Genomic DNA, 57,671 nt, shown 5'->3' on the forward strand with positions numbered 1-57,671 from the left:
TGTATTTTATAGGGTTGGGGTTAAAAAAGTCGGAAAACATTAAAGACAAATACATTCCCATCAGCCTTGGCGGCATCGGAATTGTGCTTGCAATCATCTGGGTGCTGGCTACGACCGCCGTAGCAGGGTTTCAGGATGTACTGCTCGCAGTGTTTACCGGCCTTACACAGGGGGTGCTCTGCGCCGCAGGCAGCGTTTACTTTAACGAAGCCGCCATCAAGCAGCCTAAAAAGGAGGAATAGCCTTTGCCGAAGGTTTGCATCGACCCGGGGCACGGCGGCAACGATCCCGGCTCGGTTAGCGGTGCCCGCACCGAGAAAAGCGATAACCTTAAGCTGGCACTTCTGCTGAACAGCCAGTTTCTTGCTCAGGGTTGGGAGACGGTTCTAACACGCAAGGATGACAGCTCCATCATCCTTGCAAACCGCACAGCGCTGGCAAACAAAGAGCATTGCAGCATCTACCTCTCCTGCCATCGCAACGGTGCCGTAGATACGAGTGCGAACGGCTGTGAAATATGGCTGCATTCCAAGGCCCCGCTCCGCTATATTCAGTGGGCAGGGAATATTCTGGAGCAGATTGAACCTCTGGGGCTGAAAAACCGCGGTGTTAAGCTGGGCTACCGCAACAATACTTCCGCGGATTACGCCGTAAACCGCGACACCGACATGCCCAGTATGCTGCTCGAGATTGGTTTTCTCACCAACGCACAGGATAACAAGCTCTTTGACGAGAAGCTGGACGCAATCTGCCGGTGTATTGTAAAAGGCTGTTGCAGCTTTACCGGTGTTCCCTATGCCGAGCTGCCCGAGCAGAAACCGGAAGCTTTCGCAGAGAAGCCGTATATTTTAAGCCTATCAAAATTAAAGGAGCAAGGCTATACAAGAGTTGATATTTCTTTGTAGCGGAACAAACACCTAAAATTGCCTATTATATACGCCGATAATAAAAAGTTCAGCGGAATTTTTTATTATCGGTTTGCTTTTTGTAAGTGTAGTTTATGAAAATGCATGAGCTGTCGCAGAGAGAGAAAAGCCAGAAATGGCGTGGTTGCGCGCGTATTACATACATCATTCTCTATGAATTGCTTTCTCTATTTTCGGCACGAATCGACTTAAATATTGTAGAACATTTACCCAATTTTGTGTAAACATTTCTCGAATTATATGATATAATGTGGTTATTACATAAAAAGCTATTAAAATATACAATTCTATAGTAAAACTATGCAATAACACCTGTAGTTTTATCCGGAGGTACGCCTTATGAAAATGAAAAGCATCTCAGCTAAGCTGGCAATTCTCGCACTTATCAGCATTCTGGCGACTGCTGTTTTTTCCGTTGCCGGTATGTACATAGGTCTCAACATTATTTTAGACGATGTTCTTCAAGGGGAGACGCAAAATGCCCTGAAGGCGTTAACTGCGAAAACCGATGAATATAAAAGCAGCGCCTTAAAATTGGTTGACGAACTTGCACAAGCCGACAATGTGAAAACGGCTATACAGAGCGGTAACCGAACCTCTATTGTAAACGTGATGACCTCCGCAATGCGTGAATTTGGCGGCAACACCGATTTTGTAACAATAACCGATGGAAAGGGGACCGTACTGGCCAGAACCCACAGCGATAAAATTGGCGATTCGGTCGCCAACCAGCAGAACATTGCGGATGCTTTAGGCGGTAAGTCTGCCGCGTATCTGGAAAAGGGCACCGAGATCAAGCTCTCTGTACGTGCGGCTGCCCCGGTAATCGACCCAAGCGGTGCGATTATTGCGGTAATCTCCACCGGATACGACCTCACAAAGCCTGAATTTGTAGACAACCTGAAAAATATTACCGGAACTGACTTTACCCTGTTTTTAAACGATGAGCGCCTGAACACCACCATACAGGTCGACGGTAAACGTCAAACCGGCACAAAGCTTGACCCTAAGATTGCCAATGTGGTAATAAACCAAAAACATTCTTACTATAAAGAGGCCAAGGTGCTGGGGTTACCCTATTATGCAGGATATGAACCGATGATGAATTCCAAGGGCGAGGTCTTCGGTATCTTCTTTGCGGGAAAGCCTATCGCTGATGTAAAAAATACCGAGCTGCTCATTACGTTGATTATCTTTATTTCCGTTTCCGTAATCACGGCACTGCTGATCTTTTTCAATATACTTACTACCCGCAAGACAGTTACCGTTCCGCTGCAGCGGATGTCTAAGCTTGCAAAAGAGCTTTCGCGGGGCAACCTGAAGGTGGAGAGTATTACTTATTCCTCACAGGATGAGGTAGGTGAACTATCCCGTGCGCTGCAGTCAACCGTTGCAACACTTGACCTGTATGTGGATGATATCACAGCCCAGCTAAAAAGGATTGCTTCCGGCGATATCTCTGCGGAGATTACACAGGAATATGTCGGCGATTTTACACCGATCAAGGATGCGATGGAGACCATTTTAAACTCCCTTAACCTGATTCTGGGTAAGATAAATACCTCCGCCGAGCAGGTGAGTGCAGGTTCCGGGCAGGTATCGAGCGGTGCGCAGGCGCTTTCTGAGGGTGCCACCGAGCAGGCCAGCTCGCTGCAGGAGCTTTCAGCAACCATTGCCGATGTGCTGAATCAGGTACGCGAGAACGCTGCAAATGTAAGACATGCGAGCGAATTTGTTGCTAATGCAGGTGCAGGCGTACAGCAAAGCTCCGATCACATGCAGGAAATGCTCGAGGCGATGGATGAGATTGACGCATCCTCCCGTGAAATCAGCAAGATTATCAAGATGATCAATGACATCGCGTTCCAAACCAATATCCTCGCGCTCAATGCCGCGGTTGAGGCCGCCCGTGCGGGTGCTGCCGGCAAGGGCTTTGCAGTGGTGGCAGACGAGGTACGCAACCTTGCCTCAAAATCAGCTGAGGCCGCCAAGCAGACCACCGCACTTATTGAGCAATCCGGGCATGCCGTGGTTAAGGGATCAAAGCTCGCACAGAGCACCGCAGAGGATCTAACCACGGTTCAGGAAAAGGCAGCGCTCGTTGAACAAGCCATACACAAAATTGATGAGGCTTCATCGGCACAGGCTACCGCGATTGCGCAGATCACGCAGGGGTTGGAGCAGGTTTCGGCTGTTGTTCAAAACAACTCGGCAACCGCAGAGGAAAGTGCGGCAGCAAGCGAGGAGCTTTCCAGCCAGGCTGCAACGCTGCATTCCATGATTGCAAAATTCAAGCTAAGGGACAGCAGCGGTTCTGACTTTAATAATAGCGACGATGAGGAATATTCCCCTTCCGGTCAAAATTCATACGAATATTAAAGATTAATGACAAGGGGCACGGGAGTTGATTCTCCTCCGTGCCCCTTTTTCTTTTGCAAAATGCTATTGGGATATTCCCGGGCCTTTATGAACCTGCTGAAAGCCGTTATTCACGTCATTATCCGGCTGGTGGATCCTGTACAGCTCTACATAGGAGTCGCACTCATCCTCCGAGATCGGCGGTGTGGGGATAAGCCCCGTACAGTCGGTGGCAGAGGCTACGGTATCAAAGTTCATAAACCGTTCGTCATCATCCTCTGAAATCTGTTCCAGAATTCTTAACAGGTCAGCCATGGTGTTAATCTTCTCATCGCGCTGCAGAATATAGCTTTTCAGCTCTGAGGGCAGCGAGTTGAATTGGTCTTCCACACGCGGGTTAATATAGGTCATCAGTTTCAACCAGCCTTTCCAGACATGATTCTACCCGTAAATCGGGGTTCTTTTCCTATTAAGATACCCGAAAACTTAAATACTATTACAAAAGATTAACCGCCCTTGATTTTTCAAGAGCGGTTGATATGCAGAAATTCAATTTATTATGTCTTATTTTGTGAAGAAGCACGGCAGAATTACATTACTTGCTGGGGACGAGCTTAATCTTTACGCCTGAAATTGTCAATCTTACGCCTGTGTTCAATTCAATGTTTTTAAATTGCTTTTGATATAGCTCGTCGCTTGAGGTACCCATTACAGCGTTCAGACCGCCTTCGTACATATTATCGGAGGATACATTTCCTGCACCGGATACAGCAATAACATCATAAACACCAGCCGGAAAGTCCTTCCCTGCTGTAAAATTGCCGTTACCAAGTGAGATTTCCTTTGTATTGGGCTGTTCCCTCTTTTTTAATGGAGCAGTAGAGGGGTTCTCGCTGACTATGTTAATAACCACACCGGAAATGGATAATACCGTGTTTTCGGGTAACTCTATGTTGGAATATTCCTGCTGGTACATGTCACCCTTTTCAGCCACCCCCATAACGGCGTTTAAACCACCGTCATACATGTTGCTGGATGACACGTTGCCGCCGCCGGATACTGCTTTTATATTATATACGCCGGCAGGAAAATCGATACCTGCGGTATAATGACCATTGCTTAACTTCGCTTCATATCGAACAGGTGCAACCGCTTTTGACGATTCAGGCTTTGAGGATGCTACACTGCTTGATTTCGGAGCGGAAGAAGAGGCCTTACTGCTTTGCTCTGAAGCAGCAGAGGATACTTTGCTGCTGGCTTGTGCAGCCGAAGAAGAACTTTCATTCGCTACAGAACTAACCTCAGCCGGGGCCTTTGAACTTGCAACCGTAGGATTGTCATTATGTTGAAGACTACCTAAAAATGTACTTATTAACAATAGTCCGCATATACAAGAAATAATAATCTTAACAACGATATTCCATTTCTTTTGGAATAACCACATCAGTATAAGACCGACTGGATAGAATAAAATCAGTAGCAGTATCGTTAACCAACTCTTTTTATACCATCTGGTTTTAATGGGAGTAGGTTGATCCGGAACAACTACCGCTCCTTTAGCAAACGATTGACCGCATTTTTGACAAAATTGTGCGTCATCAGGATTGGCCGTACCACATTTGGGACAAAACATAACAAGCGCCTTCTTTCCAACATTTTTACATTATTTAACCATTGTTTGCCAAGATGAAAGGATGAATTGTTCAATAGCATTGTGTCCTTATCTTAGGGGGGATTTGGGGAAATAAGATTACATTTGGGCAATGAAAAAGCCACCGCTGATTTCAGCGGATGGCTTTTTCATGTTGTATGTTTTGGAGCAGGTGATGGGAATCGAACCCACAACCTCAGCTTGGGAAGCTGATGTTTTACCACTAAACTACACCTGCATATGTCAATAAAGTATTCAAAACATTGTCGCGTCGCACAAAATATTATCCTACTTACTCGCAGAATTGTCAAGTGTTTTTTGTTGTTAATGCGGCTCAACCACGAAGCTGACGCCGTGGCGCTGACCCTGCCGCTGTCCATATCCGGCTGTGCATACAGCTGCAAGAACCCCGGCAAGGTCAACCTTTATGGCTTCTCTGATGACAATATCCATGCAGCCAATCCTTAACCGGGCAATTACAGCCCCAGCTGGCGGCTTAATTCGTGTAGTGTGTTATCCTTGGTGATCGTGATGATGTGATCGCCCGCCTGCAGAACGGTACTGCCGCGGGGGATAATGATCTGGTCGTTGCGCGAGATGGATACAATCACTGAATCTTCGGGCAGATGAATCTCGGCAAGGGTTTTACCGCTGTACTTAAAATCGGCGGGCAGCGCAATCTCTGAGAGAGAGGTTTCGCCGCGGTTGAGCGACATCAGGTTCTTAATGGCGGCGGAATCCACCTCACGCTCAAGCAGACGTGCGATATTATCGGTGCTGCTGATGGGGATATCTACGCCCAAACGCTTCATAATAGACGCATTCTTGGGGTTGTTAACACGTGCAACGGTACGCTTGATATTATATACCCGCTTGCCCAGCTCGCAGGCCACCAGGTTATCCTCATCCTTACCGGTTACGCAGATAAGCGCATCCGCCTCGTCGGCACCCGCCTCACCCAAAGACTTGATGGTGGTGCCGTCGCCAATAATTACGGGAATATCCAGGTCGTTGGCACATTTTTGGCAGAGATCTCGGTTAATTTCTATAATTCTAGGCTCATGGCCGTGTTCCAACAGGGTTTTGGAAAGGTAATAACCAACCTTTCCTCCGCCTACTACAATTACGATCATATTTCAAGTCCATACCTTTCTTTACAAATCGCCGGGGCACGTTGTACCGTTCGAAAACCGGCTTAGAGGTTTACGATTCTATAACCCTATACGCTAATCGATTATCTTGGCGTAAACAAGCTTATCGGTGGCTTGCAGCACATATTTTCCGTTTGCTGCAAGGTTCAGCGAGCGGTTCTCATGCATTACCGCAAACAGCATCTCCTCTGAATCATTTTCAAGTGATTCGAGCGTTTTTCCCACATAGCTTTTCGGAACCGGGATGGTGGAATAGCTAATCGTAGAAGACCCGATGGTTTGATGCTGGCTGTCGGCACTTCCCACCAGCGCAGACTTTACCGCATTTACCGTAAGGTTGGTGGAGCATACGGTGCTGATACCGAAGCTGGCGAAAATCTCCTGCCGGGCAGGGTCGTAGATGCGGGTGAGCACAGTGGGAACATGAAACAGCTCCTTGGCAATCTGGCACACCATAATGTTGATGTTATCGTCCGGCGTAACTGCCGCTATCGCGTCGCAGGCTTCGATTCCCGCGTTTTTAAGCACATCCTCGTCAATCGGAATACCCGAAACGGTGTATCCGTCAAAATCATTGTCAAGCGCATCAAAGCTGCGGGGGTCCCTGTCCACAACCGAAACGGTGTGTCCTTCGGCGGAAAGCGTACTCGCAAGACGGGAACCAACCTTACGGCAGCCGACAATCAATATATTCATAGAATCTATATCCTTTCCGTAATCAGCCTAAATCAAAAAGCTCCAAGCTAAAAGGGGCTTATCTGCATTAATAAATATCAAAATGAGTGTGATAGTAGTATTATAGTACACTTTATAAAATAAGCAAGAGGGAAAAAAGTAAAACCAAGTAAAGGCAAACCGAAGCCGCGGGGTTAGCCGCGGCTTCGGTTTGGTTTATTGTTTCTCCCAGTATTCTTCAAGGCAGAGGTTGTTTTTGGTCATATACTCGGCAGTTTCTTTACCCACATAACGGTAATGCCACGGCTCGTAGGTAATGCCGGTAATATCCTGCTTATCCTTTGGATAACGCAGTACAAAGCCATACTCGGTGCAATGACTTATCAACCACTTAAACTCCTCGGTCTGGTCAAAGGTATCGTCCAGGTCGCCATGCTTCTGGTACCACTCTACACCAACAATATCGCTTGCAAGCCCGGTATGGTGCTCGCTGGTGTTGGGAACAGCCACCCACCTTGCGGCCTCAGCCTCTGCATCCTTCTGGCTATAACCCAGCTTGACATATTCAGATACCTTTTGGCTGTACAAGGTTTTTTGCTTCGCAACACTGCGATAAGCCGAGATTACCTGTAACTTCATGCCGTCCTTCTTCGCCGCCGCCAGCATATCATCAAGATTCTCTACCACCCGGGAATCAACATCATAGGCGCTGCCCTTAATCTCTGAAAGGTCTACCTTAAAGCTTTCCGGCAGTGGGTGTGCGCGATTGACCAGTATCAGGTTCCACTTATCCCCTGCATTCACGGGCACAGCCTCCTCTGAACTGCTGCCTGCCTTGCTTTCGGCAGGCTTGCTGTCTGTTTGGGATGATACTGCCGCACTTTCTGCCGCACTGGTTTCTGGAAGCGCACTGCTCACCGATGATGAGACCTCCTGCGATACATCCGGCTGAGTACTGCTTGAACCGTCTGTAAGACCATAGGTACAGGATGTGAGCAGCAACAGTACTGCAACAGTAACAACAATCATTTTAATATGCCTCATGTTTATAACTTCCAATCCTTTAAAATCATATGCTCATACGGTGCCAGAAATAACGAGGCCGCGTATGAATCTTAATACGGGGTTTGCTGTAATCGGTGAACCCGATTATAGCGGTAAATTATATATATAGTGCGCTTCACCCATTATAATTCATTCTACTATCCATATGCAAATGATAAAATTTATTATAACAACTTATTGACAAAGACTTTTAAGCCAGCTATAATGTGAATAATGATAATAATAATTATTATTAGTTGGTGCAAAGATGAAGAATACCAAACAGAAAGCCCTGATATATAACGCCGTGATGCAGAACCGCTGCCACCCCACAGCAGACTATATCTACCACCTGCTCAAGCCCGAAAATCCCGGCTTAAGCCTTGCAACCGTATACCGCAACCTGAACACCTTTGCCAATGAGGGGCGTATTATAAAAATTGGCATGCCAAACGGCAGTGACCGATTCGACGGCACCCTGCGCCCGCATTTTCACATGGTATGCGAGCAGTGCGGCGAGGTTTTGGATATTGATTTAAGTCAGCTGGATCATCTGGCGGAAGAGGTTTACACACAAAGTGGGTTTACCGTTTCCTCTTACAATCTGGTTATCTACGGAACCTGCCAAAGCTGCGCCGAAGTTAAAGAAAATAACAGTTAAGCCTAACAGTAATAAGCCTTCTTCAACAGGAGGTTTACATAATTCCTTTATCTAAAATATATAACGAAAGAGGTATCAACATGAAAGAACTGAAGGGTACAAAAACCGAAAAAAATCTGATGACCGCGTTTGCCGGAGAGTCGCAGGCCAGAAACAAATATACATACTTCGCATCTCAGGCAAAAAAGGAAGGCTACGAGCAGATTGCTGCGCTGTTTACCGAAACCGCCAACAACGAGAAGGAGCACGCGAAGATCTGGTTTAAGCTGCTGCACAACGGCGTTGCCGACACTGCCACCAACCTGAAGGATGCCGCCGCCGGTGAGAACTACGAGTGGACCGATATGTACGCTAACTTTGCCAAGGAGGCCCGCGAGGAGGGCTTTGACCGTATCGCCTATCTGTTTGAGGGCGTAGCGAAGATTGAGAAGGAGCACGAGGCCCGTTACCTTGCCCTGCTAAGCAACGTAGAGAATTCCACCGTATTTGCCAAGGATGAGGAAGTATGCTGGATTTGCTTAAACTGCGGCCATGTTTACTACGGCAAGAATGCGCCGGAGAAATGCCCAATCTGCGACCACCCGAAGGCTTACTTTGAGAAGCGTGCACAGAATTATTAATGGAAGTGCGTACAATGAGCATCGACAGTATAGTTGAAAATGCCTGTGTCCAAGCTATCGTTACTTTTCAAAATAAGGTTGACGCGGAATTCATTCGCTCAACTACAGGACTTGATGCACAAGATGCCGCTATTGCCCGCTGCCGGGCTATTGAAAAAGCCTTACCGGATATGATGCAAACTGCTTTAACAATAGCGTTAACTGAACTTGTTAAAAATATAGAAGAAAAACATTAAATAAACGGGCTGCGGCAGAAAATTCACCGCAGCCCGTTTTCATTTAAGCATCAAAATTAAGCAAAACCGTCTTGCCTTCCAAGAGGCTCTTTTTCACGTCAATTACGCGTTGGTTTGTGCTTCCGCGAAAACGCAGGGAGATATCGCGCTTGCCAAGCTCAAACCGGCCGTCCATGAGGATATCGGTTTGCCCAAGCAGGCTGTGAATTGCAGCATTACTGCTTTGCAATAGCTCCTCGAAGGTATAGCCGGTATAGGTGATGACGTTTAGACGCGTTTCATCATGCAGTCGTTTAGCAAGCAGTGCAAGCGGAGCGGGCTGGCAGAACGGCTCGCCGCCGCTGAAGGTAACCCCTTTGAGCAGCGGGTTTTGAACAATCTGTTCAAACAGCTCGTCTGTATCCCTCACCGTACCGCCCTCAAACGGGTGGGTTTGGGGGTTGTGGCAGCCCTCACAGGCGTGGGGGCAGCCCTGCACAAAAATCACATAACGTATACCGGGGCCATCGGTAACCGACTCCTCTACCACGCCCGCCAGATTCAGCTTAGATTCCATGCTTTACCCTGTCCTTCTCCTCGGCACGCTTGGCGTTGTTCCAGCGGTCGATGGTACCCACCAGATAGCCGGTGATGCGGCGGATGCGCTCGAAATCCGGTGCGCCGTCACCCTCTTTACGGTGGCACTTAGGGCATTCGTTATCAATAATGCCGTTGTAGCCGCATACCGGATCGCGGTCTACGGGGTGGTTTACCGAGCCGTAGCCAATGCCCTGCTCCTTCATAAAGCGGATAACCGTTTCAAACGCCTCAAGGTTCTTGGAGGTATCGCCGTCCATCTCTACATAGCTGATGTGCCCCGCATTGGTAAGGGCATGATAGGGCGCCTCAATGCGGATCTTATCAAACGCACGAATGGGATAATATACCGGCACATGGAACGAGTTGGTGTAGTAATCCCTATCGGTAATGCCGGGAAGTACGCCGTACTGCTGGCGGTCAATACGCAGGAAGCGACCGCTCAAACCCTCCGCCGGGGTGGCGAGCAGGGTGAAGTTCAAGCCGGTTTTCTCGCTCTCCTCATCCATACGCTTGCGCATATACCCGATAATCTCAAGCCCGAGCTTCTGGCTCTCCTTGCTCTCGCCGTGATGCTTACCCGTAAGTGCCACAAGGGTTTCGGCAAGCCCGATAAAGCCCATACTCAGTGTGCCGTGCTTGAGCACCTCTTCTACACTGTCGTCCGGCCCGAGCTTCTCAGAGTCGATCCATACCCCCTGCCCCATTAAGAAGGGGTAGTTTCTGCCCTTCTTGGTGCACTGTATCTTAAAGCGGTGCAATAGCTGCTGGATGACAAGGTCGATACGGCGGTCAAGAATCTCATAGAAGCGTGTCATGTCGCCGTGAGCCTCGATGCCGATGCGCGGCAGGTTGATAGAGGTAAAGCTCAGGTTGCCTCTGCCGCAGGTTACCTCGCGTGATTTATCGTGGCTGTTGCCAAGCACACGGGTACGGCAGCCCATATAGGCCACCTCGCTGTTGTAATCGCCCTCTTTATAGTAGGGCAGGTTAAACGGCGCGTCTAAAAAGCTGAAGTTGGGGAACAGGCGTTTGGCCGAGCAGTGGATGGCCAGCTTAAACAGATCGTAGTTCGGGTCGCCCTCGTTATAGTTGACGCCCTCTTTTACCTTGAATATCTGTACAGGGAAGATGGGGGTCTCACCCTCGCCAAGCCCCGCTTCGGTAGCCAGCAAAAGGTTCATGATTACCATGCGCCCCTCGGGAGAGGTGTCGGTACCGTAGTTTACCGAGCTAAACGGCACCTGAGCGCCCGCACGGGAGTTCATGGTGTTGAGATTGTGAACAAATGCCTCCATCGCCTGATAGGTGGTGCGCTGGGTTTCATTTTGTGCCGTATCAAAGGCATAGCGGTGAAGCTTCTCGGCTTCGGCGGCATCAAGCCCCTCCATCAGCGACTTAAACGGGCTGCCCATAAGGTATTCGGCAAGCGCCTTACCGCAGGCCTCGTCTGAGTGCAGGGTAACCGTTTCGCTGATATTCTCCTTCAGGCCCTGTACCAGTGCATCGCCCTCTTCGCCCGAGATGCCAAAGCGAACCTTTGCATAATCACGCACGGCTTTATAGTAGTTTCGTTTAAAGGTTTTGGCCACGCCCATTGCCATGGCATAGTCAAAGTTGGGCACGCTCTGCCCGCCGTGCATCTCGTTCTGGTTTGCCTGAATGGCAATACAGGCAAGCGCCGAGTAGCTCTGGATGTCGTTCGGCTCACGCAGGTTGCCGTGGCCGGTGGAAAAACCGCCGCGGAACAGCTTGATGAGATCAATCTGGCAGCAGGTTTCGGTGAGCATATAGAAATCCTTGTCGTGGATATGAATGTCGCCGTTGATATGCGCGGCGGCAATCTCCTTGGGCAGGATGTAGTTATCGATAAAATACTTGGCGCCCTCCGAACCATACTTAAGCATGGTGCCCATGGCGGTATCGGCATCAATATTGGCATTCTCGCGCTTGATATCGGCATCCTTCGCATAGGCAAAGGTAAGCTCCTTGTAGATATCCATCAAATCCGCCTCGGTCTGGCGAATCTTCGCATGCGCGGCTCGGTACAGGATATAGGACTTCGCGGTTTTGGCAAAGCCGGAGGAAATAAGTACCTCCTCTACCCTATCCTGAATCTGTTCAACCGTAGGCACCTGCCCATCCGGCAGTGCGGCAACCACCTGCGCGGTAAGGGCATCGAGTGCTGCATCGCTCATCAGCTCGCCGTCCACACTCTGGTTGGCCTTGCTGATGGCAGTGCGGATTTTAATGCTGTTAAACGGCACAACCTCACCACTGCGTTTCTTGATGGTGTCGGTTAATGTTCTGATCATTTTGTCTCCCCATCTCTCTTATGATAGATTTACCCGCTCACAGCCATGAGCGGGATAAATAGCAAAATAATAATTCGCGCTTTAGAATGAAAAAGTATACTGGCCAAGTACACAAGTGCACTCAATCGGTATACTTTTATGATACATTATCTAGTTGAAAAAGTCAATAATAAATTAGAATCAATACAATATCTTGTGTGATGTTTGTCTCATTTTATGGCAGCGGCATATCCCTGCAGTATTTGTGTGTTTAAAAAATTCTTTACGGGGAAACACCAGGTAACAATTGCGGCAGGTAAAATAGGGCTGAATGCAGTTATATCAAGCATTGTGTCAATGTTCTGCCATACACTTTTGGTTTTACTATGTCATGCTTTTTTAAAAAAATCAACAAGGCGCAAAGAATTTTAAAAGCAATTAAGATATCACTTCCGGCTAATATTGACAGGTTGGGTGTTAGGATTTACAATAATCTAAGTGTGATAAAGTCACCGAAAAACGGAAATGCTTATGGTATAGTGATGATAACATAAAACCGAAAGGATGAATTTAGATGGCAGCATTAACTTTTACAAAAGATAACTTTCAAAACGAGGTTATAAACTCCTCTCAGCCGGTGCTGATAGATTTCTGGGCACCCTGGTGCGGGCCCTGCCGCATGGTTTCGCCGATTGTTGAGGAAATCAGCGACGAAGCAAGTGCTAAGGTAAAGGTCGGCAAGATCAATGTAGACGAACAGCCCGAGCTTGCACAGCAGTTCGGCGTTATGAGTATCCCCACGCTGGTGGTGATGAAGGACGGCAAGGTTGTAAACAGTGCCGTAGGCGCCAGAAGCAAATCGGCAATCCTGCAGATGATTGAAGGCTAGTTATACCATAATACGGTTGCAACCCCCATTTTTCAGTGGGGGTTGTTTAATTATGTACGGCACAAATTCTGTATGGCTTGATGCCAGCTATTGACATCCGGCCAATATTCTGCTAAGATGCTATTAGTTTTTTAAGGAGGTGAAAGCATGAGCCGCACTGAGTTTAAGCACAGTATATTGTGGATGAATATCGGTGAAGTTTCGATTGTTTCAGGTGAAATCGCACTGTCCGTGTATAGGTCTGCCCTTTTGCGCCTTGCGGCAGTGTGCTCATCTTTCACTTTTCAAAGACTAAAACCGGCGATTTAGTGTTGCCTGTTTCATTCAGTAATTGAAAACCCGAAGGGTGGCTTAGCCGCTTTTCGGGTATTTTTATGCTCTTTTTTAGGAGGGTTAAAGTAGTCTATGATCGCATTAGTAAAAAAGTATCTTAAAACTATACAGCTATGTGCAAGCCAAGCATTTGACGGCAACTTTCTGTTCGTTTTTGCGGGGTATGCCGTGCGTCTTGTACGGCTGCTGGTGATAACAGCCGTCTTCTCCTCGCTGCCCGATAGTGCACCGATGAGCAAGCAGCAGATGCTAACCTACGCAGTTGTCTCCTCGGCGTTTTCCGAGCAGCTTTGTGTATATACCCCTGCCACCACAGCTTTGTGGGAGGGCTCTATTATCAACCGTTTTACCCGCCCGTTGCCTGTAATCGGAGATTTAATTGCCGAAACCGTAGGCCGATGGGTGCCGTCTCTCTTATTCTACACTCTGCCCGTTTACCTGCTCTCTCCGCTGCTTGGCATCTCGGTAACGCCAAGCAGTGCGGCAGATGGCCTGTTGTTTGCCTGCAGCTTGGTATTGGGGGTATCACTGGGATTTTGCGTAGATTTTGTGTTTTCCGGCGTTGCTATGCACCTGAAAAATGGCTGCTGGGCGGCTCTGTTCATTCGCGAGGGCATAACGGCGCTTTTGTCCGGCTCGCTTATTCCCTTTGCACTGCTGCCAAGCTGGGCCGGCGACGTGTTTACTGCGCTGCCGTTTGCCTTTATGGCAGGGGCTCCGCTTTCCATCTATGTAGGAAACGGCGATGCCCCACGGCTATTATTGCTGTCGTTATTCTGGAACGTTACACTTTGGCCGCTGTGCATCCTGTTTTTCAATAAGTCACAGGAACACATGGTATCCTACGGGGGGTAACAGGTTTAGTAAAAGTATGTACTTAAAAAAGAGGTGTCAGTAATCGATGAATGTTTTATTTTTGTTCCGGCTTTGGCGCCAATATGCCAAAATGGACTTATTATGGTTTTTGCGTGATATGCGCTATTGCTTGATGTGGGTTGCTTCGGAGCTTGTAGCCACCCTTACCGCCATCAGCACCACGCTTCTGCTCTGCGTGCGGTTTGGCGGGATAGGCGGTATGAGCTTTGACCAGATGCTTTTTATGTGCAGCTACGCTATGGTAAGCGATGGCATTATTGTAGCTTTCTTTGGTGGCTATAACATCCTTCATATCAGCCGTATCATAGGTCGAGGCCAGCTTGACCACATGCTGATACAGCCGGTACCCATCTGGATGCAGCTGCTTACGCAGGGGTTTAGCCCTGTTTCGGGCAACGGTAAGGTGCTGCTCGGTATTCCCCTGCTTTGCGTTGCCGTTTCCCGGCTGCAGCTTACAGTAACCCCTGTTTGGGTGCTGCGGCTTTTATCTAGCCTGGTCTGCTCATCCACTGTGATTTTAGCCTTTACCTATATTATCTCCTGCAGCGCTTTCTTTGCCCCGGTGGCGGCGGAAGAGATTTCAGGCAAAGCACTTGACTTGTTTGGCGAGACCAAATACTTTTCTCTGGGCGGGCTTCCGTCTGCAGGCATTACCGCCTTATGCACTGTTCTTCCCGTTGGTCTTGCCGCATGGTTCCCAGCTAACGTGCTGCTTGGGCAAGCTCCGGCGGGCCTGCCTGCAATACTCTTGCTGATTGTGGCGGCGGTTATGCTTATTATCGCTAATATTCTATTTAAGAAAGGAATTCACTTTTATGAAAAGAACGGTTCAAACCGATACTCCGGCTTTGGTGCTCGATAATATCTATAAGTACTATTCTCAATGGCAACGTACCGGCAAGCTTTCTGATACGCTGAAAAATCTATTTAAGCCGCAGAAGCGTAAGCTTACAGCACTAAACGGTGTTTCGCTGCGCGTTGAAAAGGGCGATTTTGTGGCATATGCCGGTGCCAATGGCGCCGGTAAAAGCACCACGATCAAGATTTTATGCGGCATCTTGCAGCCCTCCGACGGCGAGGTTTCGGTGCTGGGGCTTAACCCCGCAAAGGATCGTATTGCCCTGATGCGCCGTATCGGTATCGTGTTCGGGCAGCGTACCGAGCTGTGGTGGGACCACCCCGTTATTACCAGCTATGAATGGAAGAAGGTGGTGTGGGGTATTCCCGACGAGGTATACAACAGAAATCTGCAGGCGGTAACAGAGCTGCTTGACCTCTCGGACATTCTGCATACCTTCTCGCGCGAGCTCAGCCTTGGGCAGCGAATGCGTGCCGACCTTGGCATGATGCTTTTGCACGACCCTGAGGTGGTGTTCCTTGACGAGCCAACCCTTGGGCTGGATGTTCTGGCAAAGCAGCAGATGATAGCTTTTTTGCGGCGCATCAACGCCGAACGGGGCACTACCGTAATTGTTACCAGCCATGATATGGACGATTTGGAGGCGATGGCGCGTCGGATTGTGCTGCTTTCACACGGTAAGGTAGCTTTTGACGGCAGCTTTGAGGCTCTGCGCACCGTTCAGGGCAGCCTTGGCCGTATTCGTGTAACCGCCCGCTCCGATATGCCGCCAAACTTCTTGTCGCTTGCATTTCTTTCGTCGCAGGGAAATGTACACGAATACGCCTACGACAGCGACGTTACACCCATACAGGAAATTCTGACCCAGCTTTCCGGCAGTGAAGAGGTGCAGAATGTTGAAATTATCAAGGCACCGATAGAGGATGTTATCGCCTCACTTTATAAAAGCTGGAAGCAGCAGGAGCCTGCTCAATTCATTACTCAGAAATCTCTTTAAAATCTCATGCAGAATGCCACCCTGTTTAAGAGTTTATACTATGTGTTTTACATGGGGACTGCTTGTATTGGCTCCGCTATTGGTTCTGCATCTCATTCTCGCGAAGGGTGAGCGAGATATTCTGGTTGCCGTTGCGGCAGCGGAGCTCATCTAAAAACTGCTTCTGGTTGACGCCGCTTTTTAATGTAATATAGTAAACCACCTGAAACAGCGTTCCGAAATCGGTTGTCTTCACCTGCGTCTGTTTCCATGTTTCGGCGTATTTGCTTAAGATATCGTCATACAGCCCCTGAAAGTTCAGGTTTTCGGGGATGGTAATCTTCAGCTGCATGGCGTCGGACTTCATCTTCCCGAAGCCGGTGTAGTGCAGCACAATCATTACAAGGCAGATGATTAACGCAAAGATGATGCCGTAGGCAAGGAAGCCCATTCCGCACGCAAGGCCAATCGCGAGGGTAAAGAATATATAGGCGATATCCTTGGGGTCGCCCGCGGCGCTGCGGAACCGTATTAGGCTGAAGGCTCCCGCCAGGCTGAAGGCTCGGGCGACATTGTTGCCGATAAGCAGGATGATGATGCAGATAATAGCCGGAAGCATGATAAGCGTGATTAAAAAGCTTGTTGAATAGCCCTCCTGCCTGTGGGTATTCAGATAAACCAGGCTTATTACCAGGCCGAGGATCAGGGATGTGCCCAGGGCGGCAAGCATTCCCGAAAAGGATAGCGATTCGGTGGCGGAGGCAGCAAATATGCTCTCAAACATGTAATGTTCAATCCTTTCTGATGATTATAAAACCTATGGATTTTATCGGTTCGTTTCAAGCCCTAGGCACGAAACACCGCTGGGGGTAAAGATATTTGGGTAGCTTACAACGGAGATTGCGGCGGGCGCCAGGGGGTGCTGAGCCGCTCTGCTTTGGCAAAGCCGCCTATACTCGGCACCGTATTTTGAAAAGCTGGTTTTATAGATCTCAAGCTCCGACAAAAGCTCGGCAAGCCAGTAGGGCAGATTCCCTTCGGTTTTAATCTCCATCAGGTATCGGCCCTTTTGCAGCAGCGGGGTGCCGTAGCTGCCGCTTTCAAGGTTCAGCTCGTTTCTTCTGGTGGTAATATCTTTATCGAAGGTGACACGCAGCTCATTATCCTCCTTGCCGAAGTAGGCCAAGCGCCGGTAGCTGATGTAGGCCGCCGGTGCGACCGGAGCGCAGCTTAGAAGATAGGCAAGCTCGTTTATCACCTGTGTGTTCATGTAATCCGTTACGGCGGGCAGTATACCCTTGCCGGTGAACGCATAGGCCTCTTTCAGTGTCATAACCGCGCGGCGTTTGTACACGATGCCGCCGGTTTTCTTTTTTACCTCAAGAAACACCTTCTCCTCGGGCGATGGCGTGGGGTTATAGCAGCGGAGGCGTAGCTTCTCCTTATAATAGGGCTTAGACAGAGATTCCCTAATATAGTCGCTGTTTGGGGTATCGTAATACAGGTTGTGTATGCCGTACCAGCTGCCGTTTTCACAGTAACCGTCAATGTTCATATACTCCGGCAGGGCCGCCGTCATGGCACAGAACTGTGTTTTGGTTAAAAGAAACTTCAGTTCGTACCGTTTAAAGGTTGCTATCGCCATAAGAACACCGTCCTTTTGATTTCATCTGTCAACCGCCCTGCGGCTTTGTTCTGCCGCCGCCATGGCCCATTCCGCCGCCCATCTGGTTACCGGCCTGCACCGAGCCCACAGAGCTGATTACATCCGAAACCGTAAAGCTGTCTGCTTGGGTTCCTGCTGTATAGCTGCCGCCGGTATATAGCCCATCCTGCGCGGTGCCTGTTGAGCTGCCCCCCGTGTAAACTGTATAGGTGGTGCCCTTTACCAGTGCAGGGGAACACAGCACCAGCGACTGGAAGGTTTTTGAGGGTGCGAAGGTTAGTACATCCTTACCGCTTGCGTCTTGAATATGCACCAGTGTACCGGCCTGCTGCACCGTGGTAAGCCCAACCATTACGGCATTTTGGGTGGAGGTGTTGTCGGGTGCCTGAGCCATACCCAAGCTGCCTGCCGCAACCAGCACACCGCCTGTCATCTTAAAGGTGCCGTTACAATCCAGCGCACCGTTGCCGGCATTGGTGGGGCCGTTTACCAGCACTGTGCCGCCCGTCATGCTGATGGAGCCGTTGGAATCCAGCCCGTCGCCATCTGCGTCAATAACCATGTAGCCGCCGCTGATGGTGAGTGCGCCGTTCTCTACGGCGGAAAAGTCGCCCTGCCCCGGCCTGCCGTTTACGGAGGAACCGTCGCTGCCGCCCGAGATATTCACGCCGTCGTCACTTGACGTAATGCGGATATTACCGTTATCCACCGTAATATTGGAGCTCTCTATACCTTCATAGGATTTACTGATGGTTAATGCACCGCCGCTTATCTGCAGTACCGTATCGGCATGGATACCGTCGTCACCGGAGGTAAGGTTGAGGGTTCCGCCCTTGATTACGGCGCTGTTGCCGGAATTGATAGAATCACCCGCGGAATCGATGGTAAGGGTGCCGCCGTCAATCTGCACCGCTGTACCGGCCTTTATGCCGTTGGCACTGATAGCTGTATCAGTTGTTGCAGTGGATGCATCGGTTGCGGTATTGATAATGGTTGCCGAGGCTGCCGTCAAATCCTTGGCAGTACCGTCTGTGGTAGGCATATTGCCGGGTGCGGGAGCATTACCATCCATAGGCCCACCCCCACCGAACATACCCCCGCCTCCGTTTTCCTGTGTATGCGTCTTGGTGCTTTGGGTGTTACCGCCGCCGGAGAGGATGTTGATGGTACCGTCGCTTACCAGAAGGGTTGTTTGAGCGTCTATGCCGTCGTCGCCCGAGGTGATTTTAAGGGTGCCGCTTAAAACATTAATGGTACCTTTCTTTGCATCCTTATCGTTTGTGGTTTTTAAACCGTCGCCCTTGGCGTTAATCGTAATATCGGCAGCCTTTACGGCAATGCCGTCACGCCCCTTGATGCCGCAATCCGCTGCGTTTACTGTGATGATTCCGCCCGCGACACGAAGCATATCCTTGCATTTGATGCCGTCACGGAACACCGCATCTACGGTGAGCGTGCCGTTGCCGGTGATGGAAAGGTCGCTCTTGCTGAATATGGCGGCATCGGGCTCTTCGGCCTCGGTATCGTCAAAGGTGTAGCTGCTGCCGTCCGCCACATGGTTCTTCGTGCCATCGGCCAGTATCAGCACCGCCTTGGAGGCATTCTTTACATAGATGGCTGAACCTGCGGTATTGGTAATATCCGCGCCGTTTAAAACGAGCCTGACCGTCTTATCGTTTTTTGTATCAACAACAACCTGCCCGTTTGTTACCGTACCGCTTACCACATAGGTACCCGCTGCTGATATGGTTACCACCCCGCCCTTTGCGGTGGCCCCGCTGCCGGTTACCGTAGCGGAGGTGCCGCTGAACGCGATGGCGGTTGCGTTGGTGCTGCTCCAGCTTGCATCCTCATCCTCGGCTGTAAAGGTATCAGCCGAGCTTACTACCGAAACGGTGGTGGTGCTGACCGCAGAAGCCGTGCCTGCACCGGAGACACTGCTTACGGCAGCACTGCCGCTTGCACCCGGGGCAGTACAGGCGGAAAGCACCATCGCCGATATAATCAAAGGCAGAACGGCCTTTTTGATGTTGAATGACTTATTTGTGATTTTACGCTTCATGAGGTTTACCATCCTTTCTGTTTACTATTTTACCGGGTAATGTGTTGGCAACGTGAAAAGGTTTTATTATTTCTTTACACAATTTATGAACAAATTTTATACAAAAAAATAAACCCTTACGCAGACACCTATCTGGTGTAGCGTAAAGGTTTTTAGGCTTTTTTAATATTCGGCGTTATTTTATACGAGCGTATCCTGTCTCAATCGCTTCGTCTGCCACAGCCTTGGCTACCGCCTCGGCAACGCTCTTATCCAATGCACTCGGGATGATATTCTCGGCGCTGAGCTGATCCTCCGGCACCAGTGCAGCCAGCGCGTAGGCTGCGCGGCGCTTCATGCCCTCGGTAATACCCTTGGCACGAACCGCCAGCGCTCCCTTAAAGATACCGGGGAACACCAGCACGTTGTTAATCTGGTTGGGGAAGTCGCTTCTGCCGGTGCCCACCACCACGGCACCGCCCTTTTTGGCCTCATCGGGCATGATCTCGGGGGTGGGGTTTGCCATGGCCAGCACGATACCGCTGTTCATGGCAGACACCATCTCGGCGGTTACCAGCCCGGGGCGCGAAACCCCTATGAATATATCTGCACCCTTCAGCGCATCGGCCAGTTTGCCCTTCTCATGGTTCAGGTTGCTTACCTTGGAAATCTCCTGCTGCCACGGATTGAGGTTCTCATCCCCCTCGCAGATGATACCGTTAATATCGCACATTACAATATTACCGAAGCCCATACTGATGAGCAGGCTGCCGATGGCGAGGCCTGCCGCACCTGCGCCGTTGATGACAATCTTCACCTTGCCCATCGTCTTGCCCGTCACCTTAATGGCATTGAGCAGTGCCGCCGCCACCACAATGGCGGTGCCGTGCTGGTCGTCGTGGAAAACGGGGATATCGCACAGCTCCTTGAGCCTGCGCTCCACCTCGAAGCAGCGAGGTGCGGCAATATCCTCTAAGTTGATGCCACCGAAGCTCTTGGAGATGAGGTAGATGGTTTCCACCAGCTTATCCACATCCTTGGTATCCACGCACAGAGGAAACGCGTCCACCCCGCCAAACTCTTTGAACAGGGCGCATTTACCCTCCATAACGGGCATGCCCGCTGCGGGGCCGATATCACCCAAGCCCAGCACCGCGGTGCCGTCGGTAATCACCGCCACAAGGTTGCTGCGGCGGGTAAGCTCAAACGACTTCTCGTAATCCGCCGCTATCACACGGCAGGGCTCGGCCACGCCGGGGGTATAGCAGAGGGAGAGGTCCTCGCGGGTTTTAATCGGTTTGCGGGAAACAACCTCGATCTTTCCACGCAGCTGGTAGTGCAGGTCTAAAGACTCCTTGTTAATATCCAAAGCAAACATCCTTTACTGTATAGTGAATGAATGGTAATTCTGCGAACGTGCAATGCGCGCCCCTACGGTATTATAGCAAAACGGTTATTACACCATCTCTTCGGGGTGGAATACCTCGTCAAACCGCTCCGGTGTGATAAAGCCGAGCTTCACGGCGGCTTCCTTAAGCGAGATGTTCTCGTTGTAGGCGGTTTTTGCGGTTTTGGCGGCGTTATCGTAGCCGATAATCGGGCTGATTGCCGTTACCAGCATCAATGAGTTGTGCAGATTGTGCGCCATCCTTTCGCGGTTGGCGGTAATGCCACTTACGCAGTGCACACGGAAGGACTCCATGCCATCCGCAAGCAGGCGCACCGACTGCAAAAAGTTTGTGATACATACCGGCATAAACACATTGAGCTGAAAGTTGCCCTGCGAAGCGCTCATTCCCACCGCCACGTCGTTTGCCATCACCTGCACCGCCACCATGGTAACGGCCTCGCACTGGGTGGGGTTCACCTTGCCCGGCATAATGGAGCTGCCCGGCTCGTTTTCGGGGATGAATATCTCCCCCAAGCCGCAGCGCGGGCCGCTGGCCAGCCAGCGGATATCGTTGGCGATCTTCATCAGGTTTGCGGCTAGCGCCTTAAGCGCGCCGTGCGAGAATGCAAGCGCGTCCTTGGAGGTGAGGGCATGAAACTTGTTGGGGGCCGTCACAAAAGCCTTGCCGGTTAGCAGCGATACCTGCCGCGCCGATTCCTCCGCAAACCCCTTGGGGGCGTTTAACCCCGTACCCACTGCCGTGCCGCCCAAGGCGAGTTCACGAAGTGGGCTGAGGGAGGCCGTAATCATGGTCTGTGCGTTCTCCAGCATCCCGCGCCAGCCGCTGATTTCCTGCGAAAAGGTGATGGGGGTGGCGTCCTGCAGATGGGTTCTGCCGCTCTTTACCACGCCCTTGTTTTCCTCCTCCAGCCGCTTAAACTCCGCGGTGAGTCGTTCGATCGAGGGCAGCAGCAACTCCTCTATCTCAACCACTGCCGCGATGTGCATGGCGGTGGGAAAGGTATCGTTACTGCTCTGCGAGCGGTTTACGTCGTCATTGGGGTGCAGCAGCTTTTTACCGCACAGCTCGTTGCCGCGGTTTGCGATTACCTCGTTTACATTCATGTTGGATTGAGTACCGCTGCCCGTCTGCCACACCGCAAGCGGAAAATGCCCCTCCAGCCTGCCCTCGGCAATCTCGTCGCACACCTGTGTAATCAGCGCACAGCGTTCATCATCCAGCTTACCTAAGTGAAGGTTTGCAAGCGCCGCCGCCTTTTTTAAAACGGCGAACGCCTTAATGATTTCGACGGGCATCTTCTCGGTGCCTATTTTAAAGTTTTCAAGGCTTCGTTGGGTTTGCGCGCCCCAGTAGCGGTCGGCGGGCACCTGTATCTCGCCCATGGAATCGCGTTCGGTGCGGTAGTTCATGCTATCTTCATACCTTTCCGGTTATTTTATATCTATCCAATACATCTGCACCGTTTTCCCGTCGGTGTAAACAAATTCCCGCTCCGGCACACCCCCGCAGCGGAGGATGGTTTTACCGGAGGCAACATTATCTTTATAACAGGCCAGCATCACTTTTGCAAGCCCTATTTTTCTGTATAGACTAAAAGCTTTAGTATTTGTGTGGCACCTTGGGTGCCACACGGAGTTGTAGCAACTGTTTTACATCCTGCAGCACCTTTGAATCTGTAACCGCGAGCATCAGCCAGCGCTGCCCCATGGTGCAGGCGGCTTGGTTATACAGCCCCTGCGTGTACGCGCAGCATAGGGGCAGCAACAACTCCGCCTGTGTCTGCTCCCGCTCGCCGATAACCACCAGCGCGATAAAGAACCCCTCCGTGGGGTAAAGCGTGCACAGCGCCCTGCCGCTTTTCTGGTATTTCACATTCCAGCCGCGCTGCATTGAACATTTGCTGTAGCTCAGCTTGGGCTGTACTATATAAGCCGCTTGCAGATAGTCGTTCAGTTCCTGCCAAAGCGGGTTATTGATATAGCTGCGTATCTCTTCAAAGGTCGGTGTGTACTCCGGGCCGTACAGGCTGCTCCACTCCATGCTGAACACATCCTTCGTCGCTGCTATTTATAGTGCCTTTGGTTCGGGCATAATCCATATCTCCATGGCGGTTGTCGCCGCGTCGTGGCTTGCGTAGCGTTCAGCGGCAAACGGTTTACCGGTAAGCCCGTGGTTGGGCAGCCATGTTTCATACAAATACCGGTGCGCCTTATATACCGCATCCATCACCAGATGCTCGAAATCCTCGGCTTCAAAGGTGCATACAATATATTCGCCCGCCCCCAGTTCACGACAATCGCAGCCCTGAACCGAAGCCGCCTCCAAGGTTTCCGCGCCCGCAAAGTAACGGTAATACCCCGACTTGGTTCCCTCAAAGGTGATACCGATCTCGTCGCCATCAGGCTTTACGGGCAGAGAGGGCTTCATCTTGTGGAAGGAATCCCACAGCGCGCCAAGAGAATCTACCCCTGTTTCGCCGCCGCCCGGCATCTGCGCTATCGGCTCTTGGGCGGTAAGGCCGATAAACCGCTGCGCAGTTGCAAGCCTTTTTCGTGTAATCTCAAGTACAATGCCGTCGGTGATAAGCGGCACCCCTTCATCCACCAGCACATAATTCAGCAGCAGCTGAGGTTTTACAAAGTTGTTGAGGCGAACGGGGTTTGCGCGGTACTCCTCCGGTGTTAATCCGAACGCGACCTTGAAGGCTCGGGTAAAGGTTTCGTGAGAAGAGAAACCGCAGTCCAAGGCGATATCAAGTATTCGCCTGCCCGACTGCAGTAATGCCTCCGAAGCCTTGGCCAAGCGGCGCAGCTTGATATACTCCTGCACCGGCCTTTTCACCAGACGGCTGAACAGCCGCTGATAGTAAAACTGCGACAGCGCCGCAGTCTTGGCCAGCATCTCAGCCTCAATCTCCTCCGAGAGATGGTCTTCAATATAATCCACTGTTTTTTGAATCTGCTCCCATGCGTACATGGTTGTAACCCCTCCTTATGGTTTTATAGGGGATATTCTTTATGAACACTCCCCTCTTACCGTTAGGATACCATGGAAACAGCGTTGCACGCTTGACGGGCTATGCCCTGTTTCGTGTTAAGCCCAATGCTTGGGGTGGCTGAGCGAGGGTGGAAGCTTAGTGTTGCCGTCACCCCTTGCGGTATTCACCTGAAACTGCGTTAAAAACAGGCTTTCGGAAAGGTTTGCGCCGCGGATATCCGCATCGCGCATGTCGGCGCCAAGCAGGTCGGTACCGGTTAAATCGGCACCCTGCAGGTTTGCGGCAATCAGGCAGGAACCTCGCAGGCAGGCACAGCGAAGGTTTTGTTTGCGCAGGTCTTTGCCAAGGTAATCTTTCGGTGCTCCGTTACTTTGAGGTGCAAGCTTTATCTTCATCGTGCGGCTCTTCTCGGTGCGCACCAGCAGGCTTACCTTTCTAAGCAAACCGCTGATATGTTGATGATAGCCATCCAGGTCAAACCGCAGCAAATCCTGCAAGGGCAGATTGGCAGCTGCTTCAGACTGACTGAGCGCCTCTTGCAGCTCCTTTAAAACAGGTGCAGCAGCGTGAAAGGAGAGCGCCTCATTTAAATACCAGCAGCTCTCATACAGCTGCCGCATGATGAGGAACGCCTTAAACATAACCTCGGCCTTTTCCGGCTGCTGCCGCCAGCTTACCCCGTGAAAGGTAACCTGCGAAACCTGCTGTCCTGCGCCAAAGCATTCATACGCCCTGCAGCCCTTCAACCCCAGCGCGCCGAGCCTTTCGTGCACCGCACAACGGAACTGCCTGTTCAACTGCTCGCAGGGCGTTCCTGCACTTTTATCGGCAGGGAAGCCATCCTGCTTGGAGAAATACAAGGCAACGCAGCACAACCCGAAGCAGGCGGAGCAATCGGGTTTGAGGTGCTGTATATTCATATCCTTATCTGATTGTGTCATATAGCTCCTACAATATTATTTATACTTTTTCTTGCTATAAATTATCCAAGCGCTGATATAGGTAGCTCCTGCCCCGCTTCCCGATATTTATAACAGCCCCAACAGAATGCAGCACATTGAGCGCCGTTTGGGCCGACTTGGGTGAAAGCTTCGCTGCCTTGGCAAAATCCTTGGCGGTGAAGGCTTCGGGAAGTGAGTTTGGAATAAGTCTGCCATAATCGGCTGGGGTATTGATGGTAAGTTCATCAATCAGTTCGGTGGGAATACGGTTATAGCGGGAGGAACCGCGCTTTTTATTCTCGCTCCAACCGTCCAAGAAACGGTATTCTTCCATATCAATCAGCATCAGGCAAAGCTTCAGCCGCGGGTGCAGTAGCAGCGGTTTAATCTTGTACAGTTCGTAGAATACCTCGCAGTAATTTCCGCGCTTGGGGGAACGTCGTTTTGCGGTAGTTTCACCCGTTTCGGGGTCGACCCAAACAAGCCATTTGGTGGAGGCAATGGGGTAAACCACCGTGACCTCATTATGCTCCAGAAAACAGGCAAGCTTACTGCGCAGGCTGTTAAAATTCCGCGTCTGTACCTCGATTACGCCGGTTTCACTGGCTATATCCGCAACATAACCACCCAGCTTGATTTCGTGCTTTGCGGTATCCGGCTCCATATAATGCTTTAGTATGGCATGCAAGGTTTTCTCGCCTAAGGTGCCGATACCCCTGCCCGGTACCGGAGAGGCGTTTATTACCGTCTTGCAGGCCTGTAAAAACTGTTGTTTATCCATAACCACTCTCGATTATTCAGATTACCGGATAATACTAACTCTAGTCAAAAGTTAATCTAATTATACTTTTCTCTATATCAAGTGTCAAATACTGCCTGACTGCACAAAGGACGGGCAGTGCTACCCGTCCTTAAAGATATCAAATACTCTGCCGATTCTTTTTTATACGGCGGTAAACGTTCAGGCCGATGGAGAAGATAATCGCCGCCGCTACCAGTACTGGGATAAACCAGCGGTTGGAGGAGGTGTTGGTGCTTAAAATCTCGGTCCACATGCTGTCTATTTTTGCATTTGTTTCTTCTGAAAGATTTACAAATCGTTCTGTCTTTTGTAAAACCTCCTCAGACGGGTAGGCGATGGGGTTATTTTTTAACTCGTCGTCCAAGCTGTCGTAGGCCTCCTGCTGAGGGGTAGAATAACCGATATATTCACTGTTTGCTGCGGCAACATCGGTTTCACACATAAAGTTGATGTAGAGCTCCGCAGCTTCCTTATTCTGTGCACCCTTCGGGATACACATGGCATCCCCAAAGCAGTTGGTGCCCTCCTCCGGTACCGCGAATGCGAGATCGGGGTTGGTTTTGATCATTGTAATGGCATCGCCCGCGTAGTAGGGGGCCAGGGCCGCCTCGCCGCCCTGCATCTTGTCAAACACCTCGTCCATTACATAGGCCTGCACCAGCGGCTTCTGCTTCTTTAATTCCTCGCACGCCTCGCGCAGCTGCTCAGGGTCCTCGGTATTCAGCGAGTAGCCCAGCCGCAACAGCGAGATGCCAAATGCGTCGCGCGAGTTGGAGAACATTAAAATCTGCCCCAGATAGCGCGCGTCCCATAGGATATCCCAGCTGTTAACGGTTTCGTCCACCATGGTGGTATTGTAGATGATTCCCACGGTGCCCCACATATAGGGTACGGAATAGCGGTTCTCGGGATCATAGCTTGGTTTTTTAAACCGCTCCATAATCTTGGAGAAGTTCGGGATATTATTGTAGTCCAGCGGCTGCAGCATGTCTTCCTTAATCATACGGCTTACCATATAATCAGACGGAATGATAACGTCATAGCTTGAGCCGCCGCTTTTCAGCTTGGCATACAGCTCCTCGTTGGAGGCAAAGGTAGAATATTGCACCTTAATGCCGGTACGCTTTGTAAACTCGGCGTTCACATCCATCGAATCGTCTGCGCCGTCGGAGATATACTCGCCCCAGTTGTAAACGTTGATGGTGATGTCCTTATCCTGAAAGCGGTCGTAGATGGCATCCTCACCGATCTGTTTATCCTCGGCGGCAAGCGGCGTAACGCACACGAGGGAAACCATCAACAGGGCGGCGGCAAAGGCCAAAAGCCTTTTCATATCCTTTCCGCCTCCTTTTTGATGCGCTTGCGGTAGATGTTGGAATCCTTGATGTTCATGAGTATCAGAATCACAAGCACAATCACAAAGATAATTGCCGAAAGGGCGTTAATCTCGGGGCTTACCTTCTTGCGGGTCATCGAGAATATGGTAATGGGCAGCGTCTGCGAAGAGGGCCCGCTCGTAAAGTAGCTTATAACAAAATCATCAATCGAATAGGTAAACGCCATCAAAAAGCCTGTGATAATACCCGGCATAATCTCTGGAATCACCACGCGGAAGAACGCCTTGGCTGGGTCGCACCCCAAGTCCTGCGCGGCCTCGTAGAGGTGGCTGTCCATCTGACGCAGCTTGGGGATAACATTTAGAATGACATACGGTACATTGAAGGTAATGTGCGCGATAATCAGCGTGGTAAAACCGAGCTTGACACCCACGAACACAAACAGCAGCATCAGCGAAACACCGGTGACAATCTCGGGGTTGATAACCGGCAGATAGGTAACGTTCACCACCGCGGCGCGCAGGTTCTTATTCATAGCGTGGATACCCACCGCCGCCGCCGTACCGATTACGGTAGCAACCACCGAGGAGACAGCCGCCACCAGCAGGGTATTAAAAAGCGATGAGATGATGGTTTCGTTGTTGAATAGCTTCAAATACCAATCAAAGGTGAAGCCCGTCCATACATTACGGCTTTTAGAGGAGTTAAACGAGAATATAATCAGCACCGCAATGGGCGCGTACAGAAACAGATAAACAAGCCCCACATAGATTCGGGACAAGGCTTTTGACATTATTATCACTCTTCCTTTCCGGGTTGTGCAGCCTTAGCTTGCACAGTTACAGTATCATGCTCTCCATATCCTCTTCGCTGGTATCAAACTGGTTCATAATACTGATGCACAGCAGGATAATCACCATCAGCACCAGCGAAATCGCCGAGCCGAGGTGCGGATTGTAGGCATTGCCCAGAAACTGAAGGTCGATCAGGTCGCCGATTAGCAGGTTGCCGCCGCCGCCCAGCATGCGGGAGATAATAAAGGTGCTCACCGAGGGCACAAAAACCATCGTGATACCGGTGGTAATGCCGGGTACGCTCAGCGGAATCACCACGCGCGAGAATACGCCCATGGTGTTGGCGCCAAGGTCCTGCGCCGCCTCGATAACGCGCTTGTCGATCTTGGTCATTACCGAATAGAGGGGCAGAATCATAAACGGCAGATAGTTGTATACCATGCCCAGCACCACCGCGCCGGGCGTGTTGATGAGCTCGAACGGCCCGATGCCAAACAAGCCAAAGAAACGGTTAATTAGCCCATTCTTTTCAAGGATGGTCATCCACGCATAGGTGCGCAGCAGAAAGTTCATCCACATAGGCAGCATGATAAGCATAATCATCAGGTTCTGCCCGCCGGTTTCGGCGCGTGAGATGATAAACGAAAGGGGGTAGCCGATTACAAAGCAAATAACCGTAGCGATAGCCGAAAGCCAAAGCGAGCGCATCAGCACCGCTGTATAATCGCCTACGCGCATAAGGTTTTCAAGCGTGAATTTGCCGTCGGCGGTGGTAAACGCAAACAATACCACCAGCCCGAGCGGGATAATGATAAACAGCACCGCCCACACCAGGTATGGCACGGAGGGGAGCTTTGATTTCATTGCGCCGCCTCCATCTTTTTCATGATGTGAATATCCTCCGGCATAATATTCATACCGATGACGCTGCCCGGCTGCTCGCACTGGGTGGAATGTATCATCCATTTGTAGCCGCAGGCGCTCACAATCATCTCGTAGTGCACGCCCTTAAAGATTACCGATTCCACAATACCCGAAAGCTGGCCCGCTACCTGCGGCACTACCTTAATATCCTCGGGGCGGATAACCACCTCTACACGTTCGTTATGGGCAAAGCCGCGGTCTACGCAGGTAAAGCTGTTGCCCGCAAACTCCACCAGAAAATCTTTATCCATAATACCGTCGAGGATGTTGCTTTCGCCGATAAAGTCGGCCACGAAGGCGTTTCTCGGTTCATTGTAGATATCCTGAGGCGTACCGATCTGCTGAATCACGCCGTTGTTCATTACCACAACGGTATCAGACATGGTAAGCGCCTCTTCCTGATCGTGCGTTACATATATAAAGGTAATATTCAGGCTTTTTTGAATACGCTTAAGCTCTATCTGCATCTCCTTGCGCAGCTTTAAATCCAGCGCACCGAGCGGCTCGTCCAGGAGCAGCACACGCGGGTGGTTTACCAGGGCGCGCGCAATGGCCACGCGCTGCTGCTGACCGCCCGAGAGGTTCTTCACGTTACGAAGCTCAAAGCCTTTAAGGTTTACAAGCTCCAACATCTCATATACGCGGCTGCGAATCTCCTTCTGCGGCAGGCGCTGTATCTTTAGCCCGAACGCCACGTTTTCGTAAACGTTTAAGTGCGGAAACAAAGCATAGCGCTGGAATACGGTGTTTACATGACGCTTGTAGGCCGGCAGCCCGTTGATAATCTGCTCGTCGAAATATAAATCGCCCGAGCTCTGCTGCACAAACCCGCCGATAATACGAAGGGTGGTGGTTTTGCCGCAGCCCGAAGGCCCCAGCAGTGTGACAAATTCCTTGTCGTGGATATCAAGGTTTATTCCCTTAAGCACCTTTTCCCCGTCAAACTCCACAACGATATCCTTGAGCCTGACTACAACATTACTATCCATTATTGCATCCCCCTTTGCGGATTGAGGCCGCGGGCAGTAAAGATCCGCCCGGCGTGCCCACAGTGTCTTTTGAAACCGCTACCCCGCAAAAGGCTTTATGCCGGACACTTGCCCGGACTTTTAGCGGAACATACGACACCGTTTTTTGCCGAAGGCAAGTAAAGATTCTAACCCTCAGCAGTAAAAATTACTCGTGCGGGCTTACCCACACCAAGGAAACGCTGATGAAAGCTTTCTTGCGACTAAATCATCGTATCCTTAAACATAACCTTGGCTGGCCAAAAGCATTACTGCTTTCGGCTGCACTTGCCGCCCGAAAACCGCCGGGCACAATTGCGACCCCCGAGGTTTCGGGAGCCGTCAGATTACGTTGTAATTTTGTTCCGCTGAAGGGTATCTCCTACGGAACTACATCGTCTGCACAAGCGGGGCTGCGCTTATACATGGCTGATTTCAGATGCAAAAAACAACATCTAAAATATATACACAATTTCAAGAAATGTCAACGCTTTCTTCCTAAAATCTTTATATTTTTTTGTAAAATTCATTGTTTATCCGTTTTTATTGCTTGATTTATATGAAATACTCTTAAATCCTCTTTTTCGCTCTTAAATTCTCACGAATACTAGCAAGAACACAATTCATGCGAATCAATCTTAAACAGCTGATATCGGTATAAGGGCTCCCGATTTGATACAGACTGAATGAACTATTCGGATGATTTTTCTCCGTTTAACGTGGTACTATATCAATCGTGCTCAAGAGTACCGGCTTGTTGACGCACCCGGTTCACGCACTCGCTTACGGTAAAATTAACACTTGCTTTTTTCTGCCCATTATGCTAGAATATACTTCGTTGACTGGGTGTGGCGCAGATGGTAGCGCGCTACCTTGGGGTGGTAGAGGCCGTGGGTTCAAATCCCGCCACTCAGACCAATATTTAAAAAAGCCTAAGAAATTAGGCTTTTTTTGTTTTTTAGGGCGAAAAAGAACCACTGCCCGGCCGGCGTGGATTTATAAGCTTTCGGTGCCTCTTAAGGGGTTAACGGCATTGATGGTGAGGATAAACCTTACTATAGGAACTTCTCCGGGCATAATAGCATCCGAAAGAGCATCAGTATTAATCCCACTAAATTAGAATATACCCAATACAGAAGGCCGACATTTGCAAATGATGTCGGCCTTCTGTATTGGGTTCTAAAAGATATAAGAAACGTAGATTTGAGCTTACTCGGGTTGTTTTACAATGGTGAACTTTACGGCAGCGCTCTTATTAGAGCCGTCTATCGTTGTCGCAATAACTTTAAAGGTTGTCCCTGGCTTCGCTTTAGCGCCGGCTTCGGTTAATTCTACTAAACCATCCGTAACCGTCGCATACTTAGCATCAGCCTTGCTGATTGACCAGGTAACGTTCTTATTATCGGGTTCAAAGCCGCTAGGGCCGGTTACATTTGCAGTTATCTGAATTTTAGAGCCTTCTACATTCTGAATTGGTATAGAATTAGTAACATTGACACCACCGTTTTGAATCGTAATGCCGGTGGCGTATTGCTTAACTTCAAATGTGAGCTCATCAGATGCACCGTTGCCGTCCTTAGCTTCTGCTTTTACAGTAACCAACCCGTTTTTGACACACTTAGGAACAGTAAGTATACCGGAGGCGTTAACGGTAATGTTCGGATCGTCGCTCTTTACAATTCTCCAGTAAACGCCATCAGTATCAGGCTTATCGGGTGTGGTTACCGCGGTAAGCTTAAGGTTTTGGCCATTGTAAAGCACAGTCTTTTCAGGCTTATTAATGGTAACCTTCGTAACAACCTTTGTGCCAATATTTACGGTAATAATTGCAGGCTTGTTCGTACCGACCATTGCGGTAGCCGTAATGGTAACACTCTTCACGTTACCCGGATCCTTGACAATCGCAAGCTCTACCTGATCATCCTCATGCATTGTCAAAGTATTGTTCAGCCTCGCAACTGCGGGGTTGGAAGACTTCCACAGGATAATTCCCGAGTATTTACCGGCACCAATAGCTTTAGCAGTCAGCGTGTAGAAATTATTCGGCTGGGCAGTTAGTGTAGCAGGGGTGACTGATACGGAAGTGGTTGCCGGCGCGATATACACATAGGCAGGATTGCTCTCAATACTACTACCGTCGGTTGACACTGCAACGACCTTAACAACACCGCTGAAGACATCCGGGTTCTTGGCGGTTGGCACGTCTGCCGTAAGCAGGCCAGTCTTCTCATTGATGGTAACGCCCTCTAGCTCACAATCATATTCGGTACTATATAATAAATACTTGACCGTCTTGTTGCACGCCTCTGCCGGTTCAACCTTTGCGGTGAACTGCATACTCTTTCCCTGCAGCAAGATTTTGGGGGTTCCATATTCTTTAATGTGTTCCAATACTGTTGGATTCTTGCTGGTATCACTTAGGATGATTTTGTTTACAGGCGTACCGAGCAGTACAACCAACGTGGCAACATTGCCGCTGCCGTCGGTGGCATAGCCTTTAATGGTTACCGACTTTGCATTGCCAATGTTGGGGGAAATAAACAATTTATTTGATTGATTGCCAACGGTAATAGGTAATTCAAGAGAGGCAACTGCCGGGTTGGAGGATATCCACTTCACCTCAGTAAGCCCGAAGTTATCAGTATTAATCAGATAAGAACTACCGGGTTTTGCGGTAAGCTGTGCGGGGTTAAAGTGAAGCGCACGCAACGGCTTAACGTATACAAATATGCGGCTAACCACATTAAAACCATCAGTAGCCTTGGCCGTTACAGTAACGAATTCTGCGGCAGTAACCTTTTTCGCATCCGCTTTTAAGACACCATTTTTGTCAATGGTAACGCCGTCTACACCTTCAACGCTATAATCCAACGTTTTATTGGCGGCGTTTGCGGGATTAATCTGTACGTTAATCTTTAAGCTTCTGCCGGCTAGAAGAATTGCTTTACCATTTTCAAAATCATCCATCGAACTAATGGTAGGGGTATACATCGGAACGCTGAGATTAATCGATGTAACCTTTGCGTCATTGCCCACCACAACATCCAGCGTATCTTTTACCCCGCTGCCGTCTCTGGCAAGGGCGGTCAGCTTTACTGTGCCGCTGTCTTTACCAGCGTAAACCTTAATCGCACAGGGGGTTTTACCGTTCTCCATTACGGTCTGCAATGTCGGGTTTTTGTCTTCATCAAGGAAGTATGCAATATCCTTACTCTTAACAGAGGAAAGTGTCCAAACCACGCCGTTATCATCGATTTTGTCTCCGGCCCTTTTGGCAGAGAGTTCGGCAGTAACATCCAACGACTCTCCGGGCTTGAGAGCAATCTTTGAGTAGTTCAGCTTAAGCTTTGCCACCGGTGCATTGGTCTTCTTGCTAACCTTCACATCCGTTTTTGCTACAACGCCGCTGCCATCGAGTGCGGTTAACTTGATTGTCGTGGTGCCGGCGCTATGAGCCTTAATAAAAATGGTTTCCCCATCTTCTTTAATAGAAGCTACCATCGGGTTAGAGGATGTCCATTCGACTTTGTTGAATGCACCTAGATCTTTGGGGCCCCAAGTTGCAACAACACTCGCACCGATGGCCAGCGTCGTGTTCTTATCGGGCTTGGAAATCGACATATTCCTGATGGGGTTATATACCTTGAACAAAACAGCACCCGTTTTTTTGTTGTCCTTGCCTTGGGTAGCAGTAACCACTACTGCGATGCACTTGCCACCTTTGCTTACATTTGCGCTCTTCACAACGCCCTTAGCAGCATCAACAACTCCTTGAATCTCGGATGTTCCGATAACGTAATTGCCTTCTTCATCTGCCTCGTAAGCTTTCCAAGAATAGGTTACACCGCTCGGCTTGGAGTCGCCTTCATTGAGCTTTGTTGAAAGCGGAACGGACTTGCCGGAGAGAAGGATGAACGTTTTATTGTCATATGCTTTCACGGATTCTGGAACAACGATTTTAACTGCGGTCAACTCACCCTGTTTGCCTACAACCTTATAGGTGAGTGCGCTCTCTTTGCAATCTATGCCGCTGCCCTTTGCCCAAACGGTAAAATAGGGGTCAGGCGTTTCGGTTTCAACCGTAATGGATTTCTTGTCTTTGCTCAGCGAGATACCAGTCGGAGCTTTTTCAGCCTTTTGTGAATCGCCCAGCACAAGTTCATAGCTTGAATCCTTCGGAGCCTTTGCTCTGTCACCATCATTGAAGATTACAGCCGGCTTTATGGTTGTACCAACCTTGGCAAGTACAGTTTTCCCGTCAAATTCCGCGCCTGCCTGCGGAGCAATCTTAATATCATATGCCATCTGGGTTACATTGATCTTGATGGTGTCGGTCTTGTTGGTGCCGTCGATTGTGGCAGCTGTAATGGTTACTGTTCCTGCAGCCTTTACCGTTACTTTGCCTTTGGGGCTGCCATCAATAGGATTGACTATTGCAATCTTCTCGTTAGAAGATTTCCATGTTACTATTGGCGAAGCAGTTTTTGGTGAAACCATCGGAGTTAATTCAATTATAGCGGAATCACCCAGTTGGACGGCTACAGTGTCATTCTTGCCTGCGGCAGGTACCGCAGAAATAGTCACATCGGCAGCGGGTTCAAACACTTTAACAATAAATTTAGCAGATCGGTTACTGCCGTCTGTAGCGTAAGCTTCTATTAAGGCATATTCGTCTCCGCCAAGTTCCCCACTAGCGCCTATTGTAGTCTGTTTGGCTGTGATTACACCCTTTTGATCTACAGTAACGTATTTCTCGTTGGAGGAAACCCATTTCAGCGCCTTATTGGCGGCATTTTGAGGGGTAACAATAGCGGAAAGCTTTGCCGTTTTACCTGCAGCCAGCTGTATTTCTTTTTTCACCCCACCGTTAGCAATTATTTCAATTCCCGATACCGTTTCACCAAGGGATACCTTCACACTGGCTTTTGCGCCGCTGCCATCAAGTGCGGTTGCGGTAATGGTACCGGTTCCGCTGGCAGAATCAAGCACCGTTACGGTAGCGGTATTGTAGCCGTTATCCTTTACAAAGATGCTGTTTGAGCCGCTGTAGGAGAACGCAACCTTTTGGAAAGCACCCTTGTTAACTGCTGCACCAATTGTGAAGGTATTTGCTTGATTGTTATTGAGCGCAATAGTGCTATTATTGAGCGGTCTATTTCTGAAGGTGGGTGAGTCTGCGTTGATAAGTTTGATATCCGTTACCCCGCTGCCATATACACTGACATTAATCGGAGCTCCGAATTCTGTTGCTATGTTTGGGTTCGCGGGTTTAACAGCATGCTTGTCTTTGCCTTCAACCATTTTTACTGTCGCGGTGATTGTGGCATCACCATGACCTATGGCAGTAATCTTACGGGTATTCTCGTCGTATTTAGCTATACCTTCATTATCGGAACTATAGCTGATAACAAGGCTGCTTGCCGGGGCGTTTTCAGCCTTTAAAACTGGTGCAAATGCGCCAAGCTTCGGGCTGCCGTTTACAAGAATATAGCTCTCGCCCACGGTTGCGGCAGCAATTGAGAGGGATGCACCGGTAAGATACTGCTTTACAGTAACCTTTACAGACGCTGAACGCTGCTTTCCGCTGGCATCCTTGGTGACGGTGGTAGCGGTAATGGTTGCATTGCCTGCACCAACCGCTGTTACAACGCCTTTTTCTACCTTTGCAACCTTCTCGTTGCTGGATTTCCAGGTTACGGCCTTGAAATCGGGATTGTCGTTACTGGTTGCAACCGTTGCTCTGATTTCGCTGGAACCAATAACCGCATTGCCTTTTTTATCTGCGCCTTTTTCAAGCGTAAAGTCGCCACCGTTAAGGGTTATGCCGGTAACAACGTCGGCCTCCTGGATAGTAACCTTCATCTCTTCCTTGACCGCGGGCGACAGGGACTTTCCATCCGCATCCACAATCTCGGCGGTAATGGTAATGTCCCCAACCTTCTTGGCGGTATAGGCCAGCGAGACTGTGTCGTATACGCTTACTAAAGGTATAGTGGTGGTGGCCGGCATAGCAATGTAATCACCGATTTTATTGCTGCCAGCCGTGGCGGTAAACCTTACCTTTGAACCGAAGTCATTGGCATGGGTTTTTACTGTTATGGTTTCTTTACCGCCAACATACACCTTATTTAAGTAGCTGACGGAGATGGTGTTGTTTGTAAGTTCAAAGCTAAGCTTCAGGGTTTCGCCGTATTTGCCGTCACGGATATAACAAACAGCCGAATAGCTGTCATTCAGCCATAATAGAAAGGTTTTATTGCCTGTTGCACCGGCGTTTTGGGCGTTTATAATATCAGACTGCCCCAGCCTGGCCATATACCCGGTGCTATTTTCAGTGCTGTAATACAGGTCGGTAACATCGGCATCAGTGGTAATAAGCAGACCAATCCACTTTTTTGTTCCCTGATTATTACCACAATCGAACTTCTGTAAATCGCCGTTAGCGGTAATATAGGTGTTCACACCGTTGTCGGCACTCATTGCGGTATTCCAAACAGAAAGTATCGACTGGTTGTGCCTGCTCTCAGCCTTGTTCATTCTTTCGGCAGGAGCAACGGCAACCGATACATTGCTTAGCACCGGCGAATTGTATAGCAGGTTCAACGCAACTACAGTGCCGAATTCTCCGTTCTTGATGTAGTGGGTCTGGCCGTCTAAAAGGTCTCTTGCCTTCACCCAAAGAATGAAGGTGTTGTCATCCTTTGCGCCGAAAGCTCTGGCTTTAGTAATGTTTGATGCTCCAAGAACGTCCATTGAAGTTTCAGATTTACCATAGTAAAGGTCGGTAAGGGGGACACTGGTTGTAACAAGAATACCAACCCATTTGCCGGTACCTTGACTTTCATCGAAGAAATTGTAATCCAGTAAGCGCTTATTGGAATTGGTTTTTATCTTGATATCTATGCTATTCTCCGATACAGAGGAGCAGGATATGGTAACCGCATCCTGATTATTCTTATAACTTTGCTGCGATTCACCCGCCACGGCATCTGGATTCGCCTTCATAACGCTTACCGGGCCGACTACACCGGGAACAAAGTCGGTAAAGCTGAAGTGTAGCTTCAATTCTTCGCCAAACTCGCCAACCTTGATTGTATTGGTGATGGCTCCATTCTTGAAATCCTCGGCTTTCAGCCACAGAAGGACAGTCCTGCTGTCGTCATCTGCCGCACCGAAAACACGAGCGGTGACGATTTCATTAGTCGTAAACTGTTTCTCATCATAAAGCAGGTCGGTTATCGTATAATCAGCTTTATTGGAAGCGGTACTGAGCAATATTCCAAACCATCTGCCTCTGCTGCTAGTCCGGGAAGCAAAATATTCTTTCAAGGGCTTTATTGCGGCAATGCTGATACTTGCTTCTCTGTTTACAACTTCGGAGGTCTGAATGCTGATGGCCTTTTGATTAAACTGATAGTCCGCTGTACTAACACTCGGATCTGCATTTGTAGCCTTTACGTTGGTAACCTTGTATGCAACAAACTCATAGGTGAAATTCAGTGTTACTAGCTCGCCGTCCTTGCTGTTACTAATGTAACGGGTAACGGTTTTGCCGCCTTCGTAATCAGCAGCCTTTGTCCAGAACACAAAGGTTTTGGTATCGGTTGCACCCAAACTCATAGCCTCTGTAATGTCCGATGCCCCGAGCGGCTGCATGGTGCTCACGGAATCGCCATAATAGAGCTGTTTTACATACACATTAGTGGTAACCAGCAGGCCGACCCACTGTTGATCTCCAAAATCCTTCTGTTTGCTGTCAGTGAGCGTAAACGTCTCGAGTGGGCCGAAGCTGGTAATAGCGATTGAGGCCGTGTTGGCTTCAAAATTAGAGGATTTAATGGTTACACGAGTTTGATTATTTTCACTTTTCTTGTTTTCGCTGATCCAACCAGACACGGCGACTGAAACGCTACCAATCTTCGGCGCGTCAAAGGGTATAAAAGTAAATTTCAACTCTACTGGCGTACCATTTGCTCGATTCTTGATGAAGCGAGAAATGGTATAGTTGTTGTCTTTGGTATAATCGGAAGCCTTTGTCCAGAACACAAAAGTTTTTAACCCCGGTAAGCCAAGCCTCTGGGCCTCAGAAATATCCGATTCACCAAGAGGCTGCATGCTAAGCTCGGATTCACCATAATAGAGCTTGTTCACATCTGCATCGGTAATAACCAACAGACCAATCCACTGCTGGTCTCCAAGACCACTCATTTTGCTGTCTGCTAATGTAAACTTCTCGAGCGGGGCATTGGCTCTAATAGTGGTTGTAAGTAAGTTGTCTTTAAATGTTCCGGAAACAGTTACATTGGCCTGGTTGAACTTCGCTTTATCGCTGAAGCTTATTCTATCAGGGCTAATCTCGGTAACACTTGCGCTGGTTATAGCTGGTGCGCTTACCGTGGTTTTAACAACTGCGCTTATGCTGGCGTTGAATTTAGTGGGATCTGCAGGCGTAAAGCTTGCACAGAAAGTGTATTCGCCTGTTTTGTCAAAGGTTATCTGGTCTGTGGCGAAATCCGCATAACTGTTTGAACCGACTTCATTTGGGCCCAAAGTGGCTGCCGATTCACCCGGTTTTGTATAGGTTACAATGACTGAACCGCTGGGTACAACAGAGCCTGAAGCTGCAGAAACATTAACGCCGAAATTTCCAAGCTTCTGGCCTAAAACATAAGTTAGCCTAATTCCTTCTATAACAGCGAATGTGTTTATAGCAGGAGCCACAACTTTTATTTGCGCAACGATCATAGGCATATTGTTATTCATATCAGTGGCCGCAGCTGTAATATCATATATGCCAACGGGTACTGCGCTGCCAACCACAACGGTGATGGTTGTGGTGGAAGTAATTGGCGTTTCAGATAACTCTAGGCTGATTTTATCGTTAGCCGCTGATTGAGAATAAAAATCACTTGCTCCTTGGGTTACCGCCCAGATAACACTTTTTCCGGTTAAATCGCCGGATATACCAATACCCGACTCACTGCTGCCCTGTATAACAGAAATGATACCCGTGCCCCCGTCGGGTGCTTCGGGTGGATCCAACGCGTACACAGGTGAAATTGTTGTAAGCAGCATAGCCAATGAAATAACCAACGCCAGAAGTTTGTTAGTATGTACGGAATTTTTCATACATTTACCTCCCCAAAAGATAATCGTCCATTTCATCACATAAAAAACGTTGCTGCTTAGAAAGATTTTTGTCGGATTGGTAGAATATTGATATAAGTTGAAAGTTCAAACATATATAGATTCAAAACAATTATACCAAATTCTACATATAAAACAATATTTTTTTAATTTTTGGGCAAATATCAGGAAAGGACTCGTTAAAGCAACTGTGTCATATCTATTTACAGACTTTCTCCGAAAGAGGGCATACACGCAAACGGAATCTTTGAAAAGAAACAGAATAACTGCATCAGGGTTATTATAAAGCCCTTAAACAAAACCTGCGGGATTAAGCAGCATATTACTGTTTCATCCCGCAGGTTTTGTTAGTTTTATTCTGATTAACAGTTTCCCACATAAACATACTTCAGGTTGTTATGTGCCGTTTCGGCCAGCCGGTAAACCGTTTCAACCGGTGTGGGGCCGCGGTCGGCCATTTTGTAGCGCGGGAAAAAGCGTGAGACATGCAGCGGTATATCGGGGCTGATTGAGGCCAGCCACCGTGAAAGCGCCGTCATCTCCCGCTCACTGTCGTTTTCATTGGGGATAATCAGGGTGGTCACCTCTACATGGCACCGGCTCGCCGCAACTTCAATTGTTTGTTTTACCGTTTCCAGCTTGCCGCCCACCAGCTTGTAAAAACGTTCCGAGAAGCCCTTGAGGTCGATGTTCATCGCGTCTGTGAAAGGCAGAAGTTCTTTTAGCGGTTCTGCATTGATAAAGCCGTTTGTCACGATAACGTTTTTTAGATTATGCTTTCGCGCCAGCTTGGAACAATCCAGCACGAACTCATAGCCCACCATAGGCTCGTTGTAAGTGTAGGCTAAACCGATATTTCCGTTTGGGATAAGCTTTAGCGCTTTTTCAACAAGCATCTGTGGGGAGGCTTTTAAGGTATCAACCTCTTCCCCGCCCGCCATGGAAATCTGATAGTTCTGGCAAAACGGGCAGCGCAGGTTGCAGCCGTAGCTTCCTACCGAAAGGATTTTACTGCCCGGGTAAAACCGCATGAGCGGCTTCTTTTCAATAGGGTCTAGAGAAATGCTTGTAATCTGCCCGTAGTTTTTGCAGATGATTCTGCCGCCCTCATTTTTGCGCGCACGGCAAAGCCCTGTGTGACCCTCCTCAATCGTGCAATAATGGGGGCAGATTTCACACTGTACCTTCATAGGTGCCGCACCACCTCAAACCGCTGGAGCGTAACCGCTTCTCCGCTTCGTATACCCGCCTTCCGCATGGCGATATCTACCTGCTGCCCGGGGGTATCCACCCCTTCAAGGTTCGGCAGCAGCAGGCCGCTTTTGTGCCCGCTTAGCACAATCACGCCGTAACGCTTCACATCCAGCTGCGCAATGGACTCAATCGGCTCGGGCTCTGCCAGAACATCCACGCTGTAAACAAGGTAGGGCAGCTCCGCTTCGGTTACCGGAGAAAAACGTGGGTCCTGCGTACCGGCGCTTACGGCGTTTTGCAGAATCTCCTCTGCCACACTTTCCGTCGTCGGCTCGATGGTACCGATGCATCCGCGCAGCTCACCGTACTTTTTCAGTGAAACAAAGGTTCCGGCCCTGTGGTTGAGCATTTCGTCCGGCAGATTCTCGGGCAGCACGGCGCGCCTGCCGGTTTTAATATAGGTTTCAAGTGATAACCGGGCCAGCCGCACATACGGGTCTTCTTTACCCTTTATATCGCCCAGCCTTTGCAGAAGTTCCTCTTCATAGATTTTGTCAAAGCGGCGGCTGTCATCCTGCCCCGTTACCGAAAAGGCGCATACCGCATACCCAACCCCGAACGGCCCCTCATACGAGAGCAGCTTTGGCGTTACCGCTTTGCCATCGAGCGCCCCCGCCATAATAATGAAGGAGCGCAGCCCGCACTCGGCGGCAGCATCACAAAAATTGGGGGGAAGATTCATCATGCGCAGAAAGTCACCGTTTACCATCATGTCTGTGATCTGACGGTCAAACTCGGGGCCTTCCACCGCAAAGCCATAGGGGCCGTCCTCCTTCAGCTTATGGGAAAGGTCGCCGCTCGCAACAAACACCACCCGGCGGTTCAGCCGCTCGGCTGTCTGCGCAATCAACCTGCCAAGGCGATAATGGTCGGTAACCGGCAACCCCGAAAGGCCGATGCGAACCAGCTTATAACCATCCAGCACCTCGTCAATGAACCTTAAAGGGATGACGGTGCCATGGTCGAGGTGCTTTTCCCGCTCGCCGAGCGTTCCGGCCGCAAGCCCCGTCTCTTCCGCCGCTTGCGCCAATACCCGTACAAATTCGCTGTCGTACTGAGCTTCTGCGCTCACACCCGAAACGCCGAACTGGCGCAGGTCGCCCTTTGCCTTCTCCCCGGGCGAGATGTGAAAATAATCGGCATACATGGCGATATGCGGCGAGGTTAGTACAATCGTATCCGGCTTTAACTGTGAAATTCTGCGCGCGACCTCGCGGTAGGCATCAACGGTTTTTTGAATCTTTCCCTCTTCGCCGCGCCCCACCTCAGGCAGGATAATCGGCGGGTGCGGCACGATAAAGGCGCCTGCTATCGGCATAAGAGCAATCCCCCTTCAAACAAAGACTACACTTTACAGGCCTGCTATTTACAGATTCATTATATCACTTTCCAGTCGATATAATCAGGAAGCTTTCTAAACCTTTATCGCTCGTCTTAAAATGAATTGAGCCTGCTTTTGCAGGCTCTTGTTAATTTATGGATTATCCAAAGCTTTTTAGCATTTCCCTTCCACCGGTTCCGGCAGCCTCTGCGCGTGTGCTTTTACAAGGCGGCGCTCGGCGGGGGTAAGCTCAAACGCGTCCATGATCAGGGTGTCGATCTGCTCGATCAGCAATAACCGCAGCTCGGCGTTGGGGGCGGCGATTACCTCGTCTACCAGCTGGCAGGCCTTGCGGTAGGTCGCTTCCGCCGCCAGCGGGATGGGGATATCCTCGATATGGCTGCGCAGCACCTTCACCGACTGAAATTTGTTGGTGAAGTAGAAGTGCGCCGCCGAGCTGTTAAGTACCGCCAGAACATACTTGATGGGGATGTTCTCAAACCGCGGTATCAGAATATTGCAGCTGTTAAGCGATAATGTCTGCTTATCGTCGTAGGCAAAGCAGAGTGAGGACGATACAAACTTATAGATAAGCTTTTCAGGGGCACGGTAAAAATGCTCGGGCGCAACCTGCTGAAAGCGCTTCGGGTCAAACCGCAGATATTTTTCGGGCTTGCTGTAGGTATAGGCGTAGATGTCGGTACCGCGCAGCACCGGCTCCATCTCTTTATAGCGGCGGTCTTTTAAAAAGGAGCGGTTATCGCCTGTAACGATACCAAGGGCGAAGTCGGCATGGTTGAGCAGCCGCACCACATCCTGCTTTTTATCCAGCTTCACAATCAGGTTGTTAGCCTCATCCTCCACCGAAAAGTTGAAGATGCTTGAATGCTGCAGGCGCAGGGGCGATACGGTATAGGGCGCACCGCCGTTTTCCACCTCGATGGCCTGAGGGCTGTCGGCCTTGCCCTTGCGCAGCGTAATGGTGATGGTAGGGGCATAAACCTTATCAAAGATATTGCGCCAATACTTCACCTTTATGATGTCACAGTTTTTTACCACAAAGCCGCGCAGGCGGTCGTGCGCCATTACGTTCAAGAACGACTGCGGCAGCACATAACACACCGTACCGCCCGCTTTGCAGGTTTGAATAGCCTTGAGCAGAAAAACTGCAAACGATTCCACATAGCACAGGTTCGCATGGGCATACCGCTCTCGTACCTTGTTTTCATATTCCTTCTCGTAGGCGCTGCCCCACGGGGGGTTGGAGATAATCACGTCGAAGGAATCATCCTCAAAATCAAACAGGCTGTCTGTCACCTTTAGGTTTGTGTATAAAACCTTTGAATCCCCCAGCCGCGCCGCAAGGGTAAGGTTGACGCGCGCAAGGCAGATGCTGATAGGGTCTATATCCGCCGCAAACAGGTTTGCGGCAATCAGTTGCTCACTGTTTACCGCCTTGTTCCGCGCGTGCAGCATATGAAAGATATTTACAATAAAATTTCCTGTACCGCAGCAGGGATCTAAAATACGCCTGCCCTCTAGCGTGCCGGTTTTTAACAGATAGGCTGCGCAGTCCTCGGCTATACGCTTGGGGGTGTAATACACCCCTTCGGTTTTGCGCTTGGCGATACTGCTGATAGACATATATAAAAGGCCGAGAAAGTCCTCATCCTTTATGTATTCAATCTCTTCCGTCAATGCGGGCAGCGCATGCTTAATGTCTGAAGCAGTACAATCCTCCGGCAGCATATCGGTAATCAGGCAGCGGTACTGTGCAAGGAATTCTCTATTCTTCAGGTATTCCTCAAGATACACCGGTACCCCGCCCTTGATAAGCCCTCTGCCCGCCAGCAGCTTCATCGAGTATTCGGCTAATATCAACCGCATCAGCCGCTCGCCGCCGCCCAATGTATCAATGCTTGCAACAATACGCTTGGCGGCATCGGTATACTCCTTCTGCGCCACATACCCCGCCGGAACAACATTTCCGGTATGCTTGGTTTTGTTGCGTCGCCGCGTTAGGCTCTCGCTCTCGCCGCTTTGAATGCTCAGCAGCAGGCGTTCGACATCCTTTTTGGCAAAGCAGAGCTTGCGAACCGGGGTTTTTACTGGCTTGAGCTTGCCGTTTTTTACCCAGTTGCGCGCGGTGGCCTGCGATATCATCAGCATAGAACAGGTCTGTTCAATGGTGATGACATCCTCCGGTAGTGTGATACCTCTCATCAGATAACTTCCAGCCTTTCGGATTCTTTAAAGTCGTAACTCTTGCCGTCAAAAGAAAAACCTAGTAAGCGCCAGCAGCCTTTTCTGTGCACGCTTATTATCTGCGCACAGTCGAGGTGCCCTGCTCCCGCAGGTAGGTGGATTCAAGGTCGGCCAGATGAAGCTTTACCGCCAGCGGGTATTTTTCATACGCGCCGCTTACGCCAAAGCTGCCGCCCTTTACCGATTCGTCAAAGCCGCCCATATGCCAGCGGATTGCCATCGCCTCGGCGGGCTTTAAACGCACAAAGCGTTCGATTAAGAACACCGATTTCTCGCCGTGACCGTAGGGGAAGATATCCTCGATGGTGTAGTAATTCACCGGCTCCCACTGCCCTTTTTCGTTCTTAACGTTGCGGGTGGCGGTTTTATAAAACTGCGCCTTGCACAGGTCGTGCAAAAGACCGCAGAGGGCAAAGCTTTCGCGGTTGTCGGTCTCCTCGCAAAAATGCTTTTCCATCATCACCTTATACACGCTTACACTGTGCTGAACCAGCCCGTTCTCACAGGCACAGTGGTATTTGGTGCTGGCGGGGGCGGTAAAAAAGTCGGTGGTTTCCAGCCACTTTAACAGCTCTGCCGAGCCCTCGCGGGTGATATTCTGGGTATAGATATCGAAAAACTCCTGTTTGTAAGACATAATAGCGCCATGCCCTTTCTTTGCTAACTGTATACGAACAAAATGTCTGTTTGATAAGATATATAAAAACTGCCCTGCCGCTCAGTTCTGGCAGGGCACTGACCATATTATAACATACTACCGTCTTCAACACCACAAAAACCTTACGAAAGGTCTCACTGCTCCCGGTTGCATTACCCGCGCCTGTTGGTGTAGAATAGCAGTGCAGGTAAGGAGAATGAGATAAGATGAGTGACATTGCAAAAACAAACGCCATGCGCATGCTTGACAGCGCGGGCATTGAATACCAAATACATACCTACGAGCCCGGCGATGCCATCGACGGCGTTTCGGTGGCCCACAAGCTGGGCAAGGATGCATCGCAGGTGTATAAAACCCTTGTTACGCAGGGGAAGGGCGGCGGCTATTTTGTATTTGTGCTGCCGGTAAACGAGGAGCTTGACCTGAAAAAGGCCGCCCGTGCCGCGGGTGAAAAGGCGGTGGAGATGATACCCGTAAAGGATATTAACAAGGTGACCGGCTATATCCGAGGCGGGTGCAGCCCTGTGGGCATGAAAAAGCTATACCCCACCGTCATCCATGAGGACGCAATCCTGCTAGATACCTTTACGTTAAGCGGCGGGAAGATCGGCATGCAGATGGAGCTGAACCCCGAGGCCCTTTGCGGCTTTATCGGGGCCAAATTTGAGGACATAATCCTGTAATAAAACGTCACTATGCGGCAGGGATTTATCCATACGCAAAGGACTTATTTCTTATAAATCTACAGTATGTTATATAATCATCCGTTTAGCGACAACATTTTATCCCTTTTTCAGCAGGTCGCGAATTTCGGTGAGCAGCTCCGCCTCTTTGGTTAAAACGGGCTTCGGCGGCTCGGCGGGCTTTTCCTCCTTCTTGCGGCGCAGGCGGTTTAACAGCTTCACCATGAAGAACACCACCAGCGCAATGAGCAAAAAGTCCACAATCTTTTGCAGGAACATGCCGTAGTTAATCAGCACAGCTTTACCGCCGTTGATGACGGGCAGCGCGTAGGACATATCGGAGAATTTAATCCCGCTGATAAAATAGCCGATCACCGGCATGAGGATGTCGTTCACCAGTGAATTCACAATGGCGGTGAACGCGCTGCCGACGATAATGCCGACGGCCATATCCACCACATTGCCGCGGGAGATAAACTCCTTAAACTCGCCCACAATCCTGCCGTTCTTTTTAATGGTTTCCTTTGCTTTATTCATATCTACTGCCATAGAGCAACACTCCTTTTACCTTTTTCTAGCTTATAACAATACTTTATCATAAAACCGCCGCAGGGGCAATCGCTCCTGCGGCGGTTTGTTTAATCCCGTTATGAAAGCAGCATACGGTCGTTGGCAAACTCGTTACCGCTTACCGTTCCAAACTTCTTAAGCAGGTCTTCCACCTGCAGGCTTTTTTTCTCCTCGCCCGAAACCTCGTACACAATGCGGCCCTCGTGCATCATAATCAGGCGGTTGCCGTACTTGATGGCGTCCTTCATGTTGTGGGTTACCATCAGGGTGGTGAGGCCGTCCTTTTCAATAAAATCGCGGGTGAGGTGCAGTACCTGCTTGGCGGTTTTCGGGTCAAGCGCCGCGGTGTGCTCGTCTAAAAGCAGCAGCTTCGGCTTTTGCAGGGTAGCCATCAGCAGCGTAAGCGCCTGACGCTGGCCGCCCGAAAGCAGGCCAACCTTAGAGTTCATGCGGGTTTCCAGCCCCAGCTCCAGCAGCTTTAAACGCTCGTGATAAATTTCACGTTCGGGCTTGGTGATACCCCAGCTTAACCCCCGGCGTTTGCCCCGGCGGTAGGCCAGCGCAAGGTTTTCGATGATCTCCATATCCGCAGCGGTGCCGCGCATCGGGTCTTGGAACACACGCCCGAGCATCTTGGCGCGCTTGTGCTCCGGCTGAAAGGTGATGTTCTCACCGTCCAATACAATCGAGCCTGTATCGCAGGTATATACCCCCGATACCATGTTCAGCAGGGTAGACTTGCCCGCGCCGTTACCGCCGATAACGGTTACAAAGTCGCCGGGCAGGAGGGTGAGGTTTATATCAATCAAGGCTTTCTTTTCGTTGATGGTGCCGGCATTAAAGGTTTTGCTTACACCGGTTATCTGAAGCATGGTGTTTCCTCTTTTCTTGGTTTACATAATTCAAGGCGGTGTTATGCTGCCTTCTTAATTTTGTTGGGCTTAAGCAGGCTGTCTTTTATAACGGGTATGGAAAGCGCCGCCGCCACAATAACAGCGGTAAGCAGCTTCAGGTCGGTAGACTTCATGCCAAGCCACAGCACAACGGCAATAACCATACGGTAGATAATAGAGCCCATTACCACCGAGAACAGCTTGTACAGGAAGGAGAAGCGCCTGCCGAAGATTACCTCGCCGATGATTACCGAAGCAAGGCCGATAACGATGGTACCAACACCCATGCTTACATCGGCAAAGCCCTGACTTTGCGAAACCAGAGCGCCGGACATAGCAACTAATCCGTTGCCGATAAGCAGGCCGAAAATCTTCATCATATCGGTATTTGCGCCCAGCGCGCGCACCATCTGCTCGTTGTTGCCGGTAGCACGGATGGCGCTGCCCAACTCGGTGCCGAAAAACCAGTATAAAAACGCCATCAAACCAACACAGAACACCACGCCCACCACCAGTGAGCTTATATTCTGCGAAAGCGGCAGCAGCTTGCTTAATTGTGTCATTACGGTATCCTCACCCAGCAGCGGAATATTGGATTTATCCATAATACGAATGTTGATGGAATACAAGGCAATCATAGGCAGGATGCCGGCAAGGATAGCCGGAATCTTCAGCTTGGTGTTCAATACGCCGGTTATAACCCCCGCAAGCATGCCCGCAAGCGTTGCAACCAATACGGTAAACAGCGGCGGTGCTCCGTTTACAATCAAAACCGCACTCACCGAACCGCCCAGTGCAAAGCTGCCGTCTACCGTCATGTCGGCAAAATCCAGTACCTTAAAGGTGATGTAAACCCCCAGGCACATTATCCCCCACAGAACCCCCTGCGGAATGGAAGCGCCTACGGCGGAAACCAAACTCATCAAATCCATTACTATAACTCCCCTATGTATTTAAGGTTATTGAGGCATAATATCTCGTATCCCGTGTAAATACAGCCGTAAAATAAAAGTGGCGGCAGGAATTAAACCCACCGCCATTTATTATAGCACGTTACAGCGCTAAAGAAAACCCATTATTTCTTGGCTTTATCTAAAAGTTCCTGCGGGAAGGTAACGCCAATTTTTGCTGCAAGTTCGGTGTTAAGGGTAAGGTCAAGGTTGGTGAGGTATTCGATAGGCATATCGGCAGGCTTAGCGCCATCCTTCATTATCTTAACAGCCATTGCAGCCGTCTGCTTGCCAAGGTTGTAGTAGTTAATGCCATAGGTGGCAATACCGCCGTTCTTGACCATATTGGCTTCACCAACGATAACAGGCAGCTTCGCGGGCTCGGCAACCATGCCAACCGTAGCCATTGCGCCCGCAATGGTGTTGTCGGTGGGGATATAAACAGCGTCGCATTTTCCAACAACCGACTGGGTAACCTGCTGGAGCTCGTTGGAGTTGGAAATGGTAGCCTCAAAGGTCTGTATGCCAAGCTTCTCACATTCGGCCTTAGCAAGGTCGATTTGGAACTTGGAGTTAGCTTCGTTGGAGCAGTACATCAGAGCAACCGTTTTTGCATTCGGAACAACCTGCTTTAACAGCGCTATCTGCTCTTTAATCGGGTTGAGATCAGAGGTGCCGGAAACGTTGGTGCCGGGCTTTTCGTTGGACTGTACCAGCTTTGCGGAAGCAGGGTCGGTTACAGCTGTAACCAAAATGGGGATATCCTTGGTAGCATTGGCAACTGCCTGTGCGGCAGGGGTAGCAATGGCTAAGATTAAATCCTCTTTATCGTTTACAAATTTGGTGGCGATGGTTTGGCAGTTAGCCTGTTCATTCTGCGCATTCTGATAGTCTATCTTGATATTCTTGCCGTCTTCGTAGCCTGCTTCCTTTAAGCCGTCTACAAAGCCCTTGTAAGCATCATCCAGCGCGGGATGCTCAAGGAGCTGGATAACGCCGATTTTAACTACCTTGTTAGAATTAGAAGAGGCACAACCGGCAAAAAGCGAAACGGTTAATGCTAATGCAAAAGCCACAGATAAAAACTTCTTCATACTGTTCCCTCTTTCCTCATATATCGTGTTATTGCTGTGTCGCTTTAAAGGTTTAAAGCTTTTATTTAATAAAGTTTACATCTATTTTAGTGATTAATCAAGCTTTATTTATAATCAGAAGGCAACATTTACAGTTCCGTATAAAAACTCGCATCTATGTATCTTTTTCTTATACTATTATGCTATAGACATTTTTAGTATAAGCGTGCCAAACTCCTTTTTCCGCCTTTGTGCGATTCGATAAAAAATTCGCCGCAAAACTGCTTCGTTTTACGGCGAATTACTCATTGTATTTCTGCGTCGAAATATGAACTTTAGTAGAACTTAATTGAGCAGTTCATTCTGGGCGCGCAACGTTTCCATGGTACCTGTTTTCTGGCGCACACGGATAATCTCCACCCTGACTTCTCCTTCGTTCAATCCGGTGTGGCAGTAGACATTCCATAAAACCGCGCGGTGCGTGGCGTCGGGCAGCGCCCCCAGCAGTTGCTCTACCAGTTCGTAGAGGGTGTGGATGTTGTTCTCCCCTGTCGCCTCCTCGGGTACAAATATGCAAACCAGCGTTCCGGCTGCATGCTTGCCGGTAAGACGCTTGATATCCTCCTTCACCGCCTCGCCGGAGGGCCATTCGCTGTAGGCAAGGCTGTGGCGGCTGATGGTGCGCTCCCCGTCAAAAAGCTGACGCAGCTCCGCATCGTCCAGCTCCAGCATCCGCGCGTCGGTTTGGATATGAAGCAGTATCTCCTTCAGGCTCCTAATCTTCTCTAAGGCATCCTCGCCGTCTATCGGCAGCGCGTAGGAGAACTTAGGGCGCAAAGCCTTAATCACCTCCGGGTGCGCGTTATTGACAATAATGAGCGAAACCTCCCCTGTTTTGCAGCGATCGAGCACCTTGTCCAGCAGGGCCAGATCGTTTAGGCTTTCACCGTCTGCAATCAGGTATTTATAATACGCCCAAAGGTAATCGTCAATCTCCTCCGGGGTATGAATCACGCCGCTTTCATCGGCGATATATGCGGTAATATACTCTCCCACACCCACAAAGGCAATATCCTCTTCCGAGCGTGTACCCTGAATAAACTCCATGATCTGAATCTGTCCTTTCTTAGGGTGTTGCGCTTTTCTTCCATAGCTATTATAGCACAGCTTTAAACAAAAAACACAGTTTCCGTTCTGTTGAGCCCCTTTGTTCATAATTTCATTAAGAAAACCGTCTTTATTAGGCGTATAATACTTATAATTTATGGCAGTAATGGTGGGGGTGCTTGCATGGGCAGCTTTGTAACACTGAAGGATGTATGTAAAAGTTACAGGATGGGTGAGGTTACTATCCATGCTGCAAACGGCATCAGCTTTGAGATTGAAAAGGGCGAATTCGCCGTTATTGTAGGCCCGAGCGGTGCGGGCAAAACAACGGTGCTGAATATGCTGGGCGGCATGGATACCTGCGATTCGGGACAGATTGTGGTGGATGGAGAGGATATCGCCGCTTACAGCCGCAAACAGCTGATTGCCTACCGCCGATATGATATCGGATTTGTATTCCAGTTTTATAATCTGGTACAGAACCTTACCGCAAGGGAAAACGTGGAGCTTGCGGCGCAGATCTGCAAAAACCCCATGTATGCCGAGGAGATGCTGCGTGAGGTTGGCTTGGGCGAGCGTATGCAGAACTTTCCCGCACAGCTTTCTGGCGGCGAGCAGCAGCGCGTAGCAATAGCAAGGGCTCTGGCCAAGCGCCCCAAGCTGTTGCTGTGCGACGAGCCCACCGGCGCGCTGGACTACAACACCGGCAAAACCATCCTAAAGCTTTTGCAGGATACCTGCAGAAGCCTTGGCATGACGGTGATTGTAATTACCCATAACCTCGCCATCGCCCCCATGGCCGACCGGATTATCAAGGTGAAAAACAGCCGTGTGGAGGAAATAAAACGCAACGAGAACCCTGTTCCTGTGGAAAGGATTGAATGGTAGCGATGAAAAACGCACTGTTAAAGGATTCCTTTCGGGAACTGCGGCGTACCCTAAACCGTTTTCTTTCCATCTTTGCCATTGTGGCGCTGGGCACCGGCTTCTTTGCAGGGGTAAAGGCTACCTCGCCCGATATGTGGCACACTGCGGACCGCTATTATGACGATACCCGCCTGGAGGATATCCGGCTTGTCTCCACACTGGGGTTTGACGAAGACGACATTGCATCCATCCGCCAAACGCAGGGGGTTCAGGGGCTGATGCCCGCCTATACTGCCGACGCGCTGGTACAAGCCGGAGAGAAATCACAGGTGCTGCGGCTGCACTCCTACCCTGTGGGGGCGAAGGATGACGAAAATCTGCTCAATAAGCCGGTGGTGCTGGAGGGCAGGCTGCCGGAGCATTCGGGCGAATGCGTAACCGAAATAAAGTACGGCTCTGCCTACAGCAGCACCAAGGGCGGCGCGTTTTCCATCGGCAGCACCGTTTCGATCTACTCGGGCACCGATAAGCCGATTAGCGACTCGCTGAAGGTTACCAGCTTTAAGGTGGTGGGCGCGGTAATGTCACCTTACTATATCGCCTACGATCGCGGCACCACCACCATCGGCAACGGCAAGGTAAATTCCTACCTGATTATCCCCGAGGAGGATTTTAACCTGCCTGTATATACCGACGTTTATGTTACGGTAAACGGGGCCAGAGAGGCATTAAGCTATTCCGATGACTACAATCGGATAATTGAAGACGAAACGAAACGTTTTGAGCAGGTCGCCGCTAAACGCGAGCAGGAGCGTTATGACAGCCTTGTTGCGGAAGGAACCGATAAGCTGAACAAGGCAAAAGAGGAGTATGCGGACGGCAAAAAGAAGGCAGAGGATGAACTGGCCGTCGCCCGCAAAAAGCTGAATGACGCAAAGGATAAGCTTGCCGATGGCTGGGCCGACTACAACAGCGGCAAGGCAGAATTTGATGAAAAGATGGCCGAAGCACAGCAAAAGCTGGACGACGGCTACAAGAAGTATGGTAAGGGATTATCGGAGTTTACCATCGCCGAAAGTGAGTTTGAAACAGCCTCTCTCGAAGGCTTGAAAAAGTTGAAGGAAGCCGAGGCACAGGTTGCGGCGGGGCAGGCCGAGTATGAGAAGGGGCTTGCGGAATATAACAGTGCCAAGGACCTGTATACCAAGTTATATGATGCGCTTGCAAAGGGAAACGACCCTGTGGCGCTGGGCATCATCGCCGAGGTTGCGAACCAGCTGCAGGCTAACCCCTCTACCGCACAGCTTGGTGCTGTTCTCGCTGCCTACGCAGGTGACCCCAATGCCATCAACAAGGCCATTGCTGATGCCGCAGTGGCACAGTTTAAGCAAACACTGGATGCGAACTATAAAAAGCTGCAGGCTGCGAAAAACGAGCTGGACAGTGCCCGTGCGCAGATTTCACAGGGCTACAGCCAGCTGATGGACGCCGAGGCTCAGCTAAATGCCTCTAAAAATGTATTGGAAAGCACTAAAAAGGAGCTTGACGCCAAGAGCAAGGAGCTTAAAACCGCTAAAGCCGAAGGAGACCAAAAGCTCAGCAACGCGTTAAAAAAGCTTACTGACGGTGAAAAGGAGCTTGCCGACGGCGAGAAAACCTTCAGTGAAGAAAAATCGAAAGCCGATAAAAAGCTTGCCGACGCCTATCAGGAGCTTCAGGACGGCGAAAGCAAGCTCAAGGAACTGAAACCGCCTAAGTGGTATATTCTCGACCGCGACGGCATTCCGGGCAACTCAGGGTATTACGACGACACTCAGCGCATCGACGCAATCTCTAAAATCTTTCCCGTATTCTTCTTCCTTGTGGCTGCACTGGTATGCTTAACCACCATGACGCGCATGGTGGAGGAACAGCGCACCCAGATTGGTACCATCAAGGCCCTGGGCTACGGTAAGTGGGCCATTGCCTCCAAGTTTTTACTCTACGCTGTAACCGCAAGCTTGCTGGGCAGTATTGCGGGGCTGGCGCTCGGGTTTAAGCTGTTCCCGTGGGTTATCACCTCGGCGTATGCTATTTTATACGATACCCCAGCCGTACAAACCCCGTTTATATGGTCTTATGCCCTCCCCACCATGCTGATTGCCGTGCTGTGCACCGGGCTTGCGGCGTTGCTGGCCTGCTACAAGGAGCTTGCCGAGCAGCCCGTCGCACTAATGCGCCCGAAGGCACCCAAGGCGGGTAAACGGGTATTGCTCGAGCGCATCACCCCCGTGTGGCGTCGGCTGAGCTTTACCACCAAGGTAACGGTGCGCAACCTGTTGAGATATAGGCGCCGTATGCTCATGACCGTACTGGGCATCGGGGGCTGTACCGCGCTGATGCTTACCGGCTTCGGGCTGAAGAATTCCATCTCGGATATTGTAGCAAAGCAGTTTGGCGAGCTTTACCGCTATGACGCGACTATCCTGCTGGATACAAAGGCGAAGCAAACCGAACAGGACGATTTTAATAAGCTGATGGATTCGGCTGAAAATGTAATCTGTCAGATTAAGGCTCGGCAGGAAAACATCACGGTATCTGCGAGCGGAGCCAAGCGTGACCGAGACGCAACACTGTTTGTGCCCGAAGCGGGAAAGCCGGTGGAGGATTTTATTGTGCTGCGTGACCGCAAAACCCATGCACCGATTACTCTTGGCGATGACGGCGTTGTGATTACCGAAAAGCTTTCACTGCTGTTGGGGGTTCATGTGGGTGACAGCATCACCCTGCGTGATTCCGATAACCGTACTGCCAAGGCGAACATTACGGCCATTACCGAAAACTACGCCTTCCACTACGTCTACATGAAGCAGGGGCTTTTCGAGTCGCTCTTTAACAGCCCGCTTTCCCCCAACACCCGTTTCTGTACGCTCTCAGATGATTCCGAGGCGGCGCAGGATGCCTTTTCTGAGCGGCTGCTGCAGAACAAGAGCGTGCTGTACATCAACTACTGCTCCTCGATTAAGAAGAATTTTCAGGATATCTTAAAAAGCATGAATGCCGTTGTGCTGGTGCTGATTGTTTCGGCGGGCGCGCTGGCCTTTATCGTGCTGTATAACCTCACGAATATTAACGTTACCGAACGAATCCGTGAGATTGCAACCATCAAGGTACTGGGCTTCTTTGATAAGGAGGTTTCCGCTTACATCTACCGCGAAAATATGGTGCTAACGCTTCTAGGTATTGTTCTGGGGCTTGGTGGCGGCATTCTTCTGCACCAATTCGTGGTGGTGGAGGCCGAAATCGACATGGTGATGTTCGGGCGCGAGATTGGGTGGCTTTCCTACCTGCTGGCTGCGGCACTTACGCTTGTATTCACCCTGCTGGTAAACCTCGTACTGCACTTTAGGCTTAAAAAGGTGAGTATGGTGGAATCGCTTAAATCTTTAGAATAAACTATCGAGGCCGACGGTATTACCCATCGGCCTTGGTTTTAATCGCATCACATGTCAATGTTTTCAAAGCTGCGCAGCTGACGGCGGCGGTCTTCGTAATCGGGCATTACTCTGCCAAGCAGCTGGTAAAAGCCTGCGGAATGGTTGGGATGAATGAGGTGCGTAAACTCATGGAACACCACATAGTCTATACAGGCGGGCGGCACCAGCACAAGGCGTTTGTTCAGGGTAACCACCTTTGTTTTGGTATTGCAGCTTCCCCAGCGAGATTTCATACTTCGAATCTTCAGCTGCGGCTTTTCTGCTCCCAAGCGTGCAAAGACTGAATAGCAATCATTGCATGCACTTGCAAAAAGCTGTTCGCAGAGATTTGCAAGATAAGTATCCACCAGCTTTTTTACCTTTTTGTCGTCCTCCGGGTGTGGCAGCGCAAGCTCCAATACCCCGTCACGCAGCACCACCGTTTGCCTTTGCCCCTGCAAACGCCGAACAGGAACGGCTTTACCAAGAAGCAGCAGCGTTTCTCCGTCAAAATACCGACGCCGTTCAACCGATGCAAGCCGATTCTGCGTTTTTGCTATCCAGTCTGCTTTAGAGGCTACAAACTCATCAATTACCCTCTCGGGTACCCGCTTTGCTGCCGAAACCGAAACGCCGCCCTCACGGGTAACACGAAGGTTCATGTTTTTCACCCGTTTACGCTGCAGTTCATATTCTATCTCGGTCTGATTTACCCGTACAACTCGTTTCATGCTGTTTACATCCTTAGATTAATAAGCTAAGATAAAGCAAGGGAATTATGGTCAATATACCATATTCGGCTCTGAATTGGTATACATTCTTTGCGATATGACTTTCCATAGCAATAAAAAGGTAATTTGTCGAAACCGTTTTCGGGTATTATGAGCTGTCACTTCACTTTCATGCCGGCAACCAACAAAAAAGAATTGCCCATATTATGGTGCAGGATGCTGTTTTAATTATACATCAATACAAAATTATGTTTTGATATTACGAAACCGTATTCGAAAGTTAAAAACAGCGAAGTGAAATTTGTGCGAAAAAAATGGCCTAATTATGAACTTGTAAACGATTTCTTCATAAGTTATGTGTATATGTTCTAATTTTTCACTGATTCCTATTGCTTTTCTGACAATAATGATATATAATGTGTTTACGAAAACGTTTTAAATAACTCTGTGACATTGAACAGTAAATTGTATAGGGGCACGCAAAAATGGTTACGATTAAAGACATCTCAGCTGCATGCGGCGTATCGGTTGCAACCGTAAGCAAGGCGCTAAATGGTTACAACGATGTAAGCAAGGCTACCAAAGACCTTGTGTGCAAAGCCGCTGAACAGATGGGGTACTTTCCGAATTCACAGGCGCGTGCACTGAAAACCAACCGTACATATAACTTGGGTGTTCTGTTTGTTGACGACGCTCAAAGCGGTTTAACGCATGATTACTTCTCGCAGGTGCTTGACAGCTTTAAAACCGAAGCTGAAAGGCGCGGCTATGATATTACGTTTATCAGCCACAATATCGGCAATAAGTCAATGTCGTACCTTGAACACTGTCTTTACCGCAAGGTAGACGGTGTTGTGATTGCCTGTGTGGATTTTTCTCACCCGGCGGTTATTGAACTGGTGAACAGTGATATTCCCGTTGTTACCATCGACCATGTGTTTAACAACCGTACCTCGATTGTTTCGGCAAACCGCAACGGCGTTCGTGAGCTGATTGAATACGCCTACAACATGGGGCATAGGAAGATAGCCTATGTTCACGGTAAAAAGAGTGCCGTTACCGAAAGCCGTTTGGGCAGCTTTTATAAAACTATGGCTGACCTTGGTCTGCGGGTTCCCTCTGAATATATTCAGGAAGGCGCCTTCCATGAGCCCCCCGCAACGGGCGCTGCCACCAAGAGGCTGCTCGAGCTTCCCGACCGCCCCACCTGCATCCTGTTCCCCGATGATTTCGCCGCGATTGGCGGCTTGAATGTAATTGAAGAGTTCGGCTTGAGTGTGCCCAACGATATCTCGGTTATGGGGTATGACGGCATCTATCTTTCGCAGATTTTAAAGCCAAGGCTCACCACCTTTAAGCAGGATACCAAACGGCTTGGCAAGGAGGCTGCTGTGCAGCTGGCACACCTGATTGAACAGCCCCTCACCTCCCTCACCGAACGCATTGTAGTTTACGGTAAATTCCTTGAAGGGGCTTCGGTAAAAAACCTCAACGAGAAGTAGTTGCTCCCGTAAAAAGGCCGTATTGATAGGCCGCTCATAAACTTGGTAACCGCCCTTGCCAAAAGGGTTGTTATATAGCGAATGCCTAATGGAGCTTCGTTTAAGGGCTTGACCGAAGTAAAAGTTCTTAAACTCCCGCGAGAAGTTCCGAAACGCTTTGGGAAAGAACCCCGATGTTCGAAGATGAAAACACAGGCGAGAAATGTAACCCGTATCGTTTCTTATGCTGTTGTAAAGCAGCAGCTTATGGCCTGTTGGGCTGTAAGGCATACTGCGAAGCTTCTTCAAAATCAGGTTTCGGCGGTACTAATATCCGACAATGAAGTGTATAAAAATCAAGTTAAAACTTTTAAATATGGGTTTTGACGTGGATTTTTATCTACACTTTATGAGGAGATTAGTATTGGACTGCATGGCACTTGTTTAGGTAACATGTATCTAGCCGGTTCTAATCAAAGCAATCTCCTCCGCTGTGTTGCTTCGCGCAGCGGAAAAGGGCGATTTCTGGCGTTTGTGCCAATCCATATATTCTATTTAGATAAGTGCCGTTTCTATGTATTTGTAAGATGTAGAGGCGGCACTTTTCTAACGTAAACAACAAAAACACATCATCGGGAGGGACATCTATGAAAAAGCTGTTTTCGGTATTGCTTGTGCTGACTTTGCTCGCAACAAGCGGTTGTGCAACCGCACCGGTGCAGAAGGATGTAAGCTCTTCGCTTCCGGTTTCTTCTGCCGTTTCTTCGCAAGAGACTGCGGTATCCTCATCCTCTCAGCCTGCGGAACAAGCCGTTGCTGACGGCAACATGATTAAAAACGGTGATTTCGGTAAGCTGCGGGATTGGTTTACCTATGAGATGGACGGCTCCTCCGACAGCGCACTCGCCGACGGCGAGCTGGAGGTTAGCATTAAATCGGTTGGAACCGTCGAGCATGGCGTTCAGATATACCAGGACATTCCTGCGGTGGATCAGGGCTGCAAATACTCCCTGAGCTTTGATGCTCACGCCACAGCCGCGCGTACCGCTGATATCCGTATTCAGATGAATGGCGGAGATTATAAGGGCTATCTTGACCAAGAGGTTACGATTACCACCGAAAAGAAGCATTATGATCTTGAGTTGACCATGGCCGACCCAAGCGATCCG

Annotated in this window: 47 protein-coding genes and 2 tRNA genes (2 of these 49 cut by a window edge); 16 read left to right on the forward strand and 33 right to left on the reverse strand. The window is 49.7% G+C overall.

Features of this window, described 5'->3' with window-relative positions:
• The 3 genes from BLR50_RS00270 to BLR50_RS00280 all read left to right on the forward strand — a co-directional run.
• On the forward strand, nucleotides 1–242 hold the 3' portion of the coding sequence (locus BLR50_RS00270; protein WP_341465388.1) for a phage holin family protein. 55 nt of this gene lie to the left of the window's left edge; 242 of the gene's 297 nt are visible here — the last part of the coding sequence; the start codon falls outside the window, past its left edge; it ends in the stop codon at nucleotides 240–242.
• Between the two features lie 3 nt (nucleotides 243–245).
• On the forward strand, nucleotides 246–905 hold the full coding sequence (locus BLR50_RS00275) for an N-acetylmuramoyl-L-alanine amidase (RefSeq protein ID WP_092637311.1): 660 nt from the start codon (nucleotides 246–248) through the stop codon (nucleotides 903–905).
• 360 nt (nucleotides 906–1,265) lie between these two features.
• Nucleotides 1,266–3,305 (forward strand): methyl-accepting chemotaxis protein, encoded by a 2,040-nt coding sequence (locus BLR50_RS00280; protein WP_092637313.1) that lies wholly within the window; start codon nucleotides 1,266–1,268, stop codon nucleotides 3,303–3,305.
• 63 nt (nucleotides 3,306–3,368) lie between these two features.
• Here BLR50_RS00280 and BLR50_RS00285 read toward each other — a convergent pair whose 3' ends face one another.
• From BLR50_RS00285 to BLR50_RS00310, 6 genes are all read right to left on the reverse strand, one after another.
• A complete protein-coding gene (locus tag BLR50_RS00285) occupies nucleotides 3,369–3,695 on the reverse strand; it encodes a hypothetical protein (protein ID WP_242871654.1) in 327 nt (108 codons plus the stop codon).
• Between the two features lie 184 nt (nucleotides 3,696–3,879).
• The gene (locus BLR50_RS00290) at nucleotides 3,880–4,917 is read right to left on the reverse strand and encodes a zinc ribbon domain-containing protein (protein WP_092637315.1); all 1,038 of its coding nucleotides are present in this window, start codon (nucleotides 4,915–4,917) and stop codon (nucleotides 3,880–3,882) included.
• A gap of 182 nt (nucleotides 4,918–5,099) precedes the next feature.
• Nucleotides 5,100–5,173 (reverse strand) — tRNA-Gly (locus BLR50_RS00295).
• A 238-nt stretch (nucleotides 5,174–5,411) separates the two neighbouring features.
• Nucleotides 5,412–6,068 carry a potassium channel family protein gene (locus tag BLR50_RS00300; protein WP_092637317.1) on the reverse strand — a complete coding sequence of 219 codons (657 nt, stop codon included), beginning with the start codon at nucleotides 6,066–6,068 and terminating at the stop codon, nucleotides 5,412–5,414.
• A 93-nt stretch (nucleotides 6,069–6,161) separates the two neighbouring features.
• Entirely contained in the window at nucleotides 6,162–6,782 is a 621-nt protein-coding gene (locus BLR50_RS00305) for a potassium channel family protein (RefSeq protein WP_092637319.1), read from the reverse strand.
• Nucleotides 6,783–6,977: 195 nt separating this feature from the next.
• Complete coding sequence (locus tag BLR50_RS00310; protein ID WP_092637321.1) at nucleotides 6,978–7,805, reverse strand: M15 family metallopeptidase; 828 nt, start codon at nucleotides 7,803–7,805, stop codon at nucleotides 6,978–6,980.
• A 268-nt stretch (nucleotides 7,806–8,073) separates the two neighbouring features.
• Here BLR50_RS00310 and BLR50_RS00315 point away from each other — a divergent pair, with 268 nt between their 5' ends.
• The 3 genes from BLR50_RS00315 (at nucleotide 8,074) to BLR50_RS00325 (ending at nucleotide 9,322) form a co-directional block, all read left to right on the forward strand.
• A complete protein-coding gene (locus tag BLR50_RS00315; protein WP_092637323.1) occupies nucleotides 8,074–8,466 on the forward strand; it encodes a Fur family transcriptional regulator in 393 nt (130 codons plus the stop codon).
• An 80-nt stretch (nucleotides 8,467–8,546) separates the two neighbouring features.
• A complete protein-coding gene (gene rbr / locus BLR50_RS00320; protein ID WP_092637324.1) occupies nucleotides 8,547–9,086 on the forward strand; it encodes a rubrerythrin in 540 nt (179 codons plus the stop codon).
• Nucleotides 9,087–9,100: 14 nt separating this feature from the next.
• A complete protein-coding gene (locus tag BLR50_RS00325; protein ID WP_143008006.1) occupies nucleotides 9,101–9,322 on the forward strand; it encodes a hypothetical protein in 222 nt (73 codons plus the stop codon).
• Between the two features lie 43 nt (nucleotides 9,323–9,365).
• Here BLR50_RS00325 and nrdG read toward each other — a convergent pair whose 3' ends face one another.
• Nucleotides 9,366–9,878 (reverse strand): anaerobic ribonucleoside-triphosphate reductase activating protein, encoded by a 513-nt coding sequence (gene nrdG / locus BLR50_RS00330; RefSeq protein WP_092637328.1) that lies wholly within the window; start codon nucleotides 9,876–9,878, stop codon nucleotides 9,366–9,368.
• Nucleotides 9,868–12,213: an anaerobic ribonucleoside triphosphate reductase gene (locus BLR50_RS00335; RefSeq protein ID WP_092637330.1), complete on the reverse strand. Its 2,346-nt coding sequence runs from the start codon at nucleotides 12,211–12,213 to the stop codon at nucleotides 9,868–9,870. Before BLR50_RS00335 ends, nrdG begins: the two co-directional genes overlap by 11 nt.
• Before the next feature lie 553 nt (nucleotides 12,214–12,766).
• On the opposite strand from BLR50_RS00335, the gene trxA reads away from it, so the two are divergent.
• From trxA to BLR50_RS00355, 4 genes are all read left to right on the forward strand, one after another.
• Nucleotides 12,767–13,081 (forward strand): thioredoxin, encoded by a 315-nt coding sequence (gene trxA, locus BLR50_RS00340; protein ID WP_092637332.1) that lies wholly within the window; start codon nucleotides 12,767–12,769, stop codon nucleotides 13,079–13,081.
• A gap of 405 nt (nucleotides 13,082–13,486) precedes the next feature.
• A complete protein-coding gene (locus tag BLR50_RS00345) occupies nucleotides 13,487–14,269 on the forward strand; it encodes an ABC-2 family transporter protein (RefSeq protein WP_092637334.1) in 783 nt (260 codons plus the stop codon).
• Between the two features lie 46 nt (nucleotides 14,270–14,315).
• Nucleotides 14,316–15,152 carry an ABC-2 family transporter protein gene (locus BLR50_RS00350; RefSeq protein WP_092637336.1) on the forward strand — a complete coding sequence of 279 codons (837 nt, stop codon included), beginning with the start codon at nucleotides 14,316–14,318 and terminating at the stop codon, nucleotides 15,150–15,152.
• On the forward strand, nucleotides 15,106–16,146 hold the full coding sequence (locus BLR50_RS00355) for an ABC transporter ATP-binding protein (RefSeq protein ID WP_092637339.1): 1,041 nt from the start codon (nucleotides 15,106–15,108) through the stop codon (nucleotides 16,144–16,146). The genes BLR50_RS00350 and BLR50_RS00355 overlap by 47 nt, the downstream gene beginning before the upstream one ends.
• Before the next feature lie 76 nt (nucleotides 16,147–16,222).
• Here BLR50_RS00355 and BLR50_RS00360 read toward each other — a convergent pair whose 3' ends face one another.
• The 14 genes from BLR50_RS00360 to potA all read right to left on the reverse strand — a co-directional run bounded on the left by BLR50_RS00360 (nucleotide 16,223) and on the right by potA (nucleotide 30,029).
• Entirely contained in the window at nucleotides 16,223–16,909 is a 687-nt protein-coding gene (locus BLR50_RS00360) for a DUF4956 domain-containing protein (protein ID WP_092637341.1), read from the reverse strand.
• A 42-nt stretch (nucleotides 16,910–16,951) separates the two neighbouring features.
• Nucleotides 16,952–17,770, reverse strand: coding sequence for a polyphosphate polymerase domain-containing protein (locus tag BLR50_RS00365; RefSeq protein WP_092637343.1), 819 nt, complete (start codon nucleotides 17,768–17,770; stop codon nucleotides 16,952–16,954).
• Between the two features lie 28 nt (nucleotides 17,771–17,798).
• Nucleotides 17,799–19,853, reverse strand: coding sequence for a carbohydrate-binding domain-containing protein (locus BLR50_RS00370; protein WP_162840256.1), 2,055 nt, complete (start codon nucleotides 19,851–19,853; stop codon nucleotides 17,799–17,801).
• A 175-nt stretch (nucleotides 19,854–20,028) separates the two neighbouring features.
• Entirely contained in the window at nucleotides 20,029–21,201 is a 1,173-nt protein-coding gene (locus BLR50_RS00375) for an NAD(P)-dependent malic enzyme (protein ID WP_092637347.1), read from the reverse strand.
• Nucleotides 21,202–21,288: 87 nt separating this feature from the next.
• Complete coding sequence (gene fumC, locus BLR50_RS00380) at nucleotides 21,289–22,653, reverse strand: class II fumarate hydratase (RefSeq protein WP_092637349.1); 1,365 nt, start codon at nucleotides 22,651–22,653, stop codon at nucleotides 21,289–21,291.
• A 21-nt stretch (nucleotides 22,654–22,674) separates the two neighbouring features.
• Nucleotides 22,675–22,803 (reverse strand): hypothetical protein, encoded by a 129-nt coding sequence (locus BLR50_RS14755; RefSeq protein WP_278277972.1) that lies wholly within the window; start codon nucleotides 22,801–22,803, stop codon nucleotides 22,675–22,677.
• A gap of 40 nt (nucleotides 22,804–22,843) precedes the next feature.
• A complete protein-coding gene (locus BLR50_RS00385; RefSeq protein WP_092637351.1) occupies nucleotides 22,844–23,284 on the reverse strand; it encodes a DUF3788 domain-containing protein in 441 nt (146 codons plus the stop codon).
• A gap of 27 nt (nucleotides 23,285–23,311) precedes the next feature.
• Nucleotides 23,312–24,220 carry an AraC family transcriptional regulator gene (locus tag BLR50_RS00390; protein WP_092637353.1) on the reverse strand — a complete coding sequence of 303 codons (909 nt, stop codon included), beginning with the start codon at nucleotides 24,218–24,220 and terminating at the stop codon, nucleotides 23,312–23,314.
• Nucleotides 24,221–24,337: 117 nt separating this feature from the next.
• Nucleotides 24,338–25,183, reverse strand: coding sequence for a pentapeptide repeat-containing protein (locus tag BLR50_RS00395; RefSeq protein WP_092637355.1), 846 nt, complete (start codon nucleotides 25,181–25,183; stop codon nucleotides 24,338–24,340).
• Nucleotides 25,184–25,217: 34 nt separating this feature from the next.
• Nucleotides 25,218–25,964: a DUF8091 domain-containing protein gene (locus tag BLR50_RS00400; RefSeq protein WP_092637357.1), complete on the reverse strand. Its 747-nt coding sequence runs from the start codon at nucleotides 25,962–25,964 to the stop codon at nucleotides 25,218–25,220.
• Between the two features lie 139 nt (nucleotides 25,965–26,103).
• Complete coding sequence (locus tag BLR50_RS00405) at nucleotides 26,104–27,318, reverse strand: ABC transporter substrate-binding protein (RefSeq protein WP_092637359.1); 1,215 nt, start codon at nucleotides 27,316–27,318, stop codon at nucleotides 26,104–26,106.
• Nucleotides 27,315–28,115 (reverse strand): ABC transporter permease, encoded by an 801-nt coding sequence (locus BLR50_RS00410; RefSeq protein ID WP_479714953.1) that lies wholly within the window; start codon nucleotides 28,113–28,115, stop codon nucleotides 27,315–27,317. The genes BLR50_RS00405 and BLR50_RS00410 overlap by 4 nt, the downstream gene beginning before the upstream one ends.
• A 46-nt stretch (nucleotides 28,116–28,161) precedes the next feature.
• Nucleotides 28,162–28,980 (reverse strand): ABC transporter permease, encoded by an 819-nt coding sequence (locus tag BLR50_RS00415; RefSeq protein ID WP_092637361.1) that lies wholly within the window; start codon nucleotides 28,978–28,980, stop codon nucleotides 28,162–28,164.
• Nucleotides 28,977–30,029 (reverse strand): spermidine/putrescine ABC transporter ATP-binding protein, encoded by a 1,053-nt coding sequence (gene potA, locus BLR50_RS00420; RefSeq protein ID WP_092637363.1) that lies wholly within the window; start codon nucleotides 30,027–30,029, stop codon nucleotides 28,977–28,979. The genes BLR50_RS00415 and potA overlap by 4 nt, the downstream gene beginning before the upstream one ends.
• Before the next feature lie 860 nt (nucleotides 30,030–30,889).
• On the opposite strand from potA, the gene BLR50_RS00425 reads away from it, so the two are divergent.
• Nucleotides 30,890–30,965, forward strand: a tRNA-Pro gene (locus BLR50_RS00425).
• 291 nt (nucleotides 30,966–31,256) lie between these two features.
• On the opposite strand, the gene BLR50_RS00430 is transcribed toward BLR50_RS00425, so the two are convergent.
• From BLR50_RS00430 to BLR50_RS00450, 5 genes are all read right to left on the reverse strand, one after another.
• The gene (locus BLR50_RS00430; RefSeq protein ID WP_162840257.1) at nucleotides 31,257–39,176 is read right to left on the reverse strand and encodes an Ig-like domain-containing protein; all 7,920 of its coding nucleotides are present in this window, start codon (nucleotides 39,174–39,176) and stop codon (nucleotides 31,257–31,259) included.
• A 380-nt stretch (nucleotides 39,177–39,556) separates the two neighbouring features.
• Nucleotides 39,557–40,384, reverse strand: coding sequence for an AmmeMemoRadiSam system radical SAM enzyme (amrS, locus tag BLR50_RS00435; protein ID WP_092637367.1), 828 nt, complete (start codon nucleotides 40,382–40,384; stop codon nucleotides 39,557–39,559).
• Complete coding sequence (gene amrA, locus BLR50_RS00440; protein ID WP_092637369.1) at nucleotides 40,381–41,766, reverse strand: AmmeMemoRadiSam system protein A; 1,386 nt, start codon at nucleotides 41,764–41,766, stop codon at nucleotides 40,381–40,383. The genes amrS and amrA overlap by 4 nt, the downstream gene beginning before the upstream one ends.
• A 177-nt stretch (nucleotides 41,767–41,943) precedes the next feature.
• On the reverse strand, nucleotides 41,944–43,992 hold the full coding sequence (locus tag BLR50_RS00445; protein WP_092637371.1) for a TaqI-like C-terminal specificity domain-containing protein: 2,049 nt from the start codon (nucleotides 43,990–43,992) through the stop codon (nucleotides 41,944–41,946).
• 97 nt (nucleotides 43,993–44,089) lie between these two features.
• Nucleotides 44,090–44,671: a hydrolase gene (locus BLR50_RS00450; protein ID WP_092637373.1), complete on the reverse strand. Its 582-nt coding sequence runs from the start codon at nucleotides 44,669–44,671 to the stop codon at nucleotides 44,090–44,092.
• A gap of 227 nt (nucleotides 44,672–44,898) precedes the next feature.
• Between BLR50_RS00450 and ybaK the strand changes: the two genes are divergently transcribed.
• The gene (gene ybaK / locus BLR50_RS00455) at nucleotides 44,899–45,375 is read left to right on the forward strand and encodes a Cys-tRNA(Pro) deacylase (RefSeq protein ID WP_092637375.1); all 477 of its coding nucleotides are present in this window, start codon (nucleotides 44,899–44,901) and stop codon (nucleotides 45,373–45,375) included.
• A gap of 99 nt (nucleotides 45,376–45,474) precedes the next feature.
• Here ybaK and mscL read toward each other — a convergent pair whose 3' ends face one another.
• The 5 genes from mscL to BLR50_RS00480 all read right to left on the reverse strand — a co-directional run bounded on the left by mscL (nucleotide 45,475) and on the right by BLR50_RS00480 (nucleotide 49,968).
• Nucleotides 45,475–45,924, reverse strand: a complete 450-nt coding sequence (gene mscL / locus BLR50_RS00460; RefSeq protein ID WP_278277973.1) for a large-conductance mechanosensitive channel protein MscL — start codon at nucleotides 45,922–45,924, stop codon at nucleotides 45,475–45,477.
• A gap of 98 nt (nucleotides 45,925–46,022) precedes the next feature.
• Nucleotides 46,023–46,817: an ABC transporter ATP-binding protein gene (locus BLR50_RS00465; protein WP_092637377.1), complete on the reverse strand. Its 795-nt coding sequence runs from the start codon at nucleotides 46,815–46,817 to the stop codon at nucleotides 46,023–46,025.
• A gap of 41 nt (nucleotides 46,818–46,858) precedes the next feature.
• Entirely contained in the window at nucleotides 46,859–47,770 is a 912-nt protein-coding gene (locus BLR50_RS00470) for an ABC transporter permease (protein WP_341465389.1), read from the reverse strand.
• Between the two features lie 143 nt (nucleotides 47,771–47,913).
• The gene (locus BLR50_RS00475; RefSeq protein ID WP_092637380.1) at nucleotides 47,914–48,882 is read right to left on the reverse strand and encodes an ABC transporter substrate-binding protein; all 969 of its coding nucleotides are present in this window, start codon (nucleotides 48,880–48,882) and stop codon (nucleotides 47,914–47,916) included.
• Between the two features lie 324 nt (nucleotides 48,883–49,206).
• The gene (locus BLR50_RS00480; protein ID WP_092637382.1) at nucleotides 49,207–49,968 is read right to left on the reverse strand and encodes a hypothetical protein; all 762 of its coding nucleotides are present in this window, start codon (nucleotides 49,966–49,968) and stop codon (nucleotides 49,207–49,209) included.
• 183 nt (nucleotides 49,969–50,151) lie between these two features.
• On the opposite strand from BLR50_RS00480, the gene BLR50_RS00485 reads away from it, so the two are divergent.
• Together BLR50_RS00485 and BLR50_RS00490 are read left to right on the forward strand one after the other, a co-directional pair.
• A complete protein-coding gene (locus tag BLR50_RS00485) occupies nucleotides 50,152–50,856 on the forward strand; it encodes an ABC transporter ATP-binding protein (protein ID WP_092637384.1) in 705 nt (234 codons plus the stop codon).
• Nucleotides 50,857–50,858: 2 nt separating this feature from the next.
• On the forward strand, nucleotides 50,859–54,269 hold the full coding sequence (locus BLR50_RS00490) for an ABC transporter permease (protein WP_162840258.1): 3,411 nt from the start codon (nucleotides 50,859–50,861) through the stop codon (nucleotides 54,267–54,269).
• Between the two features lie 47 nt (nucleotides 54,270–54,316).
• On the opposite strand, the gene BLR50_RS00495 is transcribed toward BLR50_RS00490, so the two are convergent.
• Entirely contained in the window at nucleotides 54,317–55,021 is a 705-nt protein-coding gene (locus tag BLR50_RS00495; RefSeq protein WP_092637390.1) for a M48 family metallopeptidase, read from the reverse strand.
• A gap of 485 nt (nucleotides 55,022–55,506) precedes the next feature.
• On the opposite strand from BLR50_RS00495, the gene BLR50_RS00500 reads away from it, so the two are divergent.
• Both BLR50_RS00500 and BLR50_RS00510 read left to right on the forward strand, forming a co-directional pair.
• The gene (locus BLR50_RS00500) at nucleotides 55,507–56,523 is read left to right on the forward strand and encodes a LacI family DNA-binding transcriptional regulator (protein WP_092637392.1); all 1,017 of its coding nucleotides are present in this window, start codon (nucleotides 55,507–55,509) and stop codon (nucleotides 56,521–56,523) included.
• A 626-nt stretch (nucleotides 56,524–57,149) separates the two neighbouring features.
• Nucleotides 57,150–57,671, forward strand: the beginning of a protein-coding gene (locus BLR50_RS00510) for a glycoside hydrolase family 9 protein (protein WP_092637396.1). Its footprint extends 1,713 nt past the window's final position; the window shows 522 of its 2,235 coding nt (coding positions 1–522); it begins with the start codon at nucleotides 57,150–57,152; its stop codon lies off the right edge, out of view.

Source organism: Acetanaerobacterium elongatum, from assembly GCF_900103835.1.
GTDB classification, from domain to species: domain Bacteria; phylum Bacillota; class Clostridia; order Oscillospirales; family Ruminococcaceae; genus Acetanaerobacterium; species Acetanaerobacterium elongatum.

Coding starts and splice junctions, on each gene's coding strand:
- BLR50_RS00280 (WP_092637313.1), top strand. CDS start 1,266: ATGAAAATGAAAAGCATCTCAGCTAAGCTGGCAATTCTCGCACTTATC.
- BLR50_RS00285 (WP_242871654.1), bottom strand. CDS start 3,695: ATGACCTATATTAACCCGCGTGTGGAAGACCAATTCAACTCGCTGCCC.
- BLR50_RS00290 (WP_092637315.1), bottom strand. CDS start 4,917: ATGTTTTGTCCCAAATGTGGTACGGCCAATCCTGATGACGCACAATTT.
- BLR50_RS00300 (WP_092637317.1), bottom strand. CDS start 6,068: ATGATCGTAATTGTAGTAGGCGGAGGAAAGGTTGGTTATTACCTTTCC.
- BLR50_RS00305 (WP_092637319.1), bottom strand. CDS start 6,782: ATGAATATATTGATTGTCGGCTGCCGTAAGGTTGGTTCCCGTCTTGCG.
- BLR50_RS00310 (WP_092637321.1), bottom strand. CDS start 7,805: ATGAGGCATATTAAAATGATTGTTGTTACTGTTGCAGTACTGTTGCTG.
- BLR50_RS00315 (WP_092637323.1), top strand. CDS start 8,074: ATGAAGAATACCAAACAGAAAGCCCTGATATATAACGCCGTGATGCAG.
- rbr (WP_092637324.1), top strand. CDS start 8,547: ATGAAAGAACTGAAGGGTACAAAAACCGAAAAAAATCTGATGACCGCG.
- BLR50_RS00325 (WP_143008006.1), top strand. CDS start 9,101: ATGAGCATCGACAGTATAGTTGAAAATGCCTGTGTCCAAGCTATCGTT.
- nrdG (WP_092637328.1), bottom strand. CDS start 9,878: ATGGAATCTAAGCTGAATCTGGCGGGCGTGGTAGAGGAGTCGGTTACC.
- BLR50_RS00335 (WP_092637330.1), bottom strand. CDS start 12,213: ATGATCAGAACATTAACCGACACCATCAAGAAACGCAGTGGTGAGGTT.
- trxA (WP_092637332.1), top strand. CDS start 12,767: ATGGCAGCATTAACTTTTACAAAAGATAACTTTCAAAACGAGGTTATA.
- BLR50_RS00345 (WP_092637334.1), top strand. CDS start 13,487: ATGATCGCATTAGTAAAAAAGTATCTTAAAACTATACAGCTATGTGCA.
- BLR50_RS00350 (WP_092637336.1), top strand. CDS start 14,316: ATGAATGTTTTATTTTTGTTCCGGCTTTGGCGCCAATATGCCAAAATG.
- BLR50_RS00355 (WP_092637339.1), top strand. CDS start 15,106: ATGAAAAGAACGGTTCAAACCGATACTCCGGCTTTGGTGCTCGATAAT.
- BLR50_RS00360 (WP_092637341.1), bottom strand. CDS start 16,909: ATGTTTGAGAGCATATTTGCTGCCTCCGCCACCGAATCGCTATCCTTT.
- BLR50_RS00365 (WP_092637343.1), bottom strand. CDS start 17,770: ATGGCGATAGCAACCTTTAAACGGTACGAACTGAAGTTTCTTTTAACC.
- BLR50_RS00370 (WP_162840256.1), bottom strand. CDS start 19,853: ATGAAGCGTAAAATCACAAATAAGTCATTCAACATCAAAAAGGCCGTT.
- fumC (WP_092637349.1), bottom strand. CDS start 22,653: ATGAACTACCGCACCGAACGCGATTCCATGGGCGAGATACAGGTGCCC.
- BLR50_RS14755 (WP_278277972.1), bottom strand. CDS start 22,803: ATGCTGGCCTGTTATAAAGATAATGTTGCCTCCGGTAAAACCATCCTC.
- BLR50_RS00385 (WP_092637351.1), bottom strand. CDS start 23,284: ATGGAGTGGAGCAGCCTGTACGGCCCGGAGTACACACCGACCTTTGAA.
- BLR50_RS00390 (WP_092637353.1), bottom strand. CDS start 24,220: ATGTACGCATGGGAGCAGATTCAAAAAACAGTGGATTATATTGAAGAC.
- BLR50_RS00395 (WP_092637355.1), bottom strand. CDS start 25,183: ATGACACAATCAGATAAGGATATGAATATACAGCACCTCAAACCCGAT.
- BLR50_RS00400 (WP_092637357.1), bottom strand. CDS start 25,964: ATGGATAAACAACAGTTTTTACAGGCCTGCAAGACGGTAATAAACGCC.
- BLR50_RS00405 (WP_092637359.1), bottom strand. CDS start 27,318: ATGAAAAGGCTTTTGGCCTTTGCCGCCGCCCTGTTGATGGTTTCCCTC.
- BLR50_RS00410 (WP_479714953.1), bottom strand. CDS start 28,115: ATGTCAAAAGCCTTGTCCCGAATCTATGTGGGGCTTGTTTATCTGTTT.
- BLR50_RS00415 (WP_092637361.1), bottom strand. CDS start 28,980: ATGAAATCAAAGCTCCCCTCCGTGCCATACCTGGTGTGGGCGGTGCTG.
- potA (WP_092637363.1), bottom strand. CDS start 30,029: ATGGATAGTAATGTTGTAGTCAGGCTCAAGGATATCGTTGTGGAGTTT.
- BLR50_RS00430 (WP_162840257.1), bottom strand. CDS start 39,176: ATGAAAAATTCCGTACATACTAACAAACTTCTGGCGTTGGTTATTTCA.
- amrS (WP_092637367.1), bottom strand. CDS start 40,384: ATGAAGGTACAGTGTGAAATCTGCCCCCATTATTGCACGATTGAGGAG.
- amrA (WP_092637369.1), bottom strand. CDS start 41,766: ATGCCGATAGCAGGCGCCTTTATCGTGCCGCACCCGCCGATTATCCTG.
- BLR50_RS00445 (WP_092637371.1), bottom strand. CDS start 43,992: ATGAGAGGTATCACACTACCGGAGGATGTCATCACCATTGAACAGACC.
- BLR50_RS00450 (WP_092637373.1), bottom strand. CDS start 44,671: ATGTCTTACAAACAGGAGTTTTTCGATATCTATACCCAGAATATCACC.
- ybaK (WP_092637375.1), top strand. CDS start 44,899: ATGAGTGACATTGCAAAAACAAACGCCATGCGCATGCTTGACAGCGCG.
- mscL (WP_278277973.1), bottom strand. CDS start 45,924: ATGGCAGTAGATATGAATAAAGCAAAGGAAACCATTAAAAAGAACGGC.
- BLR50_RS00465 (WP_092637377.1), bottom strand. CDS start 46,817: ATGCTTCAGATAACCGGTGTAAGCAAAACCTTTAATGCCGGCACCATC.
- BLR50_RS00470 (WP_341465389.1), bottom strand. CDS start 47,770: ATGGATTTGATGAGTTTGGTTTCCGCCGTAGGCGCTTCCATTCCGCAG.
- BLR50_RS00475 (WP_092637380.1), bottom strand. CDS start 48,882: ATGAAGAAGTTTTTATCTGTGGCTTTTGCATTAGCATTAACCGTTTCG.
- BLR50_RS00480 (WP_092637382.1), bottom strand. CDS start 49,968: ATGGAGTTTATTCAGGGTACACGCTCGGAAGAGGATATTGCCTTTGTG.
- BLR50_RS00485 (WP_092637384.1), top strand. CDS start 50,152: ATGGGCAGCTTTGTAACACTGAAGGATGTATGTAAAAGTTACAGGATG.
- BLR50_RS00490 (WP_162840258.1), top strand. CDS start 50,859: ATGAAAAACGCACTGTTAAAGGATTCCTTTCGGGAACTGCGGCGTACC.
- BLR50_RS00495 (WP_092637390.1), bottom strand. CDS start 55,021: ATGAAACGAGTTGTACGGGTAAATCAGACCGAGATAGAATATGAACTG.
- BLR50_RS00500 (WP_092637392.1), top strand. CDS start 55,507: ATGGTTACGATTAAAGACATCTCAGCTGCATGCGGCGTATCGGTTGCA.